At 71.0% G+C, this 57,671-nt stretch carries 46 protein-coding genes and 2 pseudogenes (1 of these 48 running past the window's edge); 26 read left to right on the forward strand and 22 right to left on the reverse strand.

Annotated elements, in window-relative coordinates; translation table 11 throughout:
• Positions 1-136: 136 nt before the first annotated feature.
• From ACWEQO_RS07045 to acsA, 5 genes are read right to left on the reverse strand one after another with little or no spacing between them, the layout of a single operon-like run.
• On the reverse strand, positions 137-382 hold the full coding sequence (locus tag ACWEQO_RS07045; RefSeq protein WP_361457608.1) for an acyl carrier protein: 246 nt from the start codon (positions 380-382) through the stop codon (positions 137-139).
• Positions 379-1,767 (reverse strand): 2-oxo acid dehydrogenase subunit E2, encoded by a 1,389-nt coding sequence (locus tag ACWEQO_RS07050; RefSeq protein WP_452979758.1) that lies wholly within the window; start codon positions 1,765-1,767, stop codon positions 379-381. Before ACWEQO_RS07050 ends, ACWEQO_RS07045 begins: the two co-directional genes overlap by 4 nt.
• Before the next feature lie 2 nt (positions 1,768-1,769).
• On the reverse strand, positions 1,770-2,765 hold the full coding sequence (locus ACWEQO_RS07055; RefSeq protein WP_452979761.1) for an alpha-ketoacid dehydrogenase subunit beta: 996 nt from the start codon (positions 2,763-2,765) through the stop codon (positions 1,770-1,772).
• Positions 2,762-3,859, reverse strand: coding sequence for a pyruvate dehydrogenase (acetyl-transferring) E1 component subunit alpha (pdhA, locus tag ACWEQO_RS07060; RefSeq protein WP_452979764.1), 1,098 nt, complete (start codon positions 3,857-3,859; stop codon positions 2,762-2,764). Before pdhA ends, ACWEQO_RS07055 begins: the two co-directional genes overlap by 4 nt.
• On the reverse strand, positions 3,856-5,646 hold the full coding sequence (acsA, locus tag ACWEQO_RS07065) for an acetate--CoA ligase (RefSeq protein ID WP_452979767.1): 1,791 nt from the start codon (positions 5,644-5,646) through the stop codon (positions 3,856-3,858). The genes pdhA and acsA overlap by 4 nt, the downstream gene beginning before the upstream one ends.
• 237 nt (positions 5,647-5,883) lie before the next feature.
• On the opposite strand from acsA, the pseudogene ACWEQO_RS07070 reads away from it, so the two are divergent.
• Positions 5,884-6,072 (forward strand): annotated as a pseudogene (locus tag ACWEQO_RS07070) (glycosyl hydrolase family 65 protein); the annotation flags it as partial.
• A 213-nt stretch (positions 6,073-6,285) separates the two neighbouring features.
• Here ACWEQO_RS07070 and ACWEQO_RS07075 read toward each other — a convergent pair.
• The 3 genes from ACWEQO_RS07075 to ppdK all read right to left on the reverse strand — a co-directional run bounded on the left by ACWEQO_RS07075 (position 6,286) and on the right by ppdK (position 10,755).
• The gene (locus tag ACWEQO_RS07075) at positions 6,286-6,951 is read right to left on the reverse strand and encodes a CBS domain-containing protein (RefSeq protein WP_452979770.1); all 666 of its coding nucleotides are present in this window, start codon (positions 6,949-6,951) and stop codon (positions 6,286-6,288) included.
• 64 nt (positions 6,952-7,015) lie between these two features.
• Positions 7,016-7,471 carry a Crp/Fnr family transcriptional regulator gene (locus ACWEQO_RS07080; RefSeq protein ID WP_452979773.1) on the reverse strand — a complete coding sequence of 152 codons (456 nt, stop codon included), beginning with the start codon at positions 7,469-7,471 and terminating at the stop codon, positions 7,016-7,018.
• Between the two features lie 587 nt (positions 7,472-8,058).
• Positions 8,059-10,755: a pyruvate, phosphate dikinase gene (gene ppdK, locus ACWEQO_RS07085; protein ID WP_452979775.1), complete on the reverse strand. Its 2,697-nt coding sequence runs from the start codon at positions 10,753-10,755 to the stop codon at positions 8,059-8,061.
• Positions 10,756-12,185: 1,430 nt separating this feature from the next.
• Here ppdK and pcaDC point away from each other — a divergent pair.
• From pcaDC to ACWEQO_RS07105, 4 genes are all read left to right on the forward strand, one after another.
• A complete protein-coding gene (gene pcaDC / locus ACWEQO_RS07090) occupies positions 12,186-13,481 on the forward strand; it encodes a bifunctional 3-oxoadipate enol-lactonase/4-carboxymuconolactone decarboxylase PcaDC (RefSeq protein ID WP_452979778.1) in 1,296 nt (431 codons plus the stop codon).
• A gap of 59 nt (positions 13,482-13,540) precedes the next feature.
• A complete protein-coding gene (locus ACWEQO_RS07095) occupies positions 13,541-14,176 on the forward strand; it encodes an MBL fold metallo-hydrolase (RefSeq protein ID WP_452979781.1) in 636 nt (211 codons plus the stop codon).
• Positions 14,177-14,240: 64 nt separating this feature from the next.
• Entirely contained in the window at positions 14,241-15,020 is a 780-nt protein-coding gene (locus ACWEQO_RS07100; RefSeq protein WP_452979784.1) for an exodeoxyribonuclease III, read from the forward strand.
• A gap of 95 nt (positions 15,021-15,115) precedes the next feature.
• Complete coding sequence (locus ACWEQO_RS07105; protein WP_361457574.1) at positions 15,116-15,526, forward strand: DUF6278 family protein; 411 nt, start codon at positions 15,116-15,118, stop codon at positions 15,524-15,526.
• A gap of 379 nt (positions 15,527-15,905) precedes the next feature.
• Here ACWEQO_RS07105 and ACWEQO_RS07110 read toward each other — a convergent pair whose 3' ends face one another.
• The 4 genes from ACWEQO_RS07110 to ACWEQO_RS07125 form a co-directional block, all read right to left on the reverse strand.
• Positions 15,906-16,256, reverse strand: a complete 351-nt coding sequence (locus tag ACWEQO_RS07110) for a UBP-type zinc finger domain-containing protein (protein WP_361457571.1) — start codon at positions 16,254-16,256, stop codon at positions 15,906-15,908.
• Positions 16,253-17,797: an ATP-binding protein gene (locus tag ACWEQO_RS07115; RefSeq protein ID WP_361457568.1), complete on the reverse strand. Its 1,545-nt coding sequence runs from the start codon at positions 17,795-17,797 to the stop codon at positions 16,253-16,255. Before ACWEQO_RS07115 ends, ACWEQO_RS07110 begins: the two co-directional genes overlap by 4 nt.
• Entirely contained in the window at positions 17,794-19,470 is a 1,677-nt protein-coding gene (locus tag ACWEQO_RS07120; protein WP_452979790.1) for an FAD-dependent oxidoreductase, read from the reverse strand. Before ACWEQO_RS07120 ends, ACWEQO_RS07115 begins: the two co-directional genes overlap by 4 nt.
• A 306-nt stretch (positions 19,471-19,776) precedes the next feature.
• Positions 19,777-20,598 (reverse strand): hypothetical protein, encoded by an 822-nt coding sequence (locus ACWEQO_RS07125; protein ID WP_452979793.1) that lies wholly within the window; start codon positions 20,596-20,598, stop codon positions 19,777-19,779.
• Positions 20,599-20,750: 152 nt separating this feature from the next.
• On the opposite strand from ACWEQO_RS07125, the gene ggt reads away from it, so the two are divergent.
• Positions 20,751-22,571 (forward strand): gamma-glutamyltransferase, encoded by a 1,821-nt coding sequence (gene ggt, locus ACWEQO_RS07130; protein ID WP_452979796.1) that lies wholly within the window; start codon positions 20,751-20,753, stop codon positions 22,569-22,571.
• Positions 22,572-22,625: 54 nt separating this feature from the next.
• Here ggt and ACWEQO_RS07135 read toward each other — a convergent pair whose 3' ends face one another.
• A complete protein-coding gene (locus ACWEQO_RS07135; RefSeq protein ID WP_452979799.1) occupies positions 22,626-25,250 on the reverse strand; it encodes an ATP-dependent Clp protease ATP-binding subunit in 2,625 nt (874 codons plus the stop codon).
• 295 nt (positions 25,251-25,545) lie between these two features.
• Positions 25,546-26,313: a type I methionyl aminopeptidase gene (gene map / locus ACWEQO_RS07140; protein ID WP_452979802.1), complete on the reverse strand. Its 768-nt coding sequence runs from the start codon at positions 26,311-26,313 to the stop codon at positions 25,546-25,548.
• Positions 26,314-26,345: 32 nt separating this feature from the next.
• Between map and ACWEQO_RS07145 the strand changes: the two genes are divergently transcribed.
• The 7 genes from ACWEQO_RS07145 (at position 26,346) to ACWEQO_RS07175 (ending at position 33,142) form a co-directional block, all read left to right on the forward strand.
• Entirely contained in the window at positions 26,346-26,660 is a 315-nt protein-coding gene (locus ACWEQO_RS07145) for a helix-turn-helix domain-containing protein (RefSeq protein ID WP_452979805.1), read from the forward strand.
• Positions 26,661-26,836: 176 nt separating this feature from the next.
• Positions 26,837-27,679 (forward strand): nitrilase-related carbon-nitrogen hydrolase, encoded by an 843-nt coding sequence (locus ACWEQO_RS07150; protein WP_361457547.1) that lies wholly within the window; start codon positions 26,837-26,839, stop codon positions 27,677-27,679.
• Positions 27,676-28,962, forward strand: coding sequence for an aspartate aminotransferase family protein (locus ACWEQO_RS07155; RefSeq protein ID WP_452979808.1), 1,287 nt, complete (start codon positions 27,676-27,678; stop codon positions 28,960-28,962). Before ACWEQO_RS07150 ends, ACWEQO_RS07155 begins: the two co-directional genes overlap by 4 nt.
• 42 nt (positions 28,963-29,004) lie before the next feature.
• Entirely contained in the window at positions 29,005-30,405 is a 1,401-nt protein-coding gene (gene hydA, locus ACWEQO_RS07160; RefSeq protein WP_452979811.1) for a dihydropyrimidinase, read from the forward strand.
• Between the two features lie 43 nt (positions 30,406-30,448).
• Positions 30,449-31,462, forward strand: coding sequence for a TIGR03842 family LLM class F420-dependent oxidoreductase (locus ACWEQO_RS07165; protein WP_452979814.1), 1,014 nt, complete (start codon positions 30,449-30,451; stop codon positions 31,460-31,462).
• A 601-nt stretch (positions 31,463-32,063) separates the two neighbouring features.
• A complete protein-coding gene (locus ACWEQO_RS07170) occupies positions 32,064-32,927 on the forward strand; it encodes a transposase (protein WP_452979817.1) in 864 nt (287 codons plus the stop codon).
• Positions 32,897-33,142 (forward strand): transposase, encoded by a 246-nt coding sequence (locus ACWEQO_RS07175; protein ID WP_452979820.1) that lies wholly within the window; start codon positions 32,897-32,899, stop codon positions 33,140-33,142. Before ACWEQO_RS07170 ends, ACWEQO_RS07175 begins: the two co-directional genes overlap by 31 nt.
• A 217-nt stretch (positions 33,143-33,359) precedes the next feature.
• Here ACWEQO_RS07175 and ACWEQO_RS07180 read toward each other — a convergent pair whose 3' ends face one another.
• On the reverse strand, positions 33,360-34,247 hold the full coding sequence (locus tag ACWEQO_RS07180; protein WP_452979823.1) for a DUF4231 domain-containing protein: 888 nt from the start codon (positions 34,245-34,247) through the stop codon (positions 33,360-33,362).
• 547 nt (positions 34,248-34,794) lie between these two features.
• Between ACWEQO_RS07180 and ACWEQO_RS07185 the strand changes: the two genes are divergently transcribed.
• From ACWEQO_RS07185 to ACWEQO_RS07210, 6 genes and pseudogenes are all read left to right on the forward strand, one after another.
• Positions 34,795-34,980 carry a hypothetical protein gene (locus ACWEQO_RS07185; protein ID WP_452979826.1) on the forward strand — a complete coding sequence of 62 codons (186 nt, stop codon included), beginning with the start codon at positions 34,795-34,797 and terminating at the stop codon, positions 34,978-34,980.
• A gap of 55 nt (positions 34,981-35,035) precedes the next feature.
• The gene (locus tag ACWEQO_RS07190; RefSeq protein ID WP_452979829.1) at positions 35,036-37,249 is read left to right on the forward strand and encodes a hypothetical protein; all 2,214 of its coding nucleotides are present in this window, start codon (positions 35,036-35,038) and stop codon (positions 37,247-37,249) included.
• A 1-nt stretch (position 37,250) separates the two neighbouring features.
• Positions 37,251-39,545: a toll/interleukin-1 receptor domain-containing protein gene (locus ACWEQO_RS07195; RefSeq protein ID WP_452979832.1), complete on the forward strand. Its 2,295-nt coding sequence runs from the start codon at positions 37,251-37,253 to the stop codon at positions 39,543-39,545.
• A gap of 106 nt (positions 39,546-39,651) precedes the next feature.
• Positions 39,652-39,945 (forward strand): hypothetical protein, encoded by a 294-nt coding sequence (locus ACWEQO_RS07200; RefSeq protein ID WP_452979835.1) that lies wholly within the window; start codon positions 39,652-39,654, stop codon positions 39,943-39,945.
• A gap of 221 nt (positions 39,946-40,166) precedes the next feature.
• Positions 40,167-41,012 (forward strand): annotated as a pseudogene (locus ACWEQO_RS07205) (IS5 family transposase).
• A 2-nt stretch (positions 41,013-41,014) separates the two neighbouring features.
• Complete coding sequence (locus ACWEQO_RS07210) at positions 41,015-41,413, forward strand: hypothetical protein (RefSeq protein WP_452980259.1); 399 nt, start codon at positions 41,015-41,017, stop codon at positions 41,411-41,413.
• Between the two features lie 37 nt (positions 41,414-41,450).
• On the opposite strand, the gene ACWEQO_RS07215 is transcribed toward ACWEQO_RS07210, so the two are convergent.
• Positions 41,451-42,164: a hypothetical protein gene (locus ACWEQO_RS07215; protein ID WP_452979838.1), complete on the reverse strand. Its 714-nt coding sequence runs from the start codon at positions 42,162-42,164 to the stop codon at positions 41,451-41,453.
• Between the two features lie 440 nt (positions 42,165-42,604).
• Here ACWEQO_RS07215 and ACWEQO_RS07220 point away from each other — a divergent pair, with 440 nt between their 5' ends.
• Both ACWEQO_RS07220 and ACWEQO_RS07225 read left to right on the forward strand, forming a co-directional pair.
• On the forward strand, positions 42,605-43,444 hold the full coding sequence (locus tag ACWEQO_RS07220) for an IS5 family transposase (protein WP_452979841.1): 840 nt from the start codon (positions 42,605-42,607) through the stop codon (positions 43,442-43,444).
• Positions 43,445-43,514: 70 nt separating this feature from the next.
• Positions 43,515-44,516 carry a TIGR03842 family LLM class F420-dependent oxidoreductase gene (locus tag ACWEQO_RS07225; RefSeq protein ID WP_452979844.1) on the forward strand — a complete coding sequence of 334 codons (1,002 nt, stop codon included), beginning with the start codon at positions 43,515-43,517 and terminating at the stop codon, positions 44,514-44,516.
• A 24-nt stretch (positions 44,517-44,540) separates the two neighbouring features.
• Here ACWEQO_RS07225 and ACWEQO_RS07230 read toward each other — a convergent pair whose 3' ends face one another.
• From ACWEQO_RS07230 to ACWEQO_RS07245, 4 genes are all read right to left on the reverse strand, one after another.
• Positions 44,541-45,419: a CAP domain-containing protein gene (locus tag ACWEQO_RS07230; RefSeq protein WP_452979847.1), complete on the reverse strand. Its 879-nt coding sequence runs from the start codon at positions 45,417-45,419 to the stop codon at positions 44,541-44,543.
• A gap of 404 nt (positions 45,420-45,823) precedes the next feature.
• The gene (locus tag ACWEQO_RS07235; RefSeq protein ID WP_361457532.1) at positions 45,824-46,489 is read right to left on the reverse strand and encodes a hypothetical protein; all 666 of its coding nucleotides are present in this window, start codon (positions 46,487-46,489) and stop codon (positions 45,824-45,826) included.
• A gap of 253 nt (positions 46,490-46,742) precedes the next feature.
• A complete protein-coding gene (locus tag ACWEQO_RS07240) occupies positions 46,743-47,558 on the reverse strand; it encodes an SAM-dependent methyltransferase (RefSeq protein WP_361457529.1) in 816 nt (271 codons plus the stop codon).
• A gap of 245 nt (positions 47,559-47,803) precedes the next feature.
• A complete protein-coding gene (locus ACWEQO_RS07245) occupies positions 47,804-49,933 on the reverse strand; it encodes an MMPL family transporter (protein ID WP_452979850.1) in 2,130 nt (709 codons plus the stop codon).
• 74 nt (positions 49,934-50,007) lie between these two features.
• Between ACWEQO_RS07245 and ACWEQO_RS07250 the strand changes: the two genes are divergently transcribed.
• The 4 genes from ACWEQO_RS07250 (at position 50,008) to ACWEQO_RS07265 (ending at position 53,689) form a co-directional block, all read left to right on the forward strand.
• Positions 50,008-50,505 carry a MarR family winged helix-turn-helix transcriptional regulator gene (locus ACWEQO_RS07250; protein ID WP_452979853.1) on the forward strand — a complete coding sequence of 166 codons (498 nt, stop codon included), beginning with the start codon at positions 50,008-50,010 and terminating at the stop codon, positions 50,503-50,505.
• Between the two features lie 253 nt (positions 50,506-50,758).
• The gene (locus ACWEQO_RS07255) at positions 50,759-51,604 is read left to right on the forward strand and encodes an inositol monophosphatase family protein (RefSeq protein WP_452979856.1); all 846 of its coding nucleotides are present in this window, start codon (positions 50,759-50,761) and stop codon (positions 51,602-51,604) included.
• Positions 51,605-51,770: 166 nt separating this feature from the next.
• Complete coding sequence (locus tag ACWEQO_RS07260; RefSeq protein WP_361457620.1) at positions 51,771-53,180, forward strand: phytoene desaturase family protein; 1,410 nt, start codon at positions 51,771-51,773, stop codon at positions 53,178-53,180.
• Entirely contained in the window at positions 53,177-53,689 is a 513-nt protein-coding gene (locus ACWEQO_RS07265; protein WP_452979859.1) for an O-acetyl-ADP-ribose deacetylase, read from the forward strand. Before ACWEQO_RS07260 ends, ACWEQO_RS07265 begins: the two co-directional genes overlap by 4 nt.
• A 31-nt stretch (positions 53,690-53,720) precedes the next feature.
• On the opposite strand, the gene ACWEQO_RS07270 is transcribed toward ACWEQO_RS07265, so the two are convergent.
• Together ACWEQO_RS07270 and ACWEQO_RS07275 are read right to left on the reverse strand one after the other, a co-directional pair.
• A complete protein-coding gene (locus tag ACWEQO_RS07270; protein WP_452979862.1) occupies positions 53,721-55,073 on the reverse strand; it encodes a globin domain-containing protein in 1,353 nt (450 codons plus the stop codon).
• A gap of 417 nt (positions 55,074-55,490) precedes the next feature.
• The gene (locus ACWEQO_RS07275; protein ID WP_452979865.1) at positions 55,491-56,390 is read right to left on the reverse strand and encodes an aminoglycoside phosphotransferase family protein; all 900 of its coding nucleotides are present in this window, start codon (positions 56,388-56,390) and stop codon (positions 55,491-55,493) included.
• A gap of 364 nt (positions 56,391-56,754) precedes the next feature.
• Between ACWEQO_RS07275 and ACWEQO_RS07280 the strand changes: the two genes are divergently transcribed.
• Positions 56,755-57,671, forward strand: the start of a protein-coding gene (locus ACWEQO_RS07280; RefSeq protein ID WP_452979867.1) for an AAA family ATPase. The gene runs 2,527 nt beyond the window's last position; the window shows 917 of its 3,444 coding nt (coding positions 1-917); the start codon lies at positions 56,755-56,757; its stop codon lies beyond the right edge, outside the window.

Below are 57,671 nucleotides of genomic sequence, written 5' to 3' on the forward strand. Positions count from 1 at the left end.
CCGCGCGGAGGAGGCCTACGAGGTCTTCGCACACGGTCCGGAGACCGGCGCCCTCAAGGTCGTGCTGCACCGCGAGGCACCGGAACCGCCCCGGTGACCGGTCCTCCGATCCGCACCGGATCGACGAGGACAGCTCTCACTTCCCGTGGGCGACGAGGAAGTCGGCGCTGCCGGACAGCGTGGTGAGCTGCGGTGTGTCCTCGTCATCGATACGCATGCCGGTCCGTTCGCCCAGGATCTCGATGTAGGCCAGGAAGTCCAGCGAATCCATCTCGAGCGCGTCCCGAAACGCCTCGTCGGGACCCAGCGTGGCCAGGTCGGCGTCCGGAATGACCTGGGCGATCGACTCCTTGACCACGTTCAGCGCATCGGTTCGGTTCACAGCTTCTCCGGGTTCTGCAAGAGACGGTCGAGCGTTGTCAGATAGCGGGCCCCGACGGCGCCGTCCGTCGCCCGGTGGTCCGCCGAGAGGGTGGCCGTGACGACGGGACGTACGCCCAGCAGGCCGTCGACGGCACACGGCCGGTCGACCACCCGTCCGAAGCCGACCAGGGCCACCTGTGGCGGATGAATCACGCCGAACACGGTTTCCACGCCTTGGTCGCCGAGGTTGGTGACCGTGATCGTGGCGTCGGACACTTCGGATCCGCGCAGCCTGCCCGTGCGGGCGCGTGACACCAGGTCTTTCAAGGCGCTCATCAGCTCGGGCAGTCCGAGGGTGTCTGCCCGGTGCAGGGCGGGTGCGACGAGTCCCCCGCCACGAAGGGACACCGCCACGCCGAGATGGACGTCCTGAGCAGCAGTGAAGCGGTCGTCGGTCCAGAAGCCGTTGAGCTCGGGCACCTCGTGTGCCGCGAGGGCGGCCGCCTTGAGCAGCAGGGCGGCCGGAAGCAGCCGTCCGGACATCGGACTGCGCCGGTTGTGGTCGTGCAGCCAGTCCATCGCGGTGGCCATGTCGACGGTGGTGGACAGGTAGTAGTGCGGGATGTCCCGGTTGGCGCGGGTCATCAGGCGTGCGATCACCTGGCGCATGCCCGACGCCCGGTCCCCGGGAGGGTGGGAAGCACGCACGGCAGCGGTGGTGCGGCGCGACGGTGGGGGCGCGGCAGCATGACCGGAGGCCGCCTTGCTCACGTCTTGGGCGCGGATGGCGGAATCCTTGCCGGTGCCGGTCACCGCGGACAGGTCGACACCCAGTTCGGCGGCGCGTCGACGGGCGAGGGGAGTGGCCCGTATGCGCGAGGGCCGAGCAGCGGTCGTGGCTGCCGCCGCCCGCTCGATGTCGGCCCGGGTGACACGTCCTGCCGGCCCGGAGCCGTCGAGGGCCGTGAGATCGACGCCGCTCTGCTCCGCGAGGTGCCGGATCAACGGGCCTGCCTCGACGTGTCCGCGGTCCCGGCCCCCGGAGGGCACCGGCGTGCGGGCAGGGGAGGGCTCGGAGGTCCTGGCGGGCCTCGCGTGCTCAGGGGCGGGCGGGGCCTGTGGTTTCCCCTGGACCTTCCGGGCTCTCTGCGGTTCCCCGCGCTCTTCTGCCGCCGGCTCGATCAGCGCGAGCGGCGTGCCCACCGGTACCGTCGTGCCCGGCTCGACGAGCAGCCGTCCCATCGCTCCGCTCTCGAAGCACTCCACCTCGATCGTGGACTTCGCGGTTTCGATGACCGCGACCGGATCGCCTCTGCGGATGAGGTCGCCGGGCCCCACCAGCCATTCCACCAGCGTGCCCTCGTCCATGTCGGCGCCGAGTGACGGCATGGTGAACTCGCCCATGGTCAGTCCACCGCCCGGTGTGCGGCCGCGACGATGTCCGCGGTCTGTGGCAGGGCGGCCTCTTCCAACTGCCGGGCGTACGGAATGGGCACCTCGGCGCTGCACACCCGCTCGACGGGGGCGTCCAGGTCGTAGAACGACTCCTCGGCGATGCGGGCGGACACCTCGGCGGCGAGACTCCCCGTGCGCCATGCCTCGTCGACGATCACCGCACGGTGGGTACGGGCCACGGACGCGGTGACGGTCGCACCGTCGAGGGGCCGCAGCGTGCGCAGGTCGATCACCTCGGCGTCGATGCCCTCGGTGGCCAGCCCGTCCGCCGCCGCGAGCGCCTTGGGCAGCGAACCGCCGTACGTGATCAGGGAGATGTCGGTGCCAGGCCTGCGGATCGCGGCATGGTCCAGGTCCACGGGGGCCGTCGGCGGGGCGAGTTCGCCGGAGACGTTGTAGAGGCCGCCGTGCTCGAAGACCACCACCGGGTCGGGGTCGGCGAGCGCGGGGGCGAGCATGTGGCGTGCGTCCTCGAGCGTGGCCGGGGCGAGCACGCGGATGCCGGGAATGTGTGCGTAGAAGCCTTCCAGGCTGTGCGAGTGCTGTGCCGCGAGCTGCCGCCCCGCGCCCGTCGTCATACGGATGACCAGCGGCACGGACAGCTGGCCGCCCGACATGTGCAGCAGGGTGGCGGCGTTGTTGAGGATCTGGTCGAGGGCGAGCAGGCTGAAGTTGACGGTCATGATCTCGACGACGGGCCGCATCCCGGCCAGAGCGGCGCCGATGCCGGCCCCCACGAACGCGGACTCCGAGAGCGGGGTGTCGCGGACGCGGTCCGGTCCGAACTCCTCCAGCAACCCGAGACTGACGCCGAAACAGCCGCCGTACCTGCCCACGTCCTCGCCCATGAGGAAGACCCGGTCGTCGGAGCGCAGGGCTTCCCGCAGGGCCTCGCGCATCGCCTCCCGGTACGTCGTCTTCGTCCCCTCCGTCGCGACTGCGTTCACGGTCGGCTCACCTCCTCGGCCGAGGTACTGGTGACGTGGCGGAGCAGGTCCTCGACCGCCTCCTCCGGGGCCTGCGCGGCCGCTTCCACGGCGCGGTCGATCTCGTCGGTGATCCGCTGCTCGATCCGGGTGAGTTCTGAGCCGTCGAGTTCGCCGTTGGCACGCATGAGGTGCATCAGCCGGTCGATCGGGTCCCGGGACTTCCACTCCTCGATCTCCGCCTTCTTGCGGTAGCGGTCCGGGTCGTACATGGAATGGGCGCGGAACCGGTAGGTGCGCAGTTCCAGGAAGTGTGGTCCGGTGCCTGCCCTGATGCCTTCGACGGCCCGCCGGGCGGCCTGTTCGACGGCGTCGACGTCCATGCCGTCCACGGCCCAGGCAGGCATGCCGTAGGAGGCGGCGCGCATCGCCAGGTCGGTCTGGGCGTGCTCGCGCGTGAGCGCCGTTCCCATGGCGTACAGGTTGTTCTCACAGACCAGCAGCAGGGGCAGATTCCACAGGGCGGCGAGGTTCGCCGTCTCGTGGAACTCGCCCTCGGCGAAGGCTCCGTCGCCGAAGAAGCAGCAGGTGACGCGGGGCATGTCGCGCATCCGGTCGGCGAGGGCGAGACCGGTGGCCAGGGGAAGACCACCGGCGACGATCGCGCTGCCGCCGTAGAAGCGGCGGCTCGCGTCGAACAGGTGCATGGATCCGCCCCGGCCGCCGCTGCAGCCGGTCGCCTTGCCGTACATCTCGGCCATGACGGCCTCGGCCGTGAGGCCACGGGCCAGCGCGTGGCCGTGTTCGCGGTAGGTGGAGACGACCGCGTCCTCGGGGGTCAGCGCCTCGTTGACGCCGACGGCGACGGCCTCCTCGCCGATGTAGAGGTGGACGAAGCCGCGGATCTTCGCGGCGCTGTACAACTCGACGCATCGCTCCTCGAAGCGCCGGATGCGCAGCATGGCCGTCAGCAGGTCCGTTCGGCGCCGGACATCCGGTCGGCCGACCGGCGGGGGTCCGGTGTCCGCCTTCCGCTCGGCCGTCGCGGTTTTCCTGCCGGGCTTCGGGGGTGCCGAGTCCTTGCGGGTGTGGGTGGTGGGGCGGGCCGCGCTCATGCGGATCCCTCCAAGGTCGACAAGTCGCCGACAGGCAGATCGAGTTCACGCGCACGCAGCAGTCGGCGCATGACCTTGCCGCTGCGGGTCTTGGGCAGGTTCTGATCGAACGCGATCTCCCTGGGCGCGACGGCCGGACCCAGCCGCCGACGGGCGAAACCCAGCAACTCGCGCTCCAGATCCGCAGAGGGGCCGATACCAGGGCGCAGCGACACGAAGGCCTTGACGATGTTCCCGGCCACGGGGTCCGGCCGTCCGATCACTCCGGCCTCCGCGACCGCCGGGTGCTCCATCAGCGCGCTCTCCACCTCGAACGGACCGATCAGATGCCCCGCCGACTTGATCACGTCGTCGGCGCGTCCCACGAACCAGTACCAGCCGTCCGCGTCCCGTCGTACCAGGTCGCCGGTCAGGTACCAGCCGTCGGTGAAGGCGGCCTCGTAGCGCTCCTTGTCGTGCAGATAGCCGCGGAACATCGACGGCCAGCCGGGGCGCAGCGCCAGCTCGCCTTCTTCGGCGGGGCTCTGCACTTCCGTGACCCGGCCGCCGCTGACCAGCGCCCGGCCGTCCTCGCCGGTCCTCAGCACGGTCGCCTCGACGCCGGGCAGCGGGCGGCCCATCGAGCCGGGCCGGATGTCGCAGGCCGCGTAGTTCGCGATCATGATGCAGCCGGTCTCCGTCTGCCACCAGTTGTCGTGCACCGGCAGGCCCAACACGTCCCGGCCCCATACGACGGCCTCGGGGTTGAGGGGTTCCCCGACGGAGGCGATGAGGCGCAGGGCCGACAGGTCGTAGGAGCGCGGCAGGTCGTACGGGCCCTGACGCGGTGTCGCACGCATGAGCATCCGCAGCGCGGTGGGTGCCGTGTACCAGACGGTGACCCGCTGCTCGCCGAGGATCCGGTACCAGCGGCGGGCGTCGTAGTCGCCCTCGTCGACGACCACCGTCACGCCGTGCACCAGCGGGGCGACGATGCCGTACGACATCCCCGTGACCCAGCCGGGGTCGGCGGTGCACCAGTACACGTCCCCGGGGCGCAGATCGAGCGCGTACGCGGCCGTGGCGTGGTGGGCGACCACCGCCTCGTGGACATGGACCGCGCCTTTGGGGGTGCCCGTGGTGCCGCTGGTGAAATGCAGCAGGGCCATGTCTCCGGGCGAGGTCGGCGGGATGGTGAAGGTGTCCGCGGCGGCGGACATCAGCGCGTCGAAGGAGACGGTGCCGGGCAGATCCTCGGTGCCCGGCCCGACGATCAGGACGTGCTCCAGGCCGGGCAGTGAGTCCCGGCGGTCGGCCACCTTCTTCCGGTAGAGGGCCGCTGTGGTCACGAGAACCCGGGCGTCGCCGAGACTCAGCCGCTGCTCCACCGGGTCGGGGCCGAACGCGGAGAACAGCGGGCAGAGCACGCCGGTGTTCTTCAGCGTGCCCAGCACCGTGGTGTAGAGCTCGGGGCAGCGGCCGAGCAGTGTGAACACCCGGTCGCCGCGGCCGACGCCGAGTGTCCGCAGCACGTTCGCGAAGCGGGCCGTACGCCGGGCCAGCTCGGCGTACGTGACATCGGTGACGGCGTTGTCCCGGGCGATGCACCGCAGCGCGACCTTGTCCGCCTGGTCCGAGGCCGCATGCCGGTCCACCGCCTCATGGGCGATGTTCAGCCCGCCGCCGGGCAACCCGGCCAGCGCATGGCGCGCCTGAGCCCAGGTGAACGTCGAGCGGGCCCGTTCGTAATCGGTGAGCCGGGGCGGAACGACCGGTGCGGTGTCCTTGTGGATCGTTTCCCAGTCCATGGGTGCTCCTCGCGGCACTGCCCTTGATCTCCAGGGTCGCGGAGTATGGCGCCGGTCGCACGTCGGTCCGCGTGGAGCGCCCGGACCGATGGACGGGCGGCATCTGTCCGCCTCGAGGGAGCCGAGGGCCGCCCGCTTCTTGCGGGCCCTCATCGCACGGTGCGCGGTCCCGCTCCGCTTCTCCGTGTCCTTTGCGGCCCTCGGCTCATTTCCATCACACCGCTGCCCGCCCGCCGGCCGCTTCCGGCGCTGTCCGAGTACGGGTTCTCCCTGCGCTATCGCGGTCACTGGGGCATCGGCCTGCGGCACCACAGCGGGCGGCTGGAGCTCGGCGTACCGGACTCGGAGGAATCGCCGGTCCGCGTGGTACTCGCCGACCGGGCCGTCACCATCGCCCCCGGAGAGACCTGCACGCTCCGGCTGCCAAGGAGTCGTGAACGTGCCTGCGCGCTTTCGGAGCCGCACCGTCGCCCGGCTCTCGACCCGGATTTCCCGGACGACGGAGAACTCCCATGGCCACCACAGGCCCCAGCGGATGATGACCACCACACCGGGCCCAACAGGGCCCGGTGTGGGGCCGATCGCCCACGACCTGCACCACGGGTGCGCGGCCGGTGCGCTGCAGCTCGACGAGACACTTCACACCGGTTCACTTCTTGACGATCCGCTCGTGAGGTGGCACTCGACGTCGACGACGCCCTCGACGGCGCGCGCCGCGCGGGCGGCGACGGGTACCAGCGCGGTGTCCCGTACGCGGCCGGTGAGGGTGACGACGCCGTCGGAAACCTCCACCCGCACCGTTTCGAGCGGGGCGGGGAAAAGACGGGAGACGACTTCCCGATCGACCTCCTCCGCGAGCTCCTCGTCCGTCCGCAGAAAGACCTTCAGCAGGTCGACCCGGCTGATGACGCCTTCGAGTAGCCCTTGGTCGTTGACGACGGGCAGCCGCTTCACCTTGCGCTGAGCCATGATGCGGGCGGCCTCGGCCAGGGAGGCGTCGGCGTGGACGGTGACGGCCGGAGTGCTCATCAGCTCGCCGGCGGTCACTGCGCCTGCCTTGGCCAGGTCGGACAGGCGGCGTGCCTGGGTGAACCGGTCGGGGCCGCTGTCGCGGAACTCCTCCTTGGACAGAAGGTCGGCCTCTGAGACGACGCCGACCACCCGGCCCTCGCCCTCCAGCACGGGCAGGGCGCTGACCTCCCATTGCGCAATGAGTTGAACGATGTCCTTGAACGGGGCGTCGCGGCCGACAGCCACGACGGTGTGTGTCATCACGTCGCTCACGGTGTGCGGGCTGCCGTTCATGATCTTCTCCTCGGGCTGTCAGGTGCGAGAGGGGTCCAACCGGTACGCGGTACGGGAACCTCGATCATTCGGTACTGCCGCTGCCGTACGGGGCGTACAGGTCGAGCAGCCGGATGCGGGCGGAGTGCAACCGGTGGGCGACCACCCGGCCGACCCACACGGCGACAGCGCGGCCGAACTCGGGGTCCTCGGCGCACAGCGCCCGCACGGCCTCCGCGTCGAACTCCCACGCCCGCACCGGGCTCGTGGTCTCGGCGCCCATCTGCCACAGGTAGGGCGGGAAGTGCCAGGACCAGCCGACCAGCTCCCCGTGGCCCAGCGATTCGATGACGGCGGCACGGCGACCGGGGACCTGCAGATCGAGGGCGACGGTCCCGGTCCGGATGATCCAGAACCGATCCGCGCGCCGACCCTCATCGAACAGGCGGGCTCCGATGTCGAAGGAGACCTCGCGGGCGTGCTGCAGCAGCCGCTCGCGGTATTCGGCAGGGAGTGCCGCGGTCAGAGTGGTGGTTGTCATCACTTCGTCTCCTTTCGCTCCCCCTGCCGCGTCCGGGCGGCGAGCGTGTGGTGCGGCGCCGATTTCCTCGGTGACGTCGACGCGGGGCCCGCAGCGCACGCAGCCGAAGCCGTCGGGCCGCTTGTGTGAGGCGGAGAGCTTGCGGGCGGGCCCTTGCCGACAGCGGCTCGGACGAGGAAGCACTGGAAGACCCCATCCGGCCCGTTCCTGTCCGGATCGGCGGTGATACGACCGTCCGTCATCGCAGCCCTCCGGAGAAATCGTGGGCCCCGATCTCAGCCTGGGCCCGGTCGGCGTCGGACGCCATGGGTCACTCGGGTCCCACCGGAGGGCCCTTCGGCCCAACCGGCGGGCAACCGCTCATCAGCGTCCGCACAGGCACCAGGAGTTCGCCTCGTCAGTGCTGTCGCCGGAGAACGGCAGCCGTGGAGATTTCCGCGGCCGATCCGGTGAAAGTGCTGTCCATCGAGGCGGTGGCTGTCATGCACCCACCCCTTCCGAAAGTTCCGGCAGCGGCTCCGCGCTGCTGCGACGTGCCACCCCCGCCCCAGGGCCGCCCGGTCCCAGGGCCGGACCGTGGGTTCCGGTCACCTGCTGTCGCTCACATCGGCCTCCTCCAACGCCGCCCGCCCGGCCTCCAACCGTGCCACCGGAACCCGGAACGGCGAGCAGGAGACATAGTCCAGGCCGGCGGCGTGGAAGAAGTGAACCGATTCGGGGTCGCCGCCGTGTTCGCCGCATACGCCGATCTTCAGCTCCGGCCGGGTGGTGCGGCCCTCGGCGACCGCGATCCCGACGAGCCGGCCCACGCCGTCCTGGTCGATCGTCTCGAACGGGGAGGTGAGGAAGACACCCTTGTCGAGATAGGCGGAGAAGAACTCCGCCTCGACGTCGTCGCGGGAGAAACCCCATGTGGTCTGGGTCAGGTCGTTGGTGCCGAAGGAGAAGAACTCCGCCTCCTCGGCGATGCGGCCCGCCGTCAGCGCCGCCCTGGGCAGCTCGATCATGGTTCCGACGGGGCAGGTGACGGGGACGCCGGACGCCTCGGAGGTCTCGGCGAGCACCCGCTGTACCTCCTCGCGCACGATCCGCAGTTCACGCACGTCCCCGACGAGCGGGACCATGATCTCCGCCCGGGGAGCGCCGCCGGCCCGGGCGCGTTCGGCGACGGCCTCGCCGATGGCCCGTACCTGCATGGTGACCAGGCCGGGAACCACCAGGCCGAGGCGCACGCCTCGCAGCCCGAGCATCGGGTTCTCCTCGTGCATCCGGTTCACCGCGGTCAGCAGTTGGACGTCGCGCGCGACCGGGAGGTTGCCGCGCGCTTCGGCCGAGGCGATCCGCACCGCGAGTTCTGTTCGGTCGGGCAGGAACTCGTGCAGCGGCGGGTCCAGCAGGCGAATGGTGACCGGCAGGCCGTCCATCGCCTCGAGGATGCCGACGAAGTCCTGCCGCTGGAGCGGCAGCAACGCCGCCAGAGCCCCGTCGCGTTCGGTGTCCGAGCGCGCCAGGATCATCTCCTCGACGAGCTTGCGGCGCTCGCCGAGGAACATGTGCTCGGTGCGGCACAGCCCGATGCCCTGAGCGCCGAACCGGCGGGCCCGCACGGCGTCCTCAGGGGTGTCGGCGTTGGCTCGCACCTCCAGCCGCCGGACCGTGTCGGCCCGGGCCAGGGCGCGTGCCACCGCGTCGACCACCCCGGCTGCTCCCTCGCCGGTGTCACCGGTCTCCAGGAACCGCATGACCGCCGAGTCGACGAGGGGCACCGCCCCCGGATACACGGCACCGGCGGAGCCGTCCACGGAGATGACCGTGCCCTCTTCGACGACCGTGCCGTCAGGGGCGGTGAAGCGCTGGGCCTCCGTGTCCACCTCGAGGTCCTCGGCGCCGCACACGCAGACCTTGCCCATGCCGCGGGCGACCACGGCCGCATGACTGGTCTTGCCGCCGCGGCTGGTGAGCACGGCCTGGGCGGCGATCATGCCGGGCAGGTCGTCGGGGGTCGTCTCCTGGCGGACCAGGATCACCTTCTCGCCGGCCGCGGCACGTCGTACGGCCTCCGCCGAGTGGAAGACGGCCGCTCCGACCGCGGCACCCGGAGACGCCGGGAGGCCGCGGGCGAGCGGTTCTCCGTCCCCCGAGGTGTCGAAGCGCGGGAACATGAGCCGGGTCAGTCCCTCGCCGCTCACCCGGGCAAGGCTCTCGTCCGGGGTGATGAGTCCCTCGTCGGCGAGTGCGGCGGCAAGGGCGAAGGCCGCCTCGGCGGTGCGCTTGCCGACCCGGGTCTGGAGCATCCACAGCGTGCCGCGCTCGATGGTGAACTCGATGTCGCACAGATCGCGGTAGTGCCGCTCCAGCGTCCGCATGTGGGCGCACAGCCGGGCGTACGACGTGGGGTCCAGCCGCTCCAGCTCGCTCAGGGGCACGGTGTTGCGGATGCCGGCGACGACATCCTCACCCTGGGCGTTGGACAGGTAGTCGCCGTACGGCCCGGGGTGCCCGGTGGCCGGGTCGCGGGTGAAGGCGACGCCGCTGCCGGAGTCGGAGCCGAGGTTGCCGAAGACCATGCGCTGCACGCTGACGGCGGTGCCCAGATCGTCGGGGATGTGCTCGCGCCGACGGTACAGGCGTGCCCGCTCCCCGTTCCAGGACTCGAAGACGGCCAGGATCGCCCGGCGCAGCTGCTCGGCGGGAGACTGCGGGAAGCCCTCGTCGGTTTCCCGGCGGATCACGGTCTTGTACGTCTCCACCAGCTCGGCGAGGTCACCGGCCTCCAGGTGCATGTCGTCCGGGGCGCCATGCAGGTCCTTGAGCTCGGCCATGGCCTGCTCGAACAGGGCGGCGTCGACGCCCATGACCGTGCTGCCGAACATCTGGACGAGGCGGCGGTAGGAGTCCCAGGCGAAGCGTTCGCTGCCGGAGACCTTGGCCAGGCCTAGGACGGAGTCGTCGTTCAGCCCGATGTCGAGGATCGTCTCCATCATGCCGGGCATGGAGAAGCGGGCTCCCGAGCGGACGGACAGCAGCAGAGGATCGTCCCGCTGCCCCAGCCGTCGGCCTGTGGCCTTCTCGAGAGCCTTCAGGTGATCGGAGATCTCCCGCGACATGCCCGAAGGCTCGCCACCGGTGGTGAGGAAGGCCCGGCAGGCCTCGGTGGTGATGACGAAACCCGGTGGGACCGGCAGCCCGAGCTGTGTCATCTCGGCCAGGTTCGAGCCCTTGCCGCCGAGCAGGCCGGCCATCTCACGACCGCCCTCGGTGAAGTCGTACACGTAACGGACCATGACACCGTCCTCCTCCGTCAGGGGCCTGTTGTGTCCAGCGTCTGACCGCGGCGCCCCTGGTGGGAGGTGCCGGCAGGCCCGGGCAAGGGGCCGTTGGGCCCGTCACCGCCCGCCGGCGGTGCTCCTGACGAAAAATGGGGGGTGAAGATCCGTGCAAGGGCTGTGCGGCTTCTGGGCATCCGTCTCAGCGGGAAGAGGCTCGAAGGCGTCAGGAGCCCCGGAAGCGATCCGGGGCCCGAGAGGGGTGCACCATGCCTCGCAACCTAGGTGGTGCGAGTCGGCCGGCTCCCCCGAGAATCCGGCGGCCGCACACTGGGCGGCCCGAGGGGCTCTGCGCCGTGGTACCGGGCTCGGTGTCGTACACCCCTGGCACCACCCGGCCCGGCCCGCGCCGTACGTCCCCGTGGACAGCACCGGGCACGACTGGGCCGAGCAGACCGTTCGGGGGCGTCCACAGTGGCTGCGCACCCCGTCCCGGGCCACGGATCGTCGACCACCTCGTGTACGACGCGCCGGTCGCCGCCCTCGTCGCCGTCACGGAGGGCAGTGCTCAGGAGGGCGTCGTCGCTCTCGGCGAGGTGGTCCTCGGGAGTGCTCGGTGCCGTGGGGGTGGCGTAGTCGTCAGCCGGTTGCGGCTGCTGGCCAGGGTGCTGGTCGTGGCCGATGGTGATGCACAGGTCCCCTTGGGGGCACATGGACGCGCCGCACAGGACCCGGTGGTGCGCCTAGGCGAACCTGGAGTCAGCACTGCCGTGAAAACGCTCAGTGACTACTGCAGGGAGGACGCGCTACGCCGGTCAGCCGAGACGGCAGCGGCTGCTCGGCTGGGGGCGCGGAGCGAGGGCAGTTTCTGGTCGCCACAGAGGACCTGGCAACAAGCAGGAGGAGGACCACGCCTCGTAGTCGTCGACTGTTCGCCGCAACTGAACGCCCCCGCGTCGGCGGGGAGGACGCGGAGGCCCGGGCGGGCGGCCTGGGTGAGCCGGTTCTCCCCGCTGACGCGGGGGCGTTCCGGCCCGCAGCGCGGTCCATCCGCGCGGTTCAGTCGGGTCGTCACAGGCTCCGGCTGGGGGAGTGCGGGTCGGCGGCCTGCGGGAGGCCGGGTGGAGCGGCGCTGAGCTGTGTAGGCCTGCGGGGCGCTGCCGGCTTCATGCGTCGTGCTGATCCTCGGGGCCGACACCATGCAGCTTTGCTGCAGACCGGATCATCTGGAAGCCGTACCACAGGAGCAAGCTCTGCGGGGCAGGGACCGGGAGAGCGTGCGAGCCCGGAGGACACAATGTCCCAACGGCCACGCGTGCACGCCGGAGAACTCGTACTTTGATCCCCGAGGGTTCCGGCCGTGCCGGCGGTGGCGCGCCGCGAGGGGCAGGAGTCGCCGGGTTCTCCCGGCCGTGTGAGATCTCGTGAGACGTGAGAGGGTTTGGGGCGTGAGTGAGACACCACCGAGCACCCTGCAATACCGCTTTGACGGGCCGGAAGACGCACCTGTCCTGATCCTGGCTCCCTCACTGGGTACCACATGGCACATGTGGGACCGGCAGATCCCCGAGCTGACGAAGCAGTGGCGGGTGTTCCGGTTCGATCTGCCGGGGCACGGAGGCGCACCCGCCTACCCGGCGGGCTCGGTCGGCGAGCTCACCGCGCGGCTGCTCGCCACCCTCGAGGGCCTCGGGGTGCAGCGCTTCGGCTACGCCGGCTGCGCCTTCGGCGGTGCGATCGGCCTCGAACTGGCCCTGCGGCACCCCGAGCGCGTCGCCTCCCTCGCGCTGATCGCCGCCTCGCCCCGGTTCGGCACCGCCGACGAGTTCCGCCAGCGCGGGGTGGTCGTCCGGACCAACGGGCTCGACCCGATCGCCCGTACCTCGCCCGACCGCTGGTTCACCAGCGGCTTCGCGGCCGCGCAGCCCGCGATCACCGAGTGGGCCGTGCAGATGGTGCGCACCACCGACCCGGGCTGCTACATCGCCGCCTGCGAGGCCCTCGCCTCGTTCGACGTGCGGGCCGAACTCGGCAGCGTCGGCGTGCCGACCCTGGTGCTGGTCGGCTCGGACGACCAGGTCACCGGCCCCGCCGAGGCCCGCACACTGGTCGCCGGCGTGCCGGACGCCCGGCTGGCCGTGGTGCCCGGCGCCTCCCACCTGGTACCGGTGGAGCAGCCCGCCGCCGTCACCGACCTGCTGGTCCGGCACTTCTCCACCGCCTGGCAGCCCGCCTTCGAGCAGGTCACCGGGCAGACCGTCCTGCCCGCCGTCCCGGACCAGGCCGTGCGGGTGGTGGTGCCGCCGCAGGGCGGGCCCGTCGCCGAGATCGCCGCCGCCGTCCCGCCGCAGGCCCAGGGCAGGCCCGACCCGTACGAGACCGGGATCAAGGTCCGCCGGGAGGTGCTGGGCGACGCGCACGTCGACCAGGTGCTGGCGCAGACCGACGACTTCTCGGGCGACTTCCAGGAGTTCGTCACCCGCTCCGCCTGGGGCGAGGTCTGGAACCGGCCCGGCCTCGACCGGCGCACCCGCAGCTGCGTCACCCTCACCGCCCTGGCCGCCGGCGGCCACCTGGAGGACCTCGCCGTCCACACCCGGGCGGCCCTGCGCAACGGCCTCACCCCGGGGGAGATCAAGGAGGTCCTGCTCCAGGCGGCCGTCTACTGCGGCCTCCCCGCGGCGAACAGCGCGTTCCGGGTGGCCCAGCAGGTCGTCCGGGAGGAGACCACCCCCCAGGAGTGAGACCGGGAGTGAGCACCGGGCACCCCGCGCGGACGGGGGCGCGGGGGCATCATGGGCTCATGAGGCTCACGAAGAAGTCGCACTCCTGCGTCCGCCTGGAGAAGGACGGCCGCACCCTCGTCGTCGACCCCGGCGGGTTCAGCGAGGAGGACGCCGCGCTCGGCGCGGACGTCATCCTGGTCACGCACGAGCACCCCGACCACTTCGACGAGGGCCGGCTGAGGGCCGCCCTGGAGGCCGACCCGGCCGCGGCGGTCTGGACCCTGAAGTCCGTCGCGGAACAGCTCTCGGCCGCGTTCCCGGGCCGGGTGCACACCGTCGGGCACGGCGACGCGTTCACCGCCGCGGGCTTCGACGTCCAGGTGCACGGCGAGCTGCACGCCGTGATCCACCCGGACATCCCGCGCGTCACCAACGTCGGCTACCTCGTCGACGACGGGGCCCTCTTCCACCCCGGCGACGCCCTCACCGTCCCCGACCACCCCGTCCGGACGCTGATGCTCCCGGTCATGGCCCCCTGGAACAAGATCTCGGAGGTCATCGACTACGTCCGCGAGGTCCGGCCGGAGCGCGCCTACGACATCCACGACGCCCTGCTCACCGATCTGGCCCGCCCGATCTACGACCGCCAGATCGGCGCGCTCGGCGGCGCCGAGCACCTGCGGCTCGCTCCCGGGGCGACGGCCGAGCTGTGAGCGGGGGCGGCGGCCGTCCGCCGCCGGTCGGGCCTTGTCGGTGGGGCCGGGTAGGTTGTGGGACATGCGCATCGCCACCTGGAACGTGAACTCGATCACCGCCCGCCTGCCCAGGCTCCTGGCCTGGCTGGAGAGCAGCGGCACGGACGTGCTGTGCCTCCAGGAGGCCAAGGTCGCCGAGGAGCGCTTCCCGGTCGAGGAACTGCGCGAGCTGGGCTACGAGTCCGCGGTGCACGCGACCGGCCGGTGGAACGGCGTGGCGGTGCTCTCCCGCGTGGGCCTGGAGGACGTCGTCAAGGGCCTGCCCGGCGATCCGGGGTACGAGGGTGAGCTGGAGCCCCGTGCCGTCTCCGCGACCTGCGGCCCGGTCCGCGTCTGGTCGGTGTACGTGCCCAACGGCCGCGAGGTGGACCACCCCCACTACGCGTACAAGCTCCAGTGGTTCGAGGCGCTGAAGGCGGCCGTGGCCGGGGACGCGGCGGGCAACCGACCCTTCGCGGTCCTCGGCGACTACAACGTGGCGCCGACCGACGACGACGTCCACGACATCGCCGCCTTCGAGGGCCTGACCCATGTCACCGAGCCCGAGCGCGCCGCCCTGGCCTCACTGCGCGAGACCGGCCTGACCGACGTCGTCCCGCGCCCGCTGAAGTACGACCACCCGTTCACGTACTGGGACTACCGCCAGCTCGGCTTCCCCAAGAACCGCGGCATGCGCATCGACCTGGTGTACGGCAACGAGCCGTTCGCCAAGGCCGTTTCCGACGCGTACGTCGACCGTGAGGAGCGCAAGGGCAAGGGCGCCTCGGACCACGCGCCGGTCGTGGTGGATCTCGACGTGTAGGAGGTTCCGGGGCGGGCCCGGGGATGCGGTCTTCGGTGAAGGTGCCGACAGCGAGCCTGTGGTGCGGACGGCGGTACGAATGTCAGGCTGGGGGGATGAACATCCCTTTCCTGGGCCACCGGCGCGAGAAGCCGGCGGTCCGTGACTCCGAGGGCATCGCGGAACTCCTCGCCGAATGTGAGCTGTTGCGCTCCCAGGCTTCCCGCGCCGGAGTCCGACTGGACGACTCCCAGGCCTCGTTGGAGGCGCTGGACCAGATGGTGCCCGGGAGCTGGCGGGACGACGAGGACGCCCTGACCCGGCTGGGCAACGACGTCGGGCTCTACCTGGGCACGGTCATCGTGCGCACCGTGCCGGGAGCCGTCTGGGAGATCCGCTCCGACGGGCAGCCCGTCGTACGGCTCGCCTCCGGGCGGGAGTTCGACGTCGTGGACTCCGGGCACCAGTGGGCCGCCAGCGGGGTGCCCGAGCTGTCGCAGCTGTACGCCGAGGTCGCGGAGGCCTGACGCGTCCGGGCTTCTCGAGCACCGAACAGGGGGACGCGGGGAAGGCCGTCCCGCCGGACCTCGACTACGATGTGCTCTCCGATCCGGTGAGGGAGGGGACTTCGCGGCCGGAGCGGGGACGCTGTCGCCGGGAGGGGCCTGCCGCCCCACACCTGCGGGTGGCGGTTCACATAGGCCAGTCCCGTCCGGCGGCAGTCGGAGATCACTGCTCGCGCGGTGGAGGCGACCCGCACCACGGGCCGCCCACCGGCGGGAAGAAGGTCAGCTGCGCGCCGGACGGGTTGCGCCCGCCCACCGGCTCACACTCCTCACCAGGCCCACCCCATCGGCTTTGGCGCCCGGGATCCGCACGTGCGGACGGTGGGCGGCCCGGGACGGCTCAGCGCAGCACGTCCGCCCAGTTCGCGGGGACGCGGCCCGCCGGGCCGGGCGCCGGCTGGTCCGCCGGGTGGCTCACCGGCGGCGCGAGTGCGGGGCCGGTCTCGTACAGCTCGTTCGTGTCGTAGTTCCAGAACCAGCCCTCACCCGGCTCGTAGCTGCGGATCACCGGGTGCCCGGCGGCCCGGTGGTGGGCGGTGGCGTGCTTGCCGGGGGAGTCGTCGCAGCAGCCGATGTGGCCGCACTGCGCGCAGCGCCGCAGATGGAACCACCAGCCGCCGGCGGCGTCGCACTCGACGCAGCCGGCGCCGCTGGGCGGGACGCGGGGGTCGATTCCGGTGTCGCTGGTCATACCGGCTCCTGGGATGTCGTGCGGTCCTCGGACGTGAGCGGCGGCCCGCCGGAGGAGGCGGACGAGGCGGAGGGTGCCTCCGAGGCGGAGGAGAGTGCCGCCCCGTCGGGTTCGACGGCGGCCAGGGGCAGCAGCACCCGGAAACGGGTGTCACCGGGCGCCGACTCCACGTCGATGCCGCCGTGGTGCTTGTCGACGACGATCCGCCGGGAGATGTCCAGCCCCAGGCCGGTGCCCTGGCCGACCGGTTTGGTGGTGAAGAACGGGTCGAAGATGCGGTCGCGGATCTCCGGCGGCACGCCGGGCCCGGTGTCCCGGAACTCGATGAGGAACCGGCCGTCGTGGAGCGCGGTGCGCACGGTCAGCGTGCCGTCGCCGCCCGCGCCGTCCATCGCGCAGAGCGCGTTGTCGATCAGGTTGGTCCACACCTGGTTCAGTTCCGCCGGGTAGGCGGGGATCCGCGGCAGCGTACGGTCGTACTCCTTGACGATCCTGATCCGCGTCCCGATCTTGCCGGACATCATCAGCAGTGTGCTGTCCAGGAGTTCGTGCACGTCGACGACCTGGTGGGGGGCGCGGTCCAGCTGGGAGTACTGCTTGGCGGCGTCCACCAGACGGGAGACCCGGGTGGTGGAGTCCGCGATCTCGTCCATGAGCAGCTCGGTCTCCACCGTGTAGTTGAGCCAGCCCACGGCGTTCGGCAGGATCTCCTGCCCGACGACCGCCGCCACCTGTTCCAGCCAGTCCACGTCGAGCCCGGCCTGCACGAAGGTCGGCGCGGTCTGCCAGCCCTGCTCGATGCCGTGGTCCTCCAGCCAGTCGGTGAGGGCGTCCTCGCGGTCGGCCGCCTCCAGCGGGGTGAGCACCGGCGCCTTGGCGACCCGCTCGGCGGTCCGTTGCTGGATGTCGATCAGATTCGCCAACTGGTCCTTGGAGAAGGAGCTTTCGGCGATGAGGGCGAGCTTGTGCCGCATCCTGGCCACCCGCTCGCGCAGCGTCGCGGTGGCCCGGACGGCCGCCGCCGCCGGGTTGTTGAGCTCATGGGTGAGCCCGGCGGACAACGACCCGAGCGCCAGCAGCCGCTCCCGCTGCCCCACGGCCGCCTGAGTGCTCTTCGTCCCGAAGAACAGCCCCTCCAGCAGATGCACCGCCATCGGGAACCACTCGCGCATGATGTCCGCGAACGTCTCGGCGGGCAGCACGAAGAACCGCGTCGGCTCCGTGACGCGCATCGAGTTGTTGTAGACCTGCCGCAGCCGGTCCCCGAGGTACGCCTGCATGGCGCCCGAATAGACCCCGCGCTGCGAGGACCGGATGACCTCCACGTCGTCGCCGCCGACCCGGCGGGAGAGCACCACCGTGCCCTCCAGCATCACGTAGAAGCAGGTGGCCGGCTCGCCCTCGGTGTAGACCGGGCCGGGGTCGAACCGCTCCGTCCGCCCCTCGCGGCACAGTCGGCCCAGCTGTTCGCCCGACAGCTTCTCGAACAGGAAGAGCGAGCCGATCTCCTCCGGGCTGCACGGCGTCGGCCGGCCGCTCACGACTGCTCCAGGTACCGGTGGACGAGCATCACGGCCATGGCTCCCTCTCCTACGGCGGACGCGACCCGCTTGGCGGACTCCGCGCGCGCGTCACCCGCGACGAACACGCCGGGCACATCGGTCTCCAGGTGGTACGGCGGCCGGTCCAGCTCCCAGCCGGGGGGCGGACGTCCGTCGGGCGTGAGGTCGGGCCCGGCCAGGATGAACCCGCGCCCGTCCCTCAGCACCGTGCCGTCCAGCCAGTCGGTGAGCGGGGCCGCGCCGATGAACACGAACATCCACTGGGTGTCGACCAGCTCGCTCCGCCCGCTCACCGTGTCGCGCAGGGTCAGTTTCTCCAGGTGGCCGGAGCCGTGCGCGGCCTCCACCACGGTGCCCGTGCGCACCGAGACGTTGGGGGTCTCCTCGATCTGCTGGACCAGGTAGTACGACATCGACGCCGACAGGGAGGCGCCCCGCACCAGCAGGGTCACCGACTTGGCGTCCCGTGCCAGGTACATCGCCGTCTGCCCCGCCGAGTTGGCGCCGCCCACGATGTAGACGTCCTGGCCGCGGCAGGACGGCGCCTCGGTCAGAGCCGAACCGTAGAACACCCCGCAGCCGGTCAGCTCCCGCACGCCGGTCGCGGGCAGCTGCCGGTAGGACACCCCGGTCGCCAGGATCACGCTGTGGGCGGCGACCGCCGAGCCGTCCGAGAACCGTACGGTCCGGGCCGCGCCGCCCACCTCCAGGCCCGTCACCTCACGCGCGGTGAGGATCTCGGCGCCGAACCTCGCCGCCTGCCGGCGGGCCCGGTCGGTCAGCTGGGCGCCGGAGACGCCGTCCGGGAAACCCAGGTAGTTCTCGATCCGGGAGCTCTGCCCGGCCTGCCCGCCGGTCGCCGAGCGCTCCACGAGCACCGTCCGCAGCCCCTCCGAGGCCCCGTACACGGCAGCGCCGAGCCCGGCCGGGCCGCCGCCCACCACGACGAGGTCGTAGAAGTCGGCCGCCGGTGTCGTCGCCAGCCCCACGTGGGCCGCGAGCTCCGGCGCCTCCGGCTCCAGCAGGGGCGTGCCGTCCGGGGTGACCACCAGCGGCAGCCGCTGCCCGTCCTGCCCGGCGGCGGCCAGCAGCCGCCTGCCCTCGGGCTCGTCGGAGGAGTACCAGCGGTAGGGCACCTGGTTGCGGGCCAGGAACTCCCGCGCCTGGGACGACCGCGCCGACCAGCGGTGCCCGACCACCTTGGTGCTGGGCACCGGCCGGTAGTCGCTGCGCCGCCAGGCCTGCAGCAGGTCGTCCAGGACCGGGTAGAGCTTCTCCTCGGGCGGGTCCCAGGGCTTGAGGAGGTAGTGGTCCAGGTCGACGACGTTGATCGCGTCGATCGCCGCGTCGGTGTCCGCGTACGCGGTCAGCAGGACCCGCCGCGCGCCCGGGTACACGTCCAGTGCCTGTTCGAGGAACTCGATGCCGTTCATCCCCGGCATGCGGTAGTCGGCCAGGACGACGGCGACGAGGTCGCCGCGGAGTTTCAGCTCGCGCAGCGCGTCCAGCGCGGACTCGCCGGACTCCGCGCGCACGATCCGGTACGAGGCGCCGTAGCGCCGCCGCAGGTCCCGGGCGACGGCGCGGGAGACCCCCGGGTCGTCATCCACGGTCATGATGACGGTCCGCGTCGGCTCCACGGCCTGTGCCATGTGCGTCTGCCACTCCGTGTGATCGGACAGGCGACCCGGCGCACCCTTGCGACACCGCGCCGGCTCCCGCCCATCGTATGTTCGATCGTCCCGGTTTGTCAGAGTGTGCGAAGAGCCGCAGTTCCGGCCGCCCGCTTCCGTGATCACCTGGCGGGAGACGGCGCCGTGCCGGACCTGATCGTCGGCTCCGGCCCGATCACCCCGTGGCGATCGCCGCGCGGCCGCACCCCCTCGCCCGTCCTGTGCCGCTCGAGAAGGCATCGGCCCGGAGGGGAAGGGGAATGGTGCGGGCCGTCCACCGGCGGCTCAGGACTTCTGCTCCTTCCTGCGCGAGCCGCGTGCGCCGCGTGGAGCGGGCGGAGCGGGCGCGGACGGCGGCTCCGCCGAGGGCGTCGAGGCGGCGGGGGCAGGCAGCGGGGTCTGCGCCGCGCGGGTCACGTCCCCCACCAGCTCCACCACGTCGGGGCCGTACGCCTGCGAGTTGATGACCTTCAGCAGCAGGACGAAGGAGTTCGAGCCGTGCTTGCGGGCCAGCTGCTCGTGGTGGCGGGCGAGATAGCGGGTGGCGGCCTGGTTGGTGATCGCGCGCTGACCGCAGAACAGGAACACCGGCCGGGTGTCGCGCCGTTCACCGGCGGTGAGCCGGGCGAGCAGGACGTACTCGGTGACACCCGGTTCCATCCGGTAGAGCTCGGTGCCGATCCGGAAGGCGCCCCGGTCCGGGCCGGGCTCCGGATCCACGTTGACGCGCACCCCGGGCAGCATCGCCGCCATGTGGGCCGTCATCCGCCGGTTCGACGCGGGTCCTCCCACGCAGAACTCCGTGCGCTCGCCGAAACCCTGGTGGGCCGTGTCGTGCGTGACCACCTGCACGTGCGCCCCGCAGTCCTTGATCAGCGCAGAGAGCTCGAGCAGCGAGAACACGTCGAAACGGTGCACGGCCGGCTCCGCCGTGGCAGGATCGCGGTTGACGACGAGGAGCGACTCGGAGTTCTCCGGCAGTCCGAAGAAGGCCTGCTTGCGCCGGAGTCTGCGCTTCCACAGGGAGGTACGGGCGATCCAGCCCAACGCGGCGAAGAGGCCGGAGGCGACCACACCCAGAACGATGTTGCGTACGTCGTCACTCATGGGCGCGCATGCTAGCGGGCTCGGGCAAACCCATGTTCGAGGCGTTCGGAGAACGAGCGTCCGAAAGGCCGCGGCGGCATGCCCCGCGACCTTTCCGATGTGGACCTGGCGATGAATGCGACCGAGTGAACGGCCTTTCAACGGAGGTGCGAATGCGTCATCGTGTCGGACGGAAACTCACGGTCGCGGCGGTCGCCGCCGTCGTGGTCTCGTCGGGAGCGGCAGCGCCGTCACCGGCCGCCACACGGGGCGGCGGGCCCGGTCTGCCCCCCGCCAAGACCCCGGTGGCCGTCGGCCACGGCGGAGCGGTCTCCAGCGTCGACGCCGACGCCACCGCCGCCGGGATCGAGGTCCTCAGGAAGGGCGGCAACGCCGTCGACGCGGCCGTCGCCACCGCCGCCGCGCTCGGCGTCACCGAGCCCTACTCGGCAGGCATCGGCGGAGGCGGCTACTTCGTCCACTACGACGCCCGCTCCCGCACCGTGCACACGATCGACGGACGGGAAACCGCCCCGCTGACCGCCGACTCCGGCTTGTTCCTGGAGAACGGCGCGCCGATCCCCTTCGCCGAGGCCGTCAGCAGCGGTCTCGGCGTCGGCACCCCGGGCACGCCGGCCACCTGGCAGCGGGCGCTGGACAAGTGGGGCAGCAAACGGCTCGACGCGGTCCTCGAGCCCGCCGAGCGGCTCGCCCGCGACGGATTCACCGTCGACGGCACCTTCCGCGACCAGACAGCCGCCAACGAGACCCGCTTCCGCCACTTCCCCGACACCGCCGAACTGTTCCTGCCGGGCGGCGAACTCCCGGTCGTCGGCTCCACCCTCAAGAACCCCGATCTCGCCCGCACCTACGCGGAGTTGCGCCGCAAGGGCGTCGACGCGCTGTACCGGGGCGCCATCGGCCGGGACATCGTGAACACGGTGAACAAGCCGCCCGTGGCCCCCGGCTCCGGCTGGAACGCCCGTCCCGGCGAGCTGTCCGCCCGGGACCTCGCGGCGTACCGCGCCCTGACCCGGCCGCCCACGAAGACGTCGTACCGCGGTCTGGACGTCTACTCCATCGCGCCCTCCTCCTCCGGCGGCACCACGGTCGGCGAGGCCCTCAACATCCTGGAGCGGACCGACCTCTCCCGGGCCGACGACGCCCGCTACCTGCACCGCTTCATCGAGGCGAGCCGCATCGCGTTCGCGGACCGGGGGCGCTGGCTCGGCGACCCCGCCTTCGAGGACGTCCCCACGAAGGAACTGCTCTCCCAGCGGTACGCCGACTCCCGCGAGTGCCTCATCGCGGACGACGCGGTCCTCACCAGCCCGCTCGCCCCCGGCGACCCGCGCGCTCCCGCGCCCTGCGCGGCGGGGGGCACCGCGGCCCCGACGACGTACGAGGGCGAGAGCACCACGCACCTCACCACCGCCGACCGGTGGGGCAACGTCGTCGCCTACACCCTCACCATCGAGCAGACCGGCGGCAGCGGCATCACCGTGCCCGGCCGGGGGTTCCTGCTCAACAACGAGCTGACGGACTTCTCCTTCGCCCCGGCGAACCCCGCCGTGCACGACCCGAACCTGCCGGGCCCCGGCAAGCGGCCCCGGTCCTCGATGGCCCCGACGATCGTGCTGGACCGGCACGACCGGCCGGTCGTGGCGCTCGGTTCACCCGGCGGTTCGACCATCATCACCACCGTGCTGGGGACCCTCACCGGATTCCTCGACCGAGGCCTGCCGCTGGTCGACGCGATCGCCGCGCCGCGCGCCAGCCAGCGCAACACGGCCCGCACGGACCTCGAACCCGGCCTGTACGACAGCGCGCTGCGGCGGAAGCTGGAGGCGATCGGGCACTCGTTCCAAAAGACCCCGGAGATCGGCGCGACCACCGGTGTACAGCGGCTGCCGGACGGCCGGTGGCTCGCCGCGGCGGAGAAGACCCGCCGGGGCGGCGGTTCCGCGATGGTCGTGCACCCGGAGCGCCGGTGACGCGGTGACGCAGGCCCGTGGGCCGGGCACGGAGCCCGGCCCACGCCCACCCGCTCACCGCCCGGAAGCCGGCGCCTCCCCAGTCCGGTCGGTCCCGGCCCCGTCGGGCTCGGGCCCGGCCTCGGTGCCGGTTTCGGTGTCGGCCCCGCCCCTCGCCCCGGTCCGGAACGTGAGGAGCCCGTCCGCCGTGTCCACCGTCACCCGGTCGCCACCCCGGACGCTGCCGTCCAGCAGCAGCCGGGAGAGCTGGTTGTCGACCTCGCGCTGGATGGTACGGCGCAACGGCCGCGCCCCGTACTCGGGTTGATGACCGCGCTGCGCCAGCCAGTCCACGGCGGAGTCGGTGAACTCGACCGTGACGTCCTGGCCCCGCAGTCCGCGGCGCGTGCCCTCCAGCAGCAGATCGGTGATCTGCCGCAGCTCCACGGCGGTGAGCTGGCGGAAGACCACCACCTCGTCGATCCGGTTGAGGAACTCGGGCCGGAAGTGCTCCCGCAGCGGCCGCATGATCTGCTCGCGCCGCGCCTCCTCGTCCGCCTCCGCACCGCCCGTCGCGAAGCCCAGCGTCGCACCGCGCCGGGTGATCGCCTCGGAACCGAGGTTGCTGGTTATCACGATGACGGTGTTGCTGAAGTCCACCGTCCGGCCCTGGGAGTCGGTCAGCCGGCCGTCGTCCAGGACCTGGAGCAGGATGTTGAAGACGTCCGGGTGGGCCTTCTCCACCTCGTCGAGGAGCAGCAGCGAGTACGGATGCCTGCGCACCACCTCGGTCAGCTGCCCCGCCTCCTCGTGGCCGACGTACCCGGGCGGGGCGCCGACCAGCCGGCTGACCGTGTGCCGCTCCTGGTACTCGCTCATGTCGAGGCGGACCATCCGGTCCTCGCTGCCGAACAGGGCCTCGGCCAGCGCCCGGGCCAGCTCCGTCTTGCCGACGCCGGTCGGCCCGAGGAACAGGAAGCTGCCGATCGGCCGGTCGGGACTGGCGAGCCCGGCCCGGGAGCGCAGCACCGCGTCCGAGACCACCCGCACCGCCTCGTCCTGGCCGACGACGCGCTGGTGCAGGTGCTCCTCGAGGCCCAGCAGCCGGTCCTTCTCCTCCTCGGTGAGCCGGCTGACCGGGACGCCGGTCTGCCGCGACACCACCTCCGCGATCTCCTCGGCGTCCACCACCAGACTCTGGCCCTCGTCGACCCGGCCCTCACCGCCGGCGTCGGCGATCCGCTCCTTCAGCTCGCCGATGCGGTCACGCAACTGCGTCGCCTGCTCGTACTTCTCGTCGGCGACCGCCTGGTCCTTGTCGTAGGTCAGCTGCTCCAGCTCCCGCTCCATGGCGCGTACGTCCGTGCCCTTGGTCCGCGCCCGCAGCCGGACCCGGGCGCCGGCCTGGTCGATCAGGTCGATCGCCTTGTCCGGCAGGCGGCGCTCGCTGAGGTAGCGGTCGGACAGCTCCACGGCCGCCACCAGCGCCCCGTCGGTGTAGCGGACCTGGTGGTGGGCCTCGTACCGGTCGCGCAGTCCGCGCAGGATCGCGACCGTGTCCGCGGGCGTGGGCTCCGGCACCATGATCGGCTGGAAGCGGCGGGCCAGCGCCGCGTCCTTCTCGATCCGCCGGTACTCCTCCAGCGTGGTCGCGCCCACGATGTGCAGCTCGCCGCGGGCCAGCGCCGGCTTGAGGATGTTGCCGGCGTCCATCGAACCGCCCTCGCCGCCGCCCCCGGCGCCCACGACGGTGTGCAGCTCGTCGATGAAGACGATCAGCCGGTCGGAGTGGGCGCGGATCTCGTCGACGATGGTGTTCAGCCGCTCCTCGAAGTCGCCCCGGTAGCGGGTACCGGCGACCACGCCCGCCAGGTCCAGGGAGACCACCCGCCGGGTCATGAGCGCATCGGGCACGTCCCCGTCGACGATCCGCTGCGCCAGGCCCTCCACCACGGCGGTCTTGCCGACGCCCGCGTCACCGATCAGCACCGGATTGTTCTTGCCGCGCCGGGAGAGCACCTCGACAGTCTGCTCGATCTCCTCCTCCCGCCCGATCACCGGGTCGATCCGGCCCTCGTGGGCCAGCTCGGTCAGGTCCCGGCCGTACTTGTCCAGCGTCGGCGTGCCCGTCGCGGGCCGGGGACGCTCGACGCGCGGCGGCGCGGCGTCCGGCGCGTCGGGCGGCAGCGGCATCCCGGGGGAGGTGAAATGGGCCGAGTTCAGGATGTGCCCGGCGGCCGAGTCGGGGTTGGCGGCCAGGGCGCTGAGGACGTGCTCCGGGCCGATGTAGCCGGCCCCGGTCGCCCGGGCCATCTCGTGGGCGTCCAGCAGGGCCCGTTTGACGGCGGGGGTCAGCGAGAGCGACGTCGGCGGCGGGGCGTCGTCCGGTCCGTGCTGGACGGGCCCGGACCGTTCGTCGATCTCCGCCGCCAGCGAGTCGGGGTCCGTGCCCGTCCGGCTGATCAGGTCGCGGGTCGGATCGGTGGCGAGCGCGGCGCGCAGCAGGTGCTGGGTGTCCAGGTCCCGGCTGCCGTGCTCGGCTGCGTACTGCGCGGCGCCGCGCACCAGCTCCCTGGCCGGCTGGCTCAGCAGCCGGCCGATGTCGATCTGCCGGGGGCGCGGCCCGCCGAAGAAGCGTGCGAGGAATTCTCCGAAGGGGTCCGAGCCGTAGCCCTGCGGACCCGTGAACCCGCTGCTCATGGACATCCGTTCCGGCGCCCCCGCGGGATCCCCCTGGGCCGGGCGGAACCGGGAACCCGAAGGGGCCCCGGGGAGCGCTCACTGCTCGACGTACGGTCCGGACGCGGGTGCCCGGCCGTCTCCCGGTTACACCCGTGCGTGTTCCCGCGGTGCGGAGGGCGCCCGCAGGTGTGCGTGTGGCGTGTGCGCTGCCTGCGGCGCGCTCGTGGAACACCTTCGCACGGTCGCTCCGGCGCAGCACTCGGAAGCGGGCCGGGCGGAGTACGTCCGCGGAGCCACTCCGCGGGGGCCGGGCTCAGCGGGCCGTCAGGACGCGGGGGCCGGCGGTGGTGATCGCGACGGTGTGCTCGGCGTGGGCGGCGCGGGAGCCGTCGACGGTGCGCAGGGTCCAGCCGTCGGGCGCGGTGCGGAAGCCGTCGGTGCCGCCGCCGATGAGCATGGGCTCGATCGCCAGCACCATGCCGTGCCGCAGCGGCATGCCCCGGCCCGGCCGGCCCTCGTTGGGGACGGGCGGGTCCTCGTGCATACGGCGGCCGATGCCGTGCCCGCCGAAGCCGTCCAGGATGCCGTAGCCCGCCGCGCGGCACACCGTGCCGATCGCGTGCGCGATGTCCCCGATCCGGTTGCCGACGACGGCGGCCCCGATGCCCGCCGCCAGGGCCCGCTCGGCGGTCTCGACCAGCCTCACGTCGTCCGCGCGCGGGGTGCCCACGATGAAACTGATCGCCGAGTCGCCGACCCAGCCGCCCAGTTCGGCGCCGAAGTCCACGGACACCAGGTCGCCGTCGCGCAGCCGGTAGCCGTCCGGGACGCCGTGCACGATCGCGTCGTTGACCGACGCGCAGATGACGGCGGGGAACGGGGTCGGGGCGAAGGAGGGCCGGTAGCCCAGGAAGGGCGAGCCCGCACCCGCCCCGCGCAGCACCTCCCGGGCCACCTCGTCCAGCTCCAGCAGGGACACCCCCACCGCGGCGGCCTTCCGCACGGCCTTCAGGGCGTCCGCGACGACCTGGCCCGCCTCGTACATCGCGTCGATCGACTTGTCGGTCTTCAGCTCCACCATGCCAATTACTATACCGGTATTAGAATGACGGCATGGTGCGCACCCCTCTCACCCCCGAAGAACGCGAACGCGGCGAGCGGCTCGGCCGGCTGCTGCGGGAGGCGCGCGGCGACCGGAGCATGACGCGGGTCGCGGCGAGCGCGGGCATCTCCCCGGAGACCCTCCGGAAGATCGAGACCGGACGGGCCCCCACCCCGGCGTTCTTCACGGTGGCCGCCCTCGCCCGCGTGCTCGACCTGTCGATGGACGAACTGGTCGTCCGCTGCGCCCCCGCCGCGCCGCCCCTCGTGCCGACGGCCGCGCCCTCCGTCCCGCCGCCCGCCGTGCCGCCGTCGGTCGCCGCCTGAGCCGGGTACGGGGCCCAGGTCCGGGTGGGGACTCACCCACCGGAGTGCGAATCATGATCGACCCCGCGGGTTGGCGACGATGGTCTTGGCAAGGCCGCCCGAGAGGCTTACGTTCGTCCCCCTACGACCGTTTCTACGGGCGTAGGGGCGCTGACGTCGCGTCGAAGGAGTAGCTCATGGCACACGTCGTACGAGCCGCCCTGGTCCAGGCCACCTGGACCGGCGACACGGAGTCCATGGTGGCGAAACACGAGGAGCACGCCCGCGAGGCGGCCCGGCGGGGTGCGAAGGTCATCGGGTTCCAGGAGGTCTTCAACGCCCCCTACTTCTGCCAGGTCCAGGACGCCGAGCACTACCGCTGGGCCGAACCCGTGCCCGACGGGCCGACCGTCCGCAGGATGCGGGAACTGGCCCGCGAGACCGGCATGGTGATCGTCGCGCCGGTGTTCGAGGTCGAGCAGTCGGGGTTCTACTACAACACCGCGGCCGTGATCGACGCCGACGGCACCGTCCTCGGCAAGTACCGCAAGCACCACATCCCCCAGGTCAAGGGGTTCTGGGAGAAGTTCTACTTCAAGCCCGGCAACCTCGGCTGGCCCGTCTTCGACACCGCCGTCGGCAAGGTCGGCGTCTCCATCTGCTACGACCGCCACTTCCCGGAGGGATGGCGGCAACTCGGGCTGAACGGAGCCCAGTTGGTCTACAACCCGTCGGCCACGCACCGCGGCCTCTCGTCCTACCTCTGGCAGCTCGAGCAGCCGGCCGCGGCCGTCGCCAACGAGTACTTCGTCGCCGCGATCAACCGGGTGGGCCAGGAGGAGTACGGGGACAACGACTTCTACGGAACCTCGTACTTCGTCGACCCCCGGGGTCGGTTCGTCGGCGACGTCGCCGACGACAGCAAGGAGGAACTCGTGGTCCGGGACCTCGACTTCGACCTCATCGAGGAGGTGCGGCAGCAGTGGGCGTTCTACCGCGACCGCCGCCCCGACGCCTACGAGGGGCTGGTGCGGCCGTGACCGACGACCTGCTGGGCCGCCACCGCTCCGTGCTCCCCGACTGGCTCGCCCTCTACTACGAGGAGCCCATCGAGATCACCCACGGCGAGGGCCGCCACGTCTGGGACTCCGCGGGCAACCGGTACCTCGACTTCTTCGGCGGCATCCTCACCACCATGACCGCCCACGCCCTGCCCGAGGTGACGAAGACGGTCGCCGAGCAGGCCGGGCGGATCATCCACTCCTCCACCCTCTACCTCGACCGGCAGATGGTCGAACTCGCCGAACGAGTGGCCCAGTTGAGCGGCATCCCGGACGCCCGGGTCTTCTTCACCACCTCCGGCACCGAGGCCAACGACACCGCCCTGCTGCTCGCCACCACCTACCGGCGCGGCAACTCGGTCCTGGCGATGCGCAACAGCTACCACGGCCGCTCCTTCAGCGCGGTCGGCGTCACCGGAAACCGGGGCTGGTCCCCGACCTCGCTGTCCCCGCTGCAGACCCTGTACGTGCACGGCGGCGTGCGCACCCGGGGCCCGTACGCCTCGCTCGGCGACGAGGACTTCATCGCGGCCTGCGTCGACGACCTCAAGGACCTGCTCGGCCACACCCGCCCGCCCGCGGCACTGATCGCCGAACCGATCCAGGGCGTCGGCGGCTTCACCTCACCGCCCGACGGGCTGTACGCGGCGTTCCGCGAGGTGCTGAACGCACACGGCATCCTGTGGATCTCCGACGAGGTGCAGACCGGCTGGGGCCGCACCGGCGACCACTTCTGGGGCTGGCAGGCCCACGCCCGAAACGGCCCGCCCGACATCGTGACCTTCGCCAAGGGCATCGGCAACGGCATGTCCATCGGCGGTGTCATCGCCCGCGCCGAGATCATGAACTGCCTGGACGCCAACAGCATCTCTACGTTCGGCGGCACCCAGGTCACCATGGCGGCCGGCCTGGCCAACCTCACCTACCTGCTGGAGCACGACCTCCAGGGCAACGCCCGGCGGGTCGGCGGCATGCTCCTCGAACGCCTGCGGGCCGTCGCCGCCCAGGTGCCCGCGGTACGGGAGGTGCGCGGGCGCGGGCTGATGATCGGCGTCGAGCTGACGAAACCGGGCACCGACGAGGCCGACCCGCGGGCCGCCTCCGCCGTGCTGGAGGCCGCCCGCCGGGGCGGACTGCTCATCGGCAAGGGCGGCGGCCACAACACCAGCGCCCTGCGCATCGCTCCACCGCTGTCCCTCAACGTGGCGGAGGCCGAGGAGGGGGCGGCGATCCTCGAGCACGCGCTGCGGAGCGCACCGTAGCGACCCGCACCTCCCCACCACCGTCCAGCGGAGGGCCACCGCATGAGCCGTACCGTCATCCGTGGCGGTCTCGTCATCACCGCCTCCGACGAGATCCACGCCGACGTCCTGATCGAGGGCGGCCGCATCGCCGCCCTCGCCGCCTCCGGCACCCCGGCCGCCGCCGCGTTCACCGACGGCCGGGTCATCGACGCCACCGGCAAGTACGTCATCCCGGGCGGCGTCGACGCCCACACCCACATGGAGCTGCCGTTCGGTGGGACGTTCGCTTCGGACACGTTCGAGACGGGGACGCGGGCGGCGGCATGGGGCGGGACGACGACGATCGTTGATTTCGCGGTGCAGTCGAAGGGCCATTCGCTGCAGGCCGGCCTGAATGCCTGGCTGGAGAAGGCGGACGGGAAGTGCGCGATCGACTACGCGTTCCACATGATCATGTCGGACGTGAACGAGGCGACGCTCAAGGAGATGCCGAAACTCGTCGAACAGGGCATCTCCTCGTTCAAATTGTTTATGGCCTATCCGGGGGTCTTTTATTCGGATGACGGCCAGATCCTGCGGGCGATGCAGGTTGCCGGTGACACGGCCGGTCTGATCATGATGCACGCGGAGAACGGCATCGCGATCGACGTCCTGGTGGAGCAGGCCCTGGCCCGCGGCGAGACCGATCCTCGCCATCACGGGGAGGTCCGCAAGACGCTCCTTGAGGCGGAGGCGGCCCACCGGGCGATCCAGCTCGCCCGGGTGGCCGGCGCGCCGCTCTACGTCGTCCACGTCTCGGCCCAGGAGGCGGTGGCGGAGCTGGCGGCGGCGAGGGACATGGGGCTGCCGGTGTTCGGCGAGACCTGCCCGCAGTACCTGTTCCTGTCGACGGACAATCTGGCGGAGCCGGACTTCGAGGGCGCCAAGTACGTGTGCTCGACGCCGCTGAGGCCGAAGGAGCATCAGGCGGCGCTGTGGCGGGGTCTGCGGACGAACGACCTCCAGGTGGTGTCGACGGACCACTGCCCGTTCTGCTTCGTGGGCCAGAAGGAGCTGGGCCGGGGCGACTTCTCGAAGATCCCCAATGGCCTGCCGGGCGTCGAGAACCGTATGGACCTGCTGCACCAGGCTGTCGTCGAAGGGCACATCTCACGCCGCCGCTGGATCGAGATCGCCTGCGCGACCCCGGCCCGGATGTTCGGCCTCTACCCGCAGAAGGGCACGATCGCGCCGGGCGCCGACGCCGACGTGGTGATCTACGACCCGCACGTCACCCAGACGCTCTCGGCCGAGACCCACCACATGAACGTCGACTATTCGGCGTACGAGGGGAAGACGGTCACAGGCCAGGTCGAGACCGTGCTCTCGCGGGGTGAGGTCGTCATCGACCAGCGCGAGTACGTCGGTCACGCCGGCCACGGCACGTTCGTCCCGCGCTCCACCTGCCAGTACCTGGGCTGACCCCCAGGACCTGCCCGCACCGATGTGAACTGGAGGTCCCGCGTTGGACTTCGGACTCGTCCTGCAGACCGACCCGCCGGCGTCGCAGGTCGTCGGGCTGATGCGCCGGGCGGAGCGCAACGGCTTCCGCTACGGCTGGACCTTCGACTCCGCCGTGCTGTGGCAGGAGCCCTTCGTCATCCACAGCCGGATCCTGGAACACACCACGAAGCTGCACGTGGGTCCGATGGTGACGAACCCCGGCACCCGCACCTGGGAGGTCACGGCCTCCACCTTCGCCACCCTCAACGACATGTACGGCAACCGGACCGTCTGCGGCATCGGCCGCGGCGACTCCGCGATGCGTGTCGCCGGCCGCAAGCCCAACACCCTGGCCCGGCTCGGCGAGGCCGTCGAGGTCATCCGCGACCTCGCCGAGGGCCGGGAGGCGCTGGTCGACGGCAACCCGGTCCGCATCCCGTGGATCAAGAACGGCAGGCTGCCGGTCTGGATGGCCGCGTACGGCCCGAAGGCGCTGGCGCTCGCCGGCCAGAAGGCCGACGGCTTCATCCTCCAGCTCGCCGACCCCTTCCTCACCGAATGGATGGTCAAGGCGGTACGGAAGGCGGCCCAGGACGCCGGCCGGGACCCCGGCGCCCTCACGATCTGCGTCGCCGCGCCCGCATATGTCACGGCCGACGACTCGCCCGATGCCCTGGCGCACGCCCGGGACCAGTGCCGGTGGTTCGGCGGCATGGTCGGCAACCACGTCGCCGACCTCGTCGCCCAGTACGGCGAGCACTCCGCCATGGTCCCCGACGAGCTCACCACGTACATCAAGGACCGCCACGGCTACGACTACAGCCATCACGGCCGCGCCGACAACCCGTCCACCGACTTCGTCCCCGACGAGATCGTCAACCGCTTCTGCCTCCTCGGCCCCACCGAAGCCCACATCGACAAGCTCCGGCACCTCAAGGACCTGGGCGTCGACCAGTTCGCCGTCTACGACATGCACGACAACCGCGAAGCCACCATCGACGCCTACGGCACCGACATCATCCCCGCCCTTCGCTGACGAAGTTGTCCGGTCCAGGCATCGATGCAGCTGAACGGCGGCCGTCCACCTGTTCCCGATGAGCGCCGTGTGGAATGTTTCGTATGCCTGGGTCATACGTTTCACCCGCGTCTTCACGCAGCACTACGTAGATGGGTAACGCTCGGCTACGACCTCGCGGCGGCGGTCGAGTCGATATCCTGACGCTCTCTCGACACCATTTCTGATGGATCGTCAGTAGTCTTGCTCGACCACTTGTCGAGTAGAAGTTCGTGACCGCATCCCACCAGCACCGTGGCCAGGACCTCCAGCTCTTCCTCGGTCGTCTTGAGGAGGGCAGCCAGCAGTGGGGATCCGCCCGGCTTCCGGAATTCCCGGGGCGGGGTTGCGTCCTGGGAAGTGGTGTACGGGTTCCCGCCTGATCCGGGCGTTTGGCCCGGCGCCGGAGTGAGTGCCCGGATATGCGAACGGCCACCGGCTGATCTTTCAAGACGACCAAGTCTTTGAAGGAGACCAGCACGATGACCGCACCGGACAGTCTGCCCCCGCACGCCCTCGCCGAGGACAATCTCGCCTGGGGGTCCCCCCGCTTGCGGGGGAGAGTCCGGACCTGCTGCGCGCGATGATCAAGACGTTCGCCGACGCGCTCATGTCCGCCGAGGCCGACGCCCTCTGCAACGCCGAATACGGCCAGGTCAGCGACGAGAGGGTCAACCACCACAACGGCTATCGCCCGCGCGAGTGGGACACTCCCCCCGCCTCCGGCCGGGGGTACCCCCAGCGCGGGCACGGTCGAGCTCGCCGTCCCCAAGCTGCGGTCCGGCAGCTACTTCCCGCACCGGCTCCTCGAGCGCCGCCGCCTACCTGCTCGGGGCCTCCACCCTTCCCCGCAAGCGGGGGCACCCCCAGCGTCGAGAAGCTCGCCGAGTCCCTGGGCGTCACTCAGCTGTCGAAGTCCCAGGTCAGTTCGATGGCCAAGCACCTGGACGAGCAGGTCGCCGCCTTCCGCAACCGGCCCCTGGACGCCGACCCGTACTTCTTCGTCTGGGTCGATGCCCTGACCCAGAGGGTCCGCGAAGGCGGCCGGATCGTCAACGTGCATGCCCTGGTAGCGGTCGGCGCCAACGCCGACGGCCACCGCGAGATCCTCGGCCTGGACGTGGTTACCGCCGAGGACGGTGCCGACCGGCTGGCCTTCCTGCGCTCCCTGGTCGCCCGCGGCCTGTCCGACGTCCAGCTGGTCGCCTCCGACACGCATGCCGGCCCGGTCGACGCCATCGGTGCAGTGCTGCCCGGCGCCTCCTGGCAGCGCTGTCGCACCCTCCCCCACGCCCTGAACGGGCGCGGGCGGTACCCCCATCGCGAGGAACCTGCTGAGCCAGGTGCCGAAATCGGCCCAGCCTGGAGGTACCCCCGGCCGGAGGCTGGGGGAGGGTGGCCACCCTGCTGCGGACCGTGTTCGAACAGACTGACACCGACGCGGTGAAGGCCCAGATGGCACACGCCTTGGACGCCCTGGAAGCCAAGTCACTCAAGCCAACAGCCCACTTGGATACCACCCAGCACGACCTGCCGGCCTTCACTGCCTTCCCGCGCGAGATCTGGCGGCAGATCTGGTCGGACAACCCGCAGGAGCGACTGAACAAGGAGATCAGGCGCCGCACCGACGCGGTCGGCGTCTCCCCGACCGCACCGCAGTGATCCGGCTGGTCGGTGCGGTGCTGGCCGAGCAGAACGAGGAGTGGACCGAGAGCCGCCGCCACATGGGCCGCGAGCTCCTTGCCAAGACCCGACTCCACCCGATCGAGTCAGAAACCGACGAGACCGTCCTGCCGGCCGAACTCACCGCACAGCCTCGAAACGAGACCACCGAGTGGCCGTCGATACACCATTCCAGCGGATGTGACCCAAGCAGGGGTCAGCCCAGGGTCCAGCGGATCATCCAGGCTTCGTTCTGGATGGAGATGATGCTTTCGCACTCGGCAATGAATCCGTCGACGAATGTTGGATTTCGGTCGATCGCCTGCTCCCAGCGTTCGAGCATACGCTCCAACTCCTGAGCGGTACGGGAGAATTCCAGTTGCTGGTACGCATACCGCTGAGCGGTCGAGTGAGCGGCGACAGCCACCGACACCGAAGCGGCGACGGCAATCCACGCCGCGACCGCCTCGACCCCGTAAACGCCCGAGACCCCCGCCATCAAGGCTCCCAGGCCACCCAGGAGAAACTCCAAACGCTCGACGAACCGCACACGGCGGTGCATCAGTTCCGCTTTGGGCCGGTAGTACGTCGTGAGTTGCGCTCTCAGTCGATGTTCCACATAGGAGCCGGGATCCGTGACGGCAGGCAGCGGTCGGCCAACTGCGGCGAGGCCAAACATGTAGTGGGAGAGATCCACACCGCTCGCGCGGTATTGCGCAACGCGTCCCAGCAGAGCGTCGGCGGCCCCGGGGCTGTGTTGGGCCCCGCCTCCGGCCAAGTAGGCGTACGCCTCCGCCTTTAAAGCCTCAGACACCGCCCGCAACCTGGTCCAGTCACTCAGCCGACCGGGACCGCCGCGTTGCGCCATCAGCGGCGCTGTTCCGGCGGCGACAGCGGCAGCGGCAGCGAAAGCACGTCCTACGGAAGGGTTCCCGCTCATGGTCTGGGCTGCCACGGTTCCCGACGTGGCGGCTGCGATCCCCAATACCAACGCGGTCAAGCGAGCCCGCTCGACGGACAGCTTGAGTTTGTTCGCGGCCTGCGACCACACACTCTGTGCATCCCAGACCGCCCGTATCGCCGTATCTTCAGATCTCTGCGTCACGCTTGGATTCTGACGGCTGGGAGCCCGCACCACGCGAGAGTCGGGAAACACGCCCACACCGGTTCAACGCCGACAAGCCGCAGCACGCGATCACAACCGGCGGCGCATGGACGCTTCGTCCTCCAGGGAACCGGCACGCTGAAATGAGTCAGCGGCTCTCATCCGCATATCCCGGGCACCAGCGACGCGCCCTTCCGACGGAACTGCCAGCCTGTACCTACGTCGGTCTGAGGTTCCCTCGAGACGCGGAGGGCGGTGACAGCGGGTCAGCAGGACTCACAGAGAGGAGCCCTGCTGATGCCTGCCCCGAGGAAATACCCGCTGGAGTCGCGCGAGCGTGCGGTGCGGAGGTACCGCGCCGCGGAGCCCAGGCCCGTGATCCGCCGGGTCGAGGCCGACGCCGGCGAACGCGACGATCTGCTGACCAGCGACGAACGCGCCGAGCCGGCCGCGCTGCGCAAGGAGAGCAACCGGCTCAAGCGGTCGAACGAGGCCCTGCGGACGGCATCGGCTTTTCCGCCGCGCAGCTCGACCCGACCCGGCCCAGGTGACCGCGCTCCTCGACGAGCACGAGAACCCGGAGGTCGAGCCCACCCTCCGGGAACTGCACATCTCCTCCTCCACCTACCACCGCTGGCGCCGGGCGAAGAAGGAGCCGTGCGAACGGCGCCGCCGGGACACCGAGCTGACCGGGCGCATCCGGCGTGAGCTGGGGAAGTTGAGGGGACGGTGACATCGTGCGATCAGCTGATAGAGGCGCTTGTCATGGGATGTAATGACGCATGGCCGTGAATAGACCAGTTCCCGACATCGCCGTGGTGGCTGTGGCCGACGACGCTGCCATCGATCAGTCGTTACGGAGTTTCCTCAGGGCTGCGGGGCTGCCCCTGGCCGATGACGGGCCCGCCGACGTAGTGGTCGTCCTCATCTCAGCGGCATCGGTGGACGATCCCGAGTGGCTGCAGCGGGTCGAAAGGCACCGGGGGGTGCGGCTGGTCCCGGTCCGCGTCGACGGCGTAAGCAGCAGCCGGGCACCCGGACACCTGCGTCCCATCAACTGGGTGACGTTGGATCCCGCCTCGCCTGTAACCGCGTTCGGAACCGTGCTCGCTGCCGCCCTCAGCGACCCCGAGCAGGTGCGCGAACTGCGGAATCTGCGGGCTCAGACCGAGGCCTGGGTTCGGGGAGACCGAAGCGCGGACCGCCTCATCGCAGATCACCAACAGGCGGTCGAGGCACACGATCTGATGGCCGTGTTGCGAGAGGACGGCCACCTCGACACCACAGGAGCCGTCGGCGAGTTCGTCGAGGTGTCGTATCGGCACACCAGAAAGGCAAGGATCCGAAAGAGGCGGCGGCGCTTCTTCGGTCTCGTGTTCGGCGCCGTCATGGCTCTCGTCGTGGCCGTCACTCTGCCGCGCATCCTGAAAACCAAGGGAACGGACTTCAACGCCCTTGTTTCCTTCGCGGATCCTGCGACCGCACGCGTCATGCCTGAGTGGATGTCGTTGCAGGCTTCCTCGTTGCTGCTGCGGGGCAACGCCCACCAGAGGATGCTGGCCCGTCAGACGCTGACTTCGCTGTTGTCCGTGCAGTGGTCGCTGGGCGGGCCTGTCCTGGGGCTCGGTGACCGCTCCGGGACCCTCGACGGACTGGCGCCGCTGCCCGACGGGCGTCAGGCGGCCCTGCTCGTGCGCAATGTGTCGGACGGCGTCGCCAGTCTCGGTCTGTACGACATCCGCGAGGGCGAGGTCCGCTGGCAGGTACGCCTTGGGCCGGGGTACGCGGACGTGGCGGCCGGAGCCGATGGCCGTACAGTCGTAGCGGTGGGGAAGAAGGGCAGCGCCGTCATCGACCTGGAGTCCCGGAAGGTGAGGCGCCTCGCCCACGTGGAGGCCGGGTACGCCACCGTTCGCCTCACCCGGCAGGGCGACGTGGTCGTGGGACGCGACCATCAGTTGGTCGTCGGCTCACTCGTGGATGGGCGGTTCCACACGGTCGGCAGCCGGTACGACAGCCTGTTGGACGTACAGGCGACCACAGACGGCGGTGCCCGGGCCCTGGTGACCGTGGCGCCTGGGAGGTATCGACTGCTGAACGCGCTCACCGGGGCCGTGCTGGCAAGCGCCGATGTCGACAAGCCACTCATCGCGGCCGGGGCTGTCGCGCCCGACCAGGTGTACGCGGTGTTCACAGGAGCCGACCGGCAGCTGTGGAGGTTGAGCCCTGGCGGTCACCTGGCTGCTACCGGTATCGCCGTGCCCGAACGCACCAGGACAGCCGGTCTGTTAAGCGGTGGACGGGTGATCGTGGGTGGGCAGGACCGACCGGCCCGCGTCATCCGCCTGGCTGATGGCGGTGACCTCGGGGTGGTGTGCCGTGATGTGCCCCAGCTGGAACACCTCTATCTGTCCTCCTACGGAGATCTGCTCGGGTGCTGGGGGCCGTACAACACCAATCTTTGGCAGGCGCCGGCCGGGCCGCGACGTGAGCTCCCCGCCGACAGCGACCTGCGTACCGGAACCAGCGCGGTCGGCAAAACGGTCGAGGTGCGCGGCGACGGCGAGCGTGTCCTGGTCGAGCCGACCGGGCGGCCCGGCTTCGCGATGCGACTGTTCAGCGACGATGTGGACGCGGTGGCCCTGTCGCCGGACGGCTCTCAGTTGGTGGCCGCGACGTCGCGTGGCGATGTGGCCGTGGTGTCCCTGCGAATGTCCGACGGCCACGCTCGTGTGGTGGCACGCTGGCGGGTTCCGGCCGGCGTTCCCGCTGTCGCCGTCGGCTGGTCGGGGGCCTCCCCACTGGTGAAGGCGCGGGACAGCAGCGTCTGGCAGGTGCCCTCCTGCCCTGGCTGCACCACCGACGAGGGGCTGGTCGCTCGTCTCAAGGAACGACTGTCCGGCTGTTGGACCGCCCGCCAGCTCACGAACGTGGACGGCGGCACCCGCCGAGCGCTCGATGTGAAGGAGTGCCGTCCGCTGCCCGAACCGGTGGAGGGCTGAAGTGCTGCACCACGTCTTCATCTCCTACAGCAGGCGCGACAGCGCGTGGGTGGATCCGTTGGTCCGAGGACTTACGGAAAGCGGTGTGAAGTGCTGGATCGACCGGGAGGGCATTCCCTTCTCGGTGCCATGGCGCGAGGAAGTGGAGGACGCGGTCCAGGCCTGCGACCTGTTCCTCGTCTGCGACTCCGACGACTGGCGCGCCTCACCCGCATGTGCCACCGAGGCGGCCTACGCGCTGCGGTTCGCAAAGGTGCGCCTGGAGATACCCGTTGGCCAGGACCTCCGCGCCGCGGTGGAGCAGACGGCCCGCAACTGGCGGAATGCCACCCGGCGGCACGGAACGGCGACCGAACTGTCCGTTAGGGCCAGGGACTGGGACGGCGACGGCCGTACGAGGAAGGGGCTGGCGTCCTGGCGGCTGCGGCGACGGTTCGACGCACTTCAGAGGGATCGCACCCTGTCACAGGTCGAGTCGGCCTATCTCACCGCCAGTCGGCGCCGCAACCGGCGGCAGGCAGCGGTGTCCGTGGCGCTGACGCTTCTGCTGTTGGTGGCGTACCTTTCCGGCCGGGTCGCACCTGGTGTCGAGAAAGAGGTCAACAAGCGGCTCGCGGAGCAGGCCACGCAATACTTCAGAACCCTCGCCGCGCTGGCTGTGATCAAGGACGATCCGTACGAGGGACTTCAACTCGCCACCGCGCTGGGGGGCAACGAATCCTTCAAGGACGCCGAGGTTCTTGAAGAGGCACTGGCGGTGGACCTGCCCGACGACGCCTTCACCCTCCCCGTGGAAGGCCGGCGGTTCACCGACCCGACGGTAGGCGCTCAGGTGCGCGTCACCGCACTGGACGGCACGATCTGGCGCAGGGGAGCGGCTGACCGTACACGACGCTCGGCGTCTCGGTCGCCCGGCAGCACGGTTGACCCGGCGGCCGGTGCCGACACGGCCACGAAGGTGAGTCTGCGATGGCAGGCAGACAGCGCGTCGATGCGGGTGCTACGCCAGGGCAAGCCGTGGCGCACTGTCGTCCTTGAGTCCGCCGTTCGGGCGGCTCAGCTGTCGCCGGACGAGAGATGGGCGGCGGTCGCCACGGATGCCGGGGTCGCCCTCGTCGATCTCGCTCATGGCACGATACGGGACGTCCTGCGCGGGGCGCCCGCGCCGCTGACGGATCTGGCGTGGACGGCACGGGGCGACCGGGTCTGGGGGTTGGCGGGCGAGTCCGTCGTCTCCTGGGACGTCGCCGACGGAGACGTGGTTCTCGATCGGTCCGACGAATGGTTCCAGGACGTTTTCCCGGCGAGTGACAACGCGCACCTGTGGGTCGCGAGCCGGGACGGCAGACTGCGTCTCCTGGACCGTGCCTCGGGAGCTGTCGTCCGCTCGCTGAAGGTAGATGGCACGATCAACTCCGCCGTCTCCGACCCGAGCGGGAAAGAGGCGGCCGTCGTGGGCACGGAAAACTCACAGGTGTGGATCGTCGACCTCACCACGGGCACGGCACGCGCCGTCGTGATTCCTTCCACCTGCGCAAGCGCCCGCCCTGTCTTCTCCCGTGACGGGCGCACTCTGTACGTGCCCTGTTTGCTGGGCGACGTCCTTGTGGCGCAAGTCCGCTCCGGCCGGGTGACAAGCAGGATCGACGTGGCTGAGCCGGGGGTCACCGCCGTTGCCCTGGAGCCGTCCGAGAAACGTCTTTTCCTCGGCACGGGCGGGGGCAGTGTCTACGCACTCAGCGCGGACTCGCAGTCAGCACCGGACTTCGTGTACCGAGTGCAGTGTGGACCTTATGTCGATGACATCGCTACGGCACCCGGGCCCCGGATCCTGCCGGTCGGCGAAGGAACCGGCCTGACCGGCTGCACTCAGATCGCCCGCCCCAAGGCCGACGGCACCTTGCGATGGGACGCGTTCATCGATTCGCCACCCGACTCTGTCCTCGCGCTCGCGGCCGCATACAGCCCGACAGCAAAGACATTCGCCATCGGCTACAGCGACGGGTCCGTCATCCTCCATCCCAGCGACAACATCATGCCGAGGCAGGTGCTTTCCCATATCGCCGGAGGCGTGCGCTCCATGCTCACTCTGCCGACGGCGGGATCCGGGGGGAACGAGGGCGATCTCTACGTGGCCACGCGGGCCGGGCTGCTGATCCGCATCCCCTGGTGCGCGGGTTGCCTGAGCAACAAGGCCATGGCGAAAGCAGCCGGGAGGAAACTGAGGCAGGCCGAATCCATCGGTTTGTACAAACCTCCGGAGGCGTCGCCTACGCCGGCTCCGACGAGTGACTGAGCGGGTGCGTCGGCAGGATCTGCGTCCTGCCGTCGCCTTTGAGGTGCTTGAGCCAGTTCTTCGGCAGGTTGTGCAGGTTCCCGAGCCGGCCTTTCCGGAGCATCGGGTGACCGGCACCCCTCGCCGGATCCGCGACGCGGGAGTGCCCCCTTCGCCGCGTGCCATGGCCCGGTTCGTCGCCGAGAGCTACGAGGAGTCACCGGGTGTGCTGAGCCCCTCGGTGCTCAGGTGGCACGAGGGCACGGTCACCCAGGTCGCCAGGCAGGACGACATGGGCCTGCGTATCCAACTCGTCCAGAAGGCAATGGAGTTGTTGGCACGCTTCGTGGACGCACAGTCAGGGTCGGGATTCTTGCCCCCGACGGCTGCCGTGTCCGCCATGACGAGTCTTCGATCTTGAGCGGTGTGCCTCGCCTGACACCCTGACTCTTCGTCGCAGTCGGTGACTTCCGTGAGGGTGGTTGGTGCCCCGTGCTGCAAGGAGCCCGTGGTCCTGAGTGATCATTTCTGTTCCCTGAGAGGGCGTCAAGTCCTGTTTCGGATGATCTGGTGTCGCCTGTTCGTGGGTGATGGGGCGGTTCCGCCCTCGTGTCATGTCGTGTGCATGATGGGGGCGCTGGCATGGAACGGATGCCGCACTCAACCGACTTGTCCGACGAGCAGTGGTCGTTGATCGAGCCGGTGATCACCGCGTGGAAGGACCGGCACCGCTCGGTCAGCGGCCACCAGGGCGCCTACGCGATGCGGGAGATCGTGAACGTGATGCTCTACCAGGGCCGGACCGGCTGCCAGTGGACCTACCTCCCGCACGACCTGCCGCCGAAAAGTGCGACGTACTACTACTTCGCCGCCTGGCGAGACGACGGAACCGACCAGGTCATCCACGAACTCCTGCGCTGCCAGGTCCGTGAGCGAGCCCGCCGATGAGAGGACCCGACCCTGGTGGTCCTGGACACCCAGAGTGTCCACGCGGCCGCCGGGGTTCCTGCCTCCACGACCGGCCTCGATGCGGCGAAGAAGGTGTCGGGCCGCAAGCGGGGCCTGGCCGTGGACGTGCTCGGCCTGGTCATCGCCGTCACCGTCCTCGCCGCGAACACGCACGACAACGCCGCGGGCCTCGCCCTGCTCGACCAGGTCGCCGAGAACGCCGGCGGCACCGTCGAGAAGGCGCTGGTGGACCACGGCTTCAAGCGCCAGGTCACCGCGCATGGCGACCGCCTGGGCATCGAGGTCGAGATCGTCGAACGCAACCCGCAGGAGACGGGGTTCGTCCCGCAGCCGAAGCGGTGGAGGGTCGAGCTGACCTACGGGATCCTGATACTGCACCGGCGCCTGGTCCGCGACTACGAGTACCGCCCCGCCTCGTCCGCCTCCCACGTCTACTGGGCGATGACCCACGTCATGGCCCGCCGCCTCACCGGCGCGAATGCCCTCACTTGGCGCGACCCGCAGACGGTGACCGCGTGAACATGCAGCCCCTGCTTGACGCGCTCGGCATCCAGGAGGACGCCGCCCGGGCCGTGGCCGACGACCTCCGCACCCAGATCGAGGAACTGCAAGCTCGGCTGCGCGAGGCCGAGACCCACCTCGAACACCTCGCGATCACCCGGAAGACCGTCACCGCCCTCGCCGACCGAATCCCGGCCCACGCCGGCTCACGCGACCTGCCCGAGCACCCGGACTACCCCCGCATCCTCGACGTCTTCAACGAGGCCACCGGCCCCCTCCGGGCCCGTGATGTCTGCCGAGCCCTTGACCACGAACTGCTGCCGAAGAACATCGAGGGCACCCGCGCCAAGCTGAAACGCCTGGTCGAGCTCGACATCCTCACCGAGGCCGACGCTGGTAGCTTAACCAGGAAGCAGTAGCCGACCGAGCACCGCAATCAGCAGCCCTGCCACACCCTCAATCGAGTTCAGCAGTCTTCCGGGGGTCGTCCGCCAGAATGTGGGTCGCGAGCCGCCGTACCTGCTCTTCCACGGACTGGTCGCGGATGACGAACAACTCGTACTTGTAAGAATCTGTAAGCCCGCCCGGTCCCCGGACCTGGTGGAAAACGACATCAACGCCCTCGGGGAGTGTGATCTCTTCGGGGAGGTCGGGCTCCTCACGTCGTGGCGAGACCCACTTGAGGACGCAGCCCCACCGCTCGAACCAGCCGCTGTCCCGCAGGGTTTGCTCGAGAAGCCGGGCAATGGTGTCCACCGGTTCTTCCCAACTGCGGTCCGCCGCGGCCCGCGCGAGTTCAGCCTCGTACTGGGCGGTATCGAAGCTCAAGTCCGGGGGCACGGCAGTAACGTCGCTGGTGTTTTCCCAGGCGTCCCAGATCACCCGATCGCCTTCGCGGCGCACGGTGACGAACAGGGCGCCACAGCAGCCGGCCGTGCAGGTCGGCTCGGTGATCATGACCCGGCGGGGTTCCTCCGTGACCGCCAACGGCCAGCTCTCGGCCGGCCCCGTCCAGTGCCAGCAACTGAGTGCCACCCCTTCCGGGTGGGCCTCCTTCAGGACGTCTATGCCGCTGATCAGAGGCCGCACCTCGGCCCAGGGATCCGCCGCCCAGTCGTCCGGAATCCTGTGCTGCAAAGTCAAGGTACTGATCGTCAGCTGATTGGCCATATCCACATGATCGGTTGACGCCGTGTATCCGCATACTCGTTTTCTGGCTGTGATCACCCTCGGCTGGCCGCAACGAGGGCGGCCACCGCTCGTGATCGATTGGAACTGCTCGGACATTACTCACGGGCAGCCGCAAGCAGCAATCGATCAAGCACCGCGATGAGCAGTCCGCTTCGGCCCATCAGAAACGGACATCACCTCACGAACCGCCCTCTCAGAGGGCGTTAACGTAGGCCTGTTCCGAAAAGCGGCTTTCATGGCTGACCCGATCTGCGATGGTCCGAGCTGTATACGACCTTTGCCTCCTCCCACCACTCGAGGCCCGCTATCCGTTTCACTCACATCTGCCACTGGAAGTCCGTCTGGTTTGAAGACGCGACGGAACCTCCCGATGATCAGCGGAACGGTACCTTCCGGCCCTCCCGTGCCCACGCTGGCCCGTGAGCCAGCGGAAGCCGTACCCCAGCGACCTGTCCGACGCCCGGTGGGCCCTGATCGAGCCGACGCTGACGGCCTGGAGAAAGGCCCGGCTCGACCGCAGACCGACCGGCCAGCCGGCCAAGGTCGACCTGCGCGACGTGTTCGACGCGCTCCTCTACGTGAACCGCACGGGAATCCCCTGGAAATACCTCCCGCACGACTTCCCGAACCACGGCACCGTCTATGCCTACTACGCCGCGTGGCGTGACGAGGGAATCTTCGCCCAGATCAATTACGACCTGACCGGACTGGCCCGGGTGAAGGAGGGGCGCAAGCCCGAGCCGACCGCCTCCGTGATCGACACCCAGAGCGTGAAGACCTCCACCAACGTGCCCGTGACCAGCCAGGGAACCGATGCCGCGAAGAAGATCGTGGGTCGGAAGCGGGGCATCCTCACCGACACCATCGGCCTGATCCTTGCCGTGACCGTCACCGCCGCGGGCCTCTCCGAAAACGCCGTGGGAACACAACTCCTTGACCAGGCCAAGGAAACGTATCCGACCATCACGAAAAGCTGGGTCGACACCGGCTTCAAGAACGCCGTGGTCGAGCACGGAGCGCAGCTCGGAATCGATGTCGAAGTCGTCAACAGAAACCCCGGAGTTCGCGGTTTTCACGTCGTGAAAAGGCGCTGGGTGGTCGAGCGGAGTATCGGCTGGATCATGATGCACCGCCGGCTCGCCCGCGACTACGAGACTCTCGCCGCCAGCTCCGAAGCCATGATCCACCTCGCCTCGATCGACAACCTCGCCAAGCGCATAACAGACGAGACCACACCAACCTGGCGAGGAACCTACTAGTTCATAAGCGGCAATCCGTCCACGCTAAACGCCCTCTCAGTACCTCCACCAGGAACCAGGAGCGGTGCGCATGGACTTCCGACTCGTTCTGCAGACCGATCCGCCGGCCTCGCGGGTGGTCGACCTGATGCGGCGCGCGGAGCGCAACGGCTTCACGCGCGGCTGGACCTTCGACTCCGCCGTGCTGTGGCAGGAGCCGTTCGTGATCCACAGCCGGATCCTGGCGAACACCACCGGGCTGAAGGTCGGCCCGATGGTCACCAACCCCGCCACCCGCACCTGGGAGGTCACCGCCTCCACCTTCGCCGCCCTCAACGACATGTTCGGCAACCGCACCGTCTGCGGCATCGGCCGCGGCGACTCCGCGATGCGGGTCGCCGGACGCAGGCCCAGCACCCTGGCCCGCCTGGGCGAGGCGATCGACGTGATCCGCGACCTCGCCGAGGGGCGAGAGGCCGAGGTCGACGGGCAGCCGCTGCGGATCCCGTGGGTGAGGGACGGCAGGCTGCCCGTCTGGATGGCGGCGTACGGGCCGAAGGCGCTCGCCCTCGCCGGGCGGAAGGCCGACGGCTTCATCCTCCAGCTCGCCGACCCGTACCTGACCGAGTGGATGGTCAAGACGGTGCGGGCCGCGGCCGCGGAGGCGGGGCGTGACCCCGCCTCCGTGACCGTCTGCGTCGCCGCCCCGGCGTACGTCGGCGACGACCTGGCGCACGCCCGCGACCAGTGCCGCTGGTTCGGCGGCATGGTCGGCAACCACGTCGCGGACCTGGTCGCCCGCTACGGAGAGCACTCGGACCTGGTCCCCGAGGCGCTGACGTCGTACATCAAGGAACGGCACGGCTACGACTACAGCCACCACGGGCGGGCCGACAACCCGTCCACGGACTTCGTCACCGACGAGATCGTCGACCGGTTCTGCCTGCTCGGCCCGCCCGGGGCACACATCGAAAAGTTGGAGGCGCTGCGCGGGCTGGGCGTGGACCAGTTCGCCGTGTACGACATGCACGACGCGCAGGAAGCGACGATCGACGCGTACGGCGCGGAGATCATCCCGGCACTCGGCCGCTGACCGGCCCCGCTGCCCCCGGGGCGCCTACCGGGCCGTGCCGAAGTTCTGGGTCCAGTAGTCGCCGGGCTGCGCGAGACCGACGCCGATCTCCTCGAACGCGCAGTTGAGGATGTTCTCCTTGTGGCCGGGGCTGGACATCCAGCCGGCCATCACCTGCTCGGGAGTGGAGTAGCCGTAGGCGACGTTCTCGCCGTAGGTGCTCCAGCTGTAGCCGGCGCGGGTGATGCGGTCGGCGGGCGAGGAGCCGTCCGAGCCGGTGTGCGACATGGTGCGGCTCGCCGCCATGTCCGCGCTGTGGTTCTGCGCGGCCTCGGTCAGGGTGGCGTTCACCGTCACCGGGGAGCAACCGGCCTTGCCGCGCTCGGCGTTGACGAGTTCCACGACCTCGGCGACGGCACCGGAGGCCTCGGCGCCACCCGGCGCGGCGGGGCTCGGGGCGGTGGTGGTGGGCACGGGAGCCGCGGTGGTGGGCTCGGGGGCCGCGGTGGTGGGCGCCGGAGTGGCCGTGGTGGGCTTCGGAGCCGGGGCGGCGGGCTTGGTGACGGACGCCTCGCGGCCCGTCTTCTTCGTCTTGTGCGCCTTCGTCTTGTGTGCCTTCGCCCTGTGCGTCGGCTCGGCGCTGCCGTGCCACGGCGACCCGGTCTTCGAGGCGTCCGCGGTGGCGGTCGGCGTGGGCGACGGCGCCGCCGCGGGCTCACCGTGCTGCTTGCCGTCCCACCGGTGGTGCCGGTCGGCGTCGCCCCACCTGTCCTCGGCCGCGACGGGGGCGGCGGTGTCCTGCTGCTGCCCGCTGCCGGGCCAGTCGGCACAGGCCATGGCGACCGAGGGTATCCCTATGGCGCCCATGGCGACTGCCGAGACGACCGTCCGCCGGTACCGCTGCTGACGACGATGCTTTCCCATGAGTGACCTCACCCCTGTTGTCCGGAGATTGGTCATTCTTGGGACGGCCCGGCGCGGGGCGCAAAGGGCCGTTGCACTACTGCGCTTCGTAGGTCCACGGGGGTCTTGCGGCGGACGGAAGACCATGCCGACCTGCCCCCGGCGGGCCCGTCGGGACGCCTGCCGCCTCGTCAGGAGCCGTCACCCGGCGCGGGAAGCGCGGACCCCGGCTCCCCGCCGGATCGCCGTCCGCCTTGACCCGGCCCCCTTTCATGTCAAGACGGATAAATCCCCCATGTCGCCGGAGCCGGTCCTACTAAGAGGCCTGCGTAGATCGAGGACACGCGTGAGGGATGTCACGGAATCATGAATTCCGGCCTCCTGCCGGAGGCCGGCGGAGCCCGGTGCGCCGCTGGACGGCAGGGTCAGCCGCGCCCCTCCAGCAGCACCGCCATCGCCTCCTTGGCGGCCTTGATGGCGCCCTTGTTGATCTCGTCCGTGGAGGGCGCCTTCTTCGACTCGAAGTCGCTGCCGTTGTACGTCACGACCACCAGCGCGTTGGAGGCGCGGGCCACCACCACGCCCTCACGGGTCTCCTGCTTGTCCTCGGTGGCGAGGTTCACGACGGAGTACGCCGCGTCACCGAGCCCGGGGACCGCGCCGCCGCCGCTCTTGTCCTTCAGCCGTCTCTCGTAGGACTGGCCGGCCGCGTCGTCCGACTGCAGGACCTCGAAGGAGACGTCGAGCCAGCGGTACTCGTAGCCCTTGAGCGCGTTCCAGGAACAGGTCCTGCGCAGCTTGGAGTCGGTGGACTTGATCTCCTTGCCGGCCGCCTTGGCCCCCGGCACGAGGGACTTGACGGTCTTCTCGGCGATGCTGTCGCAGGGGGCGGGAGAGGCGGTGTACGTCATGGGCGCCGTCGTCGTCGACGGAGCGGAGGCGGACCGGGTGGGTGTCTCCCCGGTCGCCCTCCTCTCCGCCGCCTGCGGCTCGGAGGGCGGTGCGGAGGACAGTGCCCAGCCCGCGGCGGCGAGGACGACCACCGGGGACAGGCGCGCGGCCAGCGCTATCGGCAGAGGGAAAGAACGCACGTCGCACTTCTCGTGGGGGTCGGTGCGGAAGGGGGCCCGCACAGCGGACGGGACGCCAGTCTCACACGCTTCCGGGTGGGGCGGAAGTGCGAACTCGCTCCGTGGGCGGAGGGTGACGGGGGCGTACCGGGGGAGGGCGGCGGTTTGCCGTACTTCCCCTGGGTTCAGGCGAATTGCGGCAGCGCGGGACCGCCGGACGCGGACCGAGGGCGGTCGCGGTGCGCCCACCGCGACCGCCCGGAACGTCAGCGGGTCACGGCTTGCGGGCGAGACCGCCGTGCTCGGCGACGAGCGCGGAGTCGGGGGTCCCGGCCTCCGGACGCCACAGGGGGACCGAGACGACGCCGGGCTCCAGGAGCTCCAGACCGTCGAAGAAGGACGTGATCTCCTCGACGGTGCGCAGGTTGTACGGGATGGCGCCGCTCTTGTTGTAGCCCTCCTGGGCCTGCTCGAAGCCCGGGTCGATGCCCCGGGAACCGTCGTTGACGGAGAGGTAGCTGCCGGACGGCAGCGCGTCCATCAGCCGCGTGACGATGGAGCGGGCCTGGTCGTAGTCGGCGATGTGCCCCAGGATGTTGCTGAGGATGAGGGCGGTGGGGCGGCTGAAGTCCAGCGTCTTTGCGGCGGCGGCCAGGACGCGCTCCGGGTCCAGCACGCTGGAGTCGACGTAGGCGGTCGCGCCCTCGGGGGTGGAGTAGAGCAGGGCGCGGGCGTGCGCCAGCACCATCGGGTCGTTGTCGACGTAGACGATCCTGCACTCCGGCGCGATGCGCTGGGCGACCTCATGGGTGTTGTCGGCGGTCGGCAGGCCGGTTCCTATGTCCAGGAACTGCCGGATGCCGGCCTCGGTGACCAGGTACGTGATGTTGCGGCGCAGGAAGGCCCGGCTGCTGCGGGCGATGGTGACGATGCCGGGGAAGACGGCGGTGTACGCGTCGCCCGCCTCCTCGTCGACGGGATAGTTGTCCTTCCCGCCCAGCCAGTAGTTCCAGATCCGGGCCGAATGCGGCACCGAGGTGTCGATCTTCTGGTGCGCAGCGGGTCCGGGCGTCGTCGCAGGGTCGCTCATGGGTACGGTCCGTCTCTCAGCCGAGGAGGGTGTGTTCAGCCAACAGGTGTGTTCCGCACAACTTACGTCCCAACAGTGCTGTGGCGCACTCCAGTTCGTATCTCCGGTGTGGCGCGTGCGGACGCGTTCCGCCCGGCGCAGGGACGCAGCCGGGACGGCCGGGTGCCGGGCGGGGGCACCGGGGGCGAGATGGCCCACGGTGCCCTCCCCGACGACGCCGGAGGCGACCGCGCCCTCGGCCGTCGCTACGCCGAGCGCCGGTCCGCCGTCTGCGCCGCCGCCTCCTCCGGACGACTGCCCTTGCGGGCCAGGGCGCTGGGCCACCACGCCCGGGGCCCGATGTCGATCACGAGCGCGGGCACCAGCAGCGAGCGGACCACGAGCGTGTCGAGCAGTACACCGAAGGCCACGATGAAGGCGATCTGCACGAGGAACGCCAACGGGATGACCATCAGGGCCGCGAATGTCGCGGCGAGCACCACACCCGCCGAGGTGATCACCCCGCCGGTCGTGGTCAGCCCGCGCAGCACACCCTGCCGAGAGCCGTGTACGAGCGCCTCCTCGCGGACCCGGGACATCAGGAAGATGTTGTAGTCGACGCCGAGAGCCACCAGGAACACGAATCCGTACAGCGGGACGGAGGCGTCCGTGCCGGTGAAGCCGAGGAGGTGCTCGAAGACGAGGGACGAGACCCCCAGCGTCGCCAGGAAGTTGAGCGCGACGGTCGCCACCAGCAGCACCGGTACGAGCAGCGAGCGCAGCAGAACGATCAGGATCAGCAGGATGATGCCGAGCACCACGGGAACGATCACCGTGCGGTCGTGCGCGGCGGTCTGCTGGGTGTCGTACTGCTGCGCCGTGTACCCGCCGACCAGCGCGTCGGCTCCCGGGACCGCGTGCACGTTCTCGCGCAGCCGCTCGATGGTCCGCTTGGCCGCGTCGCTGTCCGCCGCCGCGTCGAGCGTGGCGTCGATGCGCACCCGCCCGTCGACGACCTGGGGCTCACCGGCCCCGGGCCGCCCCGAGACGGAGACCGCGCCAGCCGATGCCACGCCCTCGGTCTCCTGCGCGGCGGCCGTCACCGCGTCGGCGCGGTCGGCGTCGGCGATGATGACCGCCGGATTGCCCGAGCCGCCGGGGAAGTGTTTGCCGACCGTCTCCTGGGCGGCGACGGAGGGGGCGTCGTTCACGAAGATCTCGTCGAGCGGTACGCCCCTGGCGGACAGCGTGGGAGCGAAGGCCGCCAGGGCGGTGAGGACGAGTCCGGTCACCAGCCAGACGAAGCGCGGACGCGCGTTCACCCGCGCGGCGACCCGGAGCCACACCGGGTGGCCCTCCGCGGACGCGTCCGACGCCTTCGGGCGGGAGGGCCAGTAGGCGGTACGGCCCAGCAGGGCCAGCACGGCCGGCAGGAAGGTGAGCGTGGTGAGCACCGCGCACACGATGCCGATGGCGCCCACCGGTCCGAGAGCGCGGTTGTTCGTGAGGTCGCTCGCCAGGAGGGCCAGCAGCCCGAGCGCCACCGTGGCGGCACTGGCGGTGATCGCGCCGAACGAGCGCCGCACCGCCACCAGGGCGGCCGCGACCCGGTCCCCGCGCACGGCGAGTTCCTCGCGGAAGCGGGCGGACAGGAGCAGGGCGTAGTCGGTCGCGGCGCCGATCACCAGGATGGACAGGATGCCCTGCACCTGCCCGTCGACCTGGACCACGTCCCGCTGCGCCAGCGCGTACACCACGGCACAGGCCAGTCCCAGGGCGAAGACGGAGCCGAGGATGATCACGAACGGCAGCAGGACGCTGCGGTAGACGAGCAGGAGGATCACCAGCACGGCGGCGAGCGCCACGCCCAGCAGCAGTCCGTCGATGCCCGCGAACGCGTCCGACAGGTCGGCCTGGCTCGCCGCCGGGCCGGCGATCTGCGCCTGGGCACCCGGCACCTTCTGCGCCGCCGCGCGCACCTCGTCGAGGACCGCGGGCAACTCCTCGTCCAGGCCGGGCTCGAGTTGGACGACGGCCTGCAGGGCCTGGCCGTCGTCGGAGAGCAGGGCGGGCGAGGGCCTGCCGACGACACCGGTGCTCCCGGCGAGCGCGCCCACGGACTCGGTGGCGGCCGCCCGCTGCGCCTCGGTGACCCGGCCCCCGCCGTCCGCCGTCCAGACCACGACGGCCGGGAGGGTCTCGGCCTGGGCGAACGCCGCACGGGCCTCGAGGACCTTGGTGGACTCGGCGCTCTGCGGCAGGAACGACGCCTGGTCGTTGGTGGCCACCTCGCCCAGCTTGCCCGCGTACGGCCCGAGCGTTCCGCCCACACCCAGCCAGACCAGCAGGAGGACGAGGGGTACGAGCCACCGGGCCCGGCGCGGTGCTGTTCTCATGAGCATTCCCCATCGCGGAAGAAGTAAGTCGATGAATGAGTATCTCGATCGTCGAGTGATCCTATACTGGGATCATGAATGGCTCAGGCGCCCCTTCGGCACCTCTTCCCGGAGACAACCCCACGGGGTTGCAGTCGTTCGCCGTCCTGCTGCGCCGGATGAACAGTGAGTTCAACCGCATAGCCCACGAGTTCGCCCAGGCGCACGGCCTGCATCTCACCGACGTCCAGGCCCTGATCGCGATCCTGGACGCCGGCCAGGACGGCTCGACCGAGCCCATGACGCCCGGCAGGCTGCGCAGACAGCTCAACCTCACCTCCGGCGCCGTCACCGCGTGCATCGACCGGCTGGAGAGGGTGGGGCACATCCAGCGGGTCAGGGCCGCCGACGACCGCCGCGTGGTCCACCTGCACTTCGCGGAGCCGGCCAGAGGGCTGATCAGGGACTACTTCCGGCCGCTCGCGCGGAGCACGGACATCGCACGGGGCCGCTTCACACCCGAGGAGCTCACCGTGATCGTCCGGTTCCTCGCGGAGATGAACCGGGAACTCGCCCTGCTGCGCCGCGACTGACCGCCACTGACCTCGGGTGACCTCGGTTGATCGCGCCTGATCACGCCTGACGCGGAAGCCCCGGCCGGCTCGACGCCCCGGACCGCGCGGTGCGCGGGGCCGCGTGGCGTGCGGGGTCGTGCGGGGTGCGGGCTCGTGCGGTGGGTCACCGAGCCCATACTCCGCCGGACCGAGGGCCCATCTTCATGTGGTTACCACCTGGAGTGCACCAGACAGGCGGGGTTTGTCAGTGGGGCATGTTCTGATGGAGCACATGATCGAGGACAACGAAACCATCGAGGAGTTTCTCACCCGCTACGCCACCGACGTGGAGGAAGCCGTCCGCAAGGCGGCCGCACAGGAGATCATGCCGCGCTGGCGCCGGCTCGCCGACCACGAGATCGACCGCAAGTCCGGCCCGCACGACCTGGTGACCGACGCCGACCGGCAGTCCGAGCTGTACCTCACCGAGGCCCTGCTCGCCCTGCTGCCCGGCTCCGTCGTGGTGGGCGAGGAGGCGGTGCACGCCAACCCGGCGTCGTACGACGGGATACGCGGGGAGGCGCCGGTGTGGATCGTCGACCCCGTCGACGGCACCCGGCAGTTCGTGCAGGGCGAGACCGGATTCTGCACCCTGGTCGCCCTCGCCCAGGGGGGAGTGATCCACGCGTCGTGGACCTACGCCCCCGCCCGCGAGGAACTCGCCACCGCCGTCCGCGGGCAAGGAGCCTTCCTGGACGGGAAGCGGCTGCACGCGGGCTCCCCGGACCCCGGCCGCGACCTGCGGGTGGCCACCTCCCACCCGGACTTCACCACGGAGGAGCAGAAGCGCTCCCTCCTCGGCCTGCGGACGGCCGGCGTGGCGCCCCGCTCCTGCGGCTCGGCCGGACTGGAGTACCTGGCCGTCGCCCGCGGCGAGTCGGACAGCACCGCGTTCTGCTGGGAGGCCGCCTGGGACCACGCGGCGGGCCTGCTCCTCGTCGAGGAGGCGGGCGGCACCCACCTGACCCGCTCCGGCGCCCCCTTCCGGATCACGGGCGGCAACGACCTCCCGTTCACCGCGGCCCGTGACGAGGCCACGGCCCGCAGGGTGGTGGGACTGCTGTCGGGCGGAGCCTGAGCCACCCCCGGGCCGGCGGTACGGCCGGCCGAGACGCCGTCGCCCCGGGCCCCGGCAGGGGTCGCCCCGGCAGGGGTCGCCCCGGACCCGGGGCGGTAGCGGCGCACCGGCATATCCTGACCCTCCGGTTGCCGTCGGCTGACGAAGGAGCCCGAAGGTGGTGTCGATGCTCGACGTGGTCGTGGTGGGAGCGGGGCCGAACGGCCTGACCGCCGCCGTGGAGCTGGCCCGGCGCGGCTTCTCCGTCGCGCTGTTCGAAGCGAAGGGCACCGTCGGCGGCGGCGCCCGCACCGAGGAACTGACCCTGCCCGGCTTCCGGCACGACCCGTGCTCCGCGGCGCACCCGCTGGGCATCAACTCACCCGCCTTCCGCGCCCTCCCGCTGGAGCGCTACGGCCTGGAGTGGCTGCACGCGGACCTGCCCATGGCCCACCCCTTCCCGGACGGCACGGCGGCCGTGCTGTCCCGGTCGGTCGGCGAGACGGCCGCCTCCTTCGGCCCGCGCGACGCCGGTGCGTACCGCCGCCTGGTCGAACCCTTCCTGCCCCGATGGGACACCCTGGCCCGCGACTTCATGTCCCTGCCGCTCACCGCGCTGCCCCGCGACCCGGTCACCCTCGCCCGCTTCGGCCTCGTCGGACTGCCGCCCTCCACCTGGCTGATGCGCCGCTTCCGCGACGAGCGGGCCAGGACCCTGTTCGCCGGCCTCGTCGCCCACGTGATCGCCCCCCTCGGCGGCCTCGCCACCGGCGCCATAGGCCTGGTCTTCGCCCTCGCCGCGCACGCCCGCGGCTGGCCCGTCGCCCGCGGCGGCTCCCAGGCCATCTCGGACGCCCTCGCCGGACACCTGAAGGACCTCGGCGGCGCGATCCACACCGACTACGAGGTCAAGCGCCTGGACGACCTGCCCCCGGCCCGTGCGTACGTCTTCGACACCTCGCCCACCGCCCTGGCCCGCATCGCCGGCTTCGGCGACCACTACGCGAACTACCGCTACGGCCCCGGCGTCTTCAAGATCGACTACGCGCTGGACGGCCCGGTGCCGTGGACCGCGCCCGAGGCCCGCAGGGCCACCACCGTGCAGATCGGCGCGGACAGCACCGAGATCGGCACCGCCCTGCGCGCCGCCTCCCGCGAGGGCCGCGCCCCCGAGAGGCCGTTCCTCATCACCGTCCAGCCGAGCATCGTCGACCCCACCCGGGCCCCCGCCGGCCGGCACACCTTCTGGGCCTACGGCCACGTCCCCAACGGCTGGACCGGAGACCTCACCGACACCGTCGAACGCCAACTGGAGCGCTTCGCCCCGGGGTTCCGCGACCGCGTCCTGGCCCGCGCCACCGCAGGCCCGCCCCAACTCGCCGCCCGCAACGCCAACTACGTCGGCGGCGACATCGCCTCCGGCGCGGCCAGCGGCCTCCAGCTCCTGCTGCGCCCCAAACTCTCCCTCTTCCCGTACAACACCCCGCACCCGGCCGTGTTCATCTGCTCCTCGGCCACCCCGCCCGGCCCCGGCGTGCACGGCATGTCGGGACACAACGCGGCGAAGGCCGTCTGGAGGAGGCTGCGCCGGACATGACCACCACCCTCACCCTCGTCCAGGGCGACATCACCCGCCAGCACGTCGACGCCATCGTCAACGCGGCCAACTCCTCCCTGCTCGGCGGGGGCGGCGTCGACGGCGCGATCCACCGCCGCGGCGGCCCCGCGATCCTCGAGGAGTGCCGCCGCCTGCGTGCCTTCCCCTACAGCGGCGGCCTGCCCACCGGCCAGGCCGTCGCCACCACCGCGGGCGACCTGAACGCCCACTGGGTGATCCACACGGTGGGCCCGGTGTTCACCCGTGAGGAGGACCGCTCGGAGCTGCTGGTCTCCTGCTACCGCGAGTCGTTGCGGGTGGCGGACGAACTCGGGGCCCGTGCAATCGCCTTTCCGGCCGTGTCCACCGGTGTCTACGGCTGGCCTCTGGACGACGCGGCGCGCATCGCCGTCGAGACGGTGCGCAGAACGCGCACAGCCGTCGAGGAGGCCCGGTTCGTCCTCTTCGACACCCGGGCCTACCAGGCGTTCGCCGCACAGGCCGACTGACCCCCACAAGTCGCCCGGCGCGGCGGCCGGTTCAGGCGGTGACCTGCTGCCCCGGGGGCGTGAAGCCCCCGGCCGGCCCGTGCCCCCGAGCGGACCGGGGCAGGACGTGCGGACCGGACGGCAACAGGTCGTGGACGATGCGTTCGGCGGGATGCCCGGCGTGGACGAGTCCGGCCGCCACCGCACGGACCATGTCCGGCGGCCCGGCGATCAGGGTGCGCCCCTCCGTGAGGGGGGTGCTCCGGGCCACCGCGTGGAGCAACCGGTCGTACCTGCCCCCGGTCGGCGCCCCGCCCGGCACCGGGACCACGGTCAGCCAGGAGTGGCGTTGTTCGAGACCCGTCGGATACCCGAGGTCGTAGAGGTCGGACAGCGAGTCGGCGCCCAGGAAGAGCTGTACCCGGCGGCGCACACGGTGCGCGGAGGACCGCCGCACGTCGCCGTCCAGCTCCTGCAGCAGGGCCTTCATCGCGGCCCAGCCGGTGTCCCGGACGACCAACCGCAGGGTGCCCAGGGGCTCCGCGTCGAGCGTCAGACTGCCCTTCGGCGGTCCGAGCCGTACCTCGTCCCCGGGTGCGGTGTGGCGCACCAGCATCTCGCTGACCCCGCCGGGGCCGCTGCGCCGGACGTGCAACTCGAGTTCCCCGTCCGGTCCGGGTCCGTCGGCCAGGTAGTACGGGCGCCAGGTGTGCGGCAGCCGGGCGGACTCCAGCGTGGTGTACTGGCCGGCCCGGTACCGGAAGGTCTCGTGCGGCAGGAGGCGGAGCACCGCCAGATCCGGCCCGCACAGCTGATGGCTCGTCACTGTCGCCCGCCAGCAGGGCGGTTCGTGCAGCGCGGCCTCCGCGCCCCGGACCATGGCGGTGACACCGAGCTGCAGCATCCGCATCCAGGCCTGCTCGAGCCCGGGACTCCAGTACTCGCCCGCACGGCTCCGCAGCGCTTCGCGCAACGCGTCCTTGAACGCCGTGTACTGCGCAGGGCGTACGCCGAGTTTGCGGTGGTCGCGGCCGAGCCGGGTGAAGGCCCCGGTGATCTCCTCAGGGCGGTGCAGGTTCTCGATCAGGTACCAGAACGCCCGCGCCAGATGCGCCTGTTGGAACGCCATCGCGTCGGGGAAGAGCGACCGCAGGGAGGGATGCCGTGCGAACAGCGCCCGGTACAGGTCGTCGATCAGCTCGTCGAGCGGAGCCACCAGGTCCAGGTCACGCAGGATGATCTGCTGGTCCGCGGCCGCGTCGTACGTCTCTTCGGCCGGGGGACGGCCGCCACGGCTGCCATGGCCGATGTCCGGGGCGCTCCCTGGGGAGAGCAACCGCTGACGCAGCCGCATCGCGTCGTGCCGGGCGAGGAGTGTGTGGTACGTCCTGTCTTCCACGCCCATGGTCAGCGGACCCTTCCCGTCTCGGGCCCGACGACGGGTATCCGCACGGAGCCGGGTCCGGTCCGGCCCCGGCCGGCGACCGGACCGGGAGCCCACCGGTCCGGTCGGCGCGAGGCCCTCACCGGGAGCGGGCAGGAGAGTCGGGGCATGGCTGGGCTCCTTGAGCGACGTGTCGAGGGGGCGAGGCGGCTCGACAACGAACAGACGCCGAACCACCGGTTTCCGACGGGAGAAAACGCAGGTCAGTATGGCATCAGGGGCATATGCCCCAAGGGCCCTGGGGAGCAGGGACGTTGGGCCCTGGCAGAAGGGGAGCAGGTGTGCACACCTGACGGGTGCGCACACAGGCGGAGAATTCCCGCCTTCCGGCTCTCGGCGACGTTCAGTCCCGGGTTGCGAGCTGAAGCTCGGGAGGCCTCAGCCCTCGCCCAGCACTGCCCGGATCACGTGCCGGGCGTTGTGCGCCATCACCGGGTTCGTCCTTCGGTAGTACGGCAGCGCGATCAGCGCCTGCGACAGCGTCCGCCCCCGACCGCGGACCCAGGTCGCGTCGTCCACACCCAACGCCTCGTGGAAGACCTCCCGCGCACCGGCCGGCAGCAGGTTCCACGCCGGGAACAGATCGCAAGCCGGATCCCCCACTCCCGTGCACCCGAAGTCGATCACCGAGGTCAGCCTGCCGCCGTCGACCAGCAAGTTGCCCGGCATCAGATCGGCGTGCAGCCACACCGGCGGCCCGTCCCAGCCGGGGGCCCGCAGCGCGTCCTCCCATACGGCGGCTACGGCGTCGCAGTCGACGTCCTCCTGCGGGATCCCACGCAGTTGCTCGATCGCCGACCGGGTCTCCGCGTCGAGCGAGACGAGCGGTCCGCCGCGGTGAGCCCGCGGCGCCTCCGGCAGGCTGATGCTCCGCATCGCCGCCACGAACTCGGCCAGATCCTTGGCCAGCAGCACCGGCTCGTCCAGTGCCCCGGCTTCGGGAAGCTCCCCCGCCAGCCACCGATACACCGACCACGGCCACGGATACCCCTCGGTGGGCTCCCCGGCCCCGAGCACCTCCGGGATGGCCGTGGGCAGCAGGGGCGCGAGGCGGGGCAGCCACTCCTGCTCCATCGCCACGTCCTCGGCCCCGCCCCGCACCAGCGGCAGCCGCACGACCATGCCGTCGCCCAGCCGGTACATGGCATTGACCGTGCCGCCGGAGGGGTGGCGCTCCAGCGGAAGCCCGGCCCACTGCGGGAACTGCCCGACGATCAACCACCGTACGAGGGCCTTGTCGAGGGGATGCTGGCCGGGATGCATCTGCCCTGTGCTCATGAGGCGCCATCCGAACGCCGAACGCCGGTGAGCGTCAAACGCTTTTCCGGCTGATGAACACGGCCCGCGCCGCAGACGGCTCCCGAGCGCCCCTTCGCGGTTGTGTCCGCCGCACGGCGTTCGAGACCGTGTGCCACGCCAAAGCCCTCTGGTCACTCCCGTGCCCGGGATGTCAATGCCACCAGTGCGAGACCGGACCGGACCGGGGCACGACCAGGTGAGCGCCTGGCGCCGAAGTCGGGAAGCCGGCCCAGGAAGTGGTCCCCTGAGCTTTTGCCATGGTCAGGGTTCTGATAAGTCTTTCGGAGGGGTACGGGCGGCATGCCCGTAGCGGCGCCCGCGGGCGCCCGCAGGGAGGACGCACATGGGCACCACCATGCACGACGAGGTCATCGCCGCCGAGCAGAAGGCGGTGGACCACGCGTACGACTGCTACACCGCGCGACTGGCCGAGATGACCGGGGCATCGGCCGCCACGGCATCGGCGAGCGGGAAGGACGGCATCGCCAACCGCAAGGAGGCGGAGGCGCGGGCCGCGGCGTACGGCGGACTCGGTGACGAGGCACTGGTCTTCTCCCGTGTCGACGCGCCGGAGGATCCCGGCGGAAACCCCCGTCCCTGGTACATCGGCCGACGGGTCGTCCACGACTCCGACAAGGAACTCGTGGTCCTGCCGTGGACCAGCCCGCTCGCGAAGAGGTGGGCCGAGGCCCTGCCCGAGGCTCCAGGGGAGGTGGCCCTGCGGCGGCAGCTGCGCTGTGTGCAGCGTGTCGTCAAGGGCTACTTCGACGACATCGCCGCCGCGACCGTTTCTCCCCCCGCTCTCGTTCCGCCTCCGCGGCCGGCCGCGGACGACATGATCGAGGCCGACAGTCAGGCGGCTGCAGCCGAGACGCCTCTCGTGGTCCCCCCGGAGCCGGGCGCGGAGCAGCACGAGAAGCGCCGGCCGTCCCGGACACCGGGCGACGTCGCCCGCATCCAGCGCCGTAAGCCGCCGCAGCCGGACGACTTCCTGCTGCGCGAGCTGCAGCGCTCGCGCAGCGGCCGGATGCGGGACATCGTCGAGACCATCCGCCGCGACCAGATGGACCTGGTCACCGGTTCCCCGTCCGACATCCTCGTCGTGCAGGGCGGCCCGGGTACCGGTAAGTCCGCCGTCGGTCTGCACCGGGTGACCTGGCTCGTCAACAACGAGCACTTCAAGGCCCAGGACATCCTCGTCATCGGCCCCCACCAGAGGTTCCTCGACTACGTCGGCCAGGTGCTGCCCACCCTCGGCAC

Source organism: Streptomyces sp. NPDC004051, from assembly GCF_053604275.1.

Bases quoted from the DNA above. Each gene is read 5' to 3' on its own strand.
- ACWEQO_RS07050 (WP_452979758.1), bottom strand. From the start codon at position 1,767: ATGGGCGAGTTCACCATGCCGTCACTCGGCGCCGACATGGACGAGGGC.
- pdhA (WP_452979764.1), bottom strand. From the start codon at position 3,859: ATGAGCGCGGCCCGCCCCACCACCCACACCCGCAAGGACTCGGCACCC.
- acsA (WP_452979767.1), bottom strand. From the start codon at position 5,646: ATGGACTGGGAAACGATCCACAAGGACACCGCACCGGTCGTTCCGCCC.
- ACWEQO_RS07075 (WP_452979770.1), bottom strand. From the start codon at position 6,951: ATGAACGGCAGCCCGCACACCGTGAGCGACGTGATGACACACACCGTC.
- ACWEQO_RS07080 (WP_452979773.1), bottom strand. From the start codon at position 7,471: ATGACAACCACCACTCTGACCGCGGCACTCCCTGCCGAATACCGCGAG.
- ppdK (WP_452979775.1), bottom strand. From the start codon at position 10,755: ATGGTCCGTTACGTGTACGACTTCACCGAGGGCGGTCGTGAGATGGCC.
- ACWEQO_RS07095 (WP_452979781.1), top strand. From the start codon at position 13,541: ATGAGGCTCACGAAGAAGTCGCACTCCTGCGTCCGCCTGGAGAAGGAC.
- ACWEQO_RS07100 (WP_452979784.1), top strand. From the start codon at position 14,241: ATGCGCATCGCCACCTGGAACGTGAACTCGATCACCGCCCGCCTGCCC.
- ACWEQO_RS07105 (WP_361457574.1), top strand. From the start codon at position 15,116: ATGAACATCCCTTTCCTGGGCCACCGGCGCGAGAAGCCGGCGGTCCGT.
- ACWEQO_RS07110 (WP_361457571.1), bottom strand. From the start codon at position 16,256: ATGACCAGCGACACCGGAATCGACCCCCGCGTCCCGCCCAGCGGCGCC.
- ACWEQO_RS07120 (WP_452979790.1), bottom strand. From the start codon at position 19,470: ATGGCACAGGCCGTGGAGCCGACGCGGACCGTCATCATGACCGTGGAT.
- ACWEQO_RS07125 (WP_452979793.1), bottom strand. From the start codon at position 20,598: ATGAGTGACGACGTACGCAACATCGTTCTGGGTGTGGTCGCCTCCGGC.
- ggt (WP_452979796.1), top strand. From the start codon at position 20,751: ATGCGTCATCGTGTCGGACGGAAACTCACGGTCGCGGCGGTCGCCGCC.
- ACWEQO_RS07135 (WP_452979799.1), bottom strand. From the start codon at position 25,250: ATGAGCAGCGGGTTCACGGGTCCGCAGGGCTACGGCTCGGACCCCTTC.
- map (WP_452979802.1), bottom strand. From the start codon at position 26,313: ATGGTGGAGCTGAAGACCGACAAGTCGATCGACGCGATGTACGAGGCG.
- ACWEQO_RS07145 (WP_452979805.1), top strand. From the start codon at position 26,346: ATGGTGCGCACCCCTCTCACCCCCGAAGAACGCGAACGCGGCGAGCGG.
- ACWEQO_RS07150 (WP_361457547.1), top strand. From the start codon at position 26,837: ATGGCACACGTCGTACGAGCCGCCCTGGTCCAGGCCACCTGGACCGGC.
- hydA (WP_452979811.1), top strand. From the start codon at position 29,005: ATGAGCCGTACCGTCATCCGTGGCGGTCTCGTCATCACCGCCTCCGAC.
- ACWEQO_RS07170 (WP_452979817.1), top strand. From the start codon at position 32,064: ATGATCAAGACGTTCGCCGACGCGCTCATGTCCGCCGAGGCCGACGCC.
- ACWEQO_RS07210 (WP_452980259.1), top strand. From the start codon at position 41,015: ATGCAGCCCCTGCTTGACGCGCTCGGCATCCAGGAGGACGCCGCCCGG.
- ACWEQO_RS07215 (WP_452979838.1), bottom strand. From the start codon at position 42,164: ATGGCCAATCAGCTGACGATCAGTACCTTGACTTTGCAGCACAGGATT.
- ACWEQO_RS07225 (WP_452979844.1), top strand. From the start codon at position 43,515: ATGGACTTCCGACTCGTTCTGCAGACCGATCCGCCGGCCTCGCGGGTG.
- ACWEQO_RS07230 (WP_452979847.1), bottom strand. From the start codon at position 45,419: ATGGGAAAGCATCGTCGTCAGCAGCGGTACCGGCGGACGGTCGTCTCG.
- ACWEQO_RS07240 (WP_361457529.1), bottom strand. From the start codon at position 47,558: ATGAGCGACCCTGCGACGACGCCCGGACCCGCTGCGCACCAGAAGATC.
- ACWEQO_RS07245 (WP_452979850.1), bottom strand. From the start codon at position 49,933: ATGAGAACAGCACCGCGCCGGGCCCGGTGGCTCGTACCCCTCGTCCTC.
- ACWEQO_RS07250 (WP_452979853.1), top strand. From the start codon at position 50,008: ATGAATGGCTCAGGCGCCCCTTCGGCACCTCTTCCCGGAGACAACCCC.
- ACWEQO_RS07255 (WP_452979856.1), top strand. From the start codon at position 50,759: ATGATCGAGGACAACGAAACCATCGAGGAGTTTCTCACCCGCTACGCC.
- ACWEQO_RS07260 (WP_361457620.1), top strand. From the start codon at position 51,771: ATGCTCGACGTGGTCGTGGTGGGAGCGGGGCCGAACGGCCTGACCGCC.
- ACWEQO_RS07265 (WP_452979859.1), top strand. From the start codon at position 53,177: ATGACCACCACCCTCACCCTCGTCCAGGGCGACATCACCCGCCAGCAC.
- ACWEQO_RS07270 (WP_452979862.1), bottom strand. From the start codon at position 55,073: ATGGGCGTGGAAGACAGGACGTACCACACACTCCTCGCCCGGCACGAC.
- ACWEQO_RS07275 (WP_452979865.1), bottom strand. From the start codon at position 56,390: ATGAGCACAGGGCAGATGCATCCCGGCCAGCATCCCCTCGACAAGGCC.